56 protein-coding genes, 1 tRNA gene and 1 pseudogene (2 of these 58 only partly in view) are annotated in these 57671 nt (G+C 59.1%); 33 read left to right on the plus strand and 25 right to left on the minus strand.

What is annotated here, in order from left to right; all coding sequences use genetic code 11:
• Nucleotides 1-273: the 3' end of a helicase HerA-like domain-containing protein gene (locus tag ACA056_RS05940; RefSeq protein WP_497271202.1), read on the plus strand. 1215 nt of this gene lie to the left of the window's left edge; the window shows 273 of its 1488 coding nt (coding positions 1216-1488); its start codon lies off the left edge, out of view; the stop codon is at nt 271-273.
• Nucleotides 274-396: 123 nt separating this feature from the next.
• On the opposite strand, the gene ACA056_RS05945 is transcribed toward ACA056_RS05940, so the two are convergent.
• On the minus strand, nt 397-852 hold the full coding sequence (locus ACA056_RS05945) for a DUF721 domain-containing protein (RefSeq protein ID WP_111451433.1): 456 nt from the start codon (nt 850-852) through the stop codon (nt 397-399).
• 307 nt (nt 853-1159) lie between these two features.
• Here ACA056_RS05945 and secA point away from each other — a divergent pair, with 307 nt between their 5' ends.
• The 4 genes from secA (at nt 1160) to ACA056_RS05965 (ending at nt 6946) form a co-directional block, all read left to right on the plus strand.
• A complete protein-coding gene (gene secA, locus ACA056_RS05950; RefSeq protein WP_497271205.1) occupies nt 1160-3895 on the plus strand; it encodes a preprotein translocase subunit SecA in 2736 nt (911 codons plus the stop codon).
• A gap of 122 nt (nt 3896-4017) precedes the next feature.
• Nucleotides 4018-5235: a bifunctional glutamate N-acetyltransferase/amino-acid acetyltransferase ArgJ gene (argJ, locus tag ACA056_RS05955; RefSeq protein ID WP_497271207.1), complete on the plus strand. Its 1218-nt coding sequence runs from the start codon at nt 4018-4020 to the stop codon at nt 5233-5235.
• A gap of 137 nt (nt 5236-5372) precedes the next feature.
• Nucleotides 5373-6005, plus strand: coding sequence for a glutathione S-transferase family protein (locus ACA056_RS05960; protein WP_497271209.1), 633 nt, complete (start codon nt 5373-5375; stop codon nt 6003-6005).
• Nucleotides 6002-6946, plus strand: coding sequence for a Nudix family hydrolase (locus ACA056_RS05965; RefSeq protein WP_497271211.1), 945 nt, complete (start codon nt 6002-6004; stop codon nt 6944-6946). Before ACA056_RS05960 ends, ACA056_RS05965 begins: the two co-directional genes overlap by 4 nt.
• Before the next feature lie 177 nt (nt 6947-7123).
• Here the strand turns inward: ACA056_RS05965 and ACA056_RS05970 are convergent, their stop codons facing one another.
• From ACA056_RS05970 to ACA056_RS05980, 3 genes are read right to left on the minus strand one after another with little or no spacing between them, the layout of a single operon-like run.
• Nucleotides 7124-7705 (minus strand): cob(I)yrinic acid a,c-diamide adenosyltransferase, encoded by a 582-nt coding sequence (locus ACA056_RS05970; protein WP_462004307.1) that lies wholly within the window; start codon nt 7703-7705, stop codon nt 7124-7126.
• A gap of 2 nt (nt 7706-7707) precedes the next feature.
• Nucleotides 7708-9744: a sensor histidine kinase gene (locus ACA056_RS05975; protein ID WP_497271213.1), complete on the minus strand. Its 2037-nt coding sequence runs from the start codon at nt 9742-9744 to the stop codon at nt 7708-7710.
• 45 nt (nt 9745-9789) lie between these two features.
• A complete protein-coding gene (locus ACA056_RS05980) occupies nt 9790-10707 on the minus strand; it encodes a putative 2-dehydropantoate 2-reductase (protein WP_497271215.1) in 918 nt (305 codons plus the stop codon).
• A 141-nt stretch (nt 10708-10848) separates the two neighbouring features.
• Between ACA056_RS05980 and ACA056_RS05985 the strand changes: the two genes are divergently transcribed.
• The gene (locus ACA056_RS05985) at nt 10849-11334 is read left to right on the plus strand and encodes a YajQ family cyclic di-GMP-binding protein (RefSeq protein ID WP_007906601.1); all 486 of its coding nucleotides are present in this window, start codon (nt 10849-10851) and stop codon (nt 11332-11334) included.
• A 142-nt stretch (nt 11335-11476) separates the two neighbouring features.
• Entirely contained in the window at nt 11477-12319 is an 843-nt protein-coding gene (locus ACA056_RS05990; RefSeq protein WP_497271218.1) for a mechanosensitive ion channel family protein, read from the plus strand.
• A gap of 162 nt (nt 12320-12481) precedes the next feature.
• Here the strand turns inward: ACA056_RS05990 and ACA056_RS05995 are convergent, their stop codons facing one another.
• Nucleotides 12482-13753, minus strand: a complete 1272-nt coding sequence (locus ACA056_RS05995) for an OprD family porin (RefSeq protein ID WP_497271220.1) — start codon at nt 13751-13753, stop codon at nt 12482-12484.
• Nucleotides 13754-13848: 95 nt separating this feature from the next.
• Entirely contained in the window at nt 13849-14271 is a 423-nt protein-coding gene (locus ACA056_RS06000; RefSeq protein ID WP_497271222.1) for a hypothetical protein, read from the minus strand.
• A gap of 399 nt (nt 14272-14670) precedes the next feature.
• On the opposite strand from ACA056_RS06000, the gene ACA056_RS06005 reads away from it, so the two are divergent.
• A complete protein-coding gene (locus tag ACA056_RS06005) occupies nt 14671-15096 on the plus strand; it encodes an HIT domain-containing protein (protein WP_497273497.1) in 426 nt (141 codons plus the stop codon).
• Between the two features lie 3 nt (nt 15097-15099).
• Entirely contained in the window at nt 15100-15306 is a 207-nt protein-coding gene (locus ACA056_RS06010; RefSeq protein WP_008029236.1) for a SlyX family protein, read from the plus strand.
• 70 nt (nt 15307-15376) lie between these two features.
• Here ACA056_RS06010 and ACA056_RS06015 read toward each other — a convergent pair whose 3' ends face one another.
• Nucleotides 15377-15979 (minus strand): cold-shock protein, encoded by a 603-nt coding sequence (locus tag ACA056_RS06015; protein WP_008147390.1) that lies wholly within the window; start codon nt 15977-15979, stop codon nt 15377-15379.
• A 307-nt stretch (nt 15980-16286) separates the two neighbouring features.
• Here ACA056_RS06015 and ACA056_RS06020 point away from each other — a divergent pair, with 307 nt between their 5' ends.
• From ACA056_RS06020 to nadA, 19 genes are all read left to right on the plus strand, one after another.
• Nucleotides 16287-16757: a Dps family protein gene (locus ACA056_RS06020; RefSeq protein ID WP_140676806.1), complete on the plus strand. Its 471-nt coding sequence runs from the start codon at nt 16287-16289 to the stop codon at nt 16755-16757.
• 269 nt (nt 16758-17026) lie between these two features.
• Nucleotides 17027-17386 carry a ribbon-helix-helix domain-containing protein gene (locus ACA056_RS06025; RefSeq protein ID WP_497271225.1) on the plus strand — a complete coding sequence of 120 codons (360 nt, stop codon included), beginning with the start codon at nt 17027-17029 and terminating at the stop codon, nt 17384-17386.
• A 115-nt stretch (nt 17387-17501) separates the two neighbouring features.
• Entirely contained in the window at nt 17502-17723 is a 222-nt protein-coding gene (locus tag ACA056_RS06030) for an FmdB family zinc ribbon protein (protein WP_010457489.1), read from the plus strand.
• A 122-nt stretch (nt 17724-17845) separates the two neighbouring features.
• Entirely contained in the window at nt 17846-19621 is a 1776-nt protein-coding gene (aspS, locus tag ACA056_RS06035) for an aspartate--tRNA ligase (protein WP_497271227.1), read from the plus strand.
• A 123-nt stretch (nt 19622-19744) separates the two neighbouring features.
• Entirely contained in the window at nt 19745-20491 is a 747-nt protein-coding gene (locus ACA056_RS06040; protein WP_149628447.1) for a YebC/PmpR family DNA-binding transcriptional regulator, read from the plus strand.
• 157 nt (nt 20492-20648) lie between these two features.
• Nucleotides 20649-21173, plus strand: a complete 525-nt coding sequence (ruvC, locus tag ACA056_RS06045) for a crossover junction endodeoxyribonuclease RuvC (RefSeq protein WP_008147379.1) — start codon at nt 20649-20651, stop codon at nt 21171-21173.
• Between the two features lie 115 nt (nt 21174-21288).
• Nucleotides 21289-21903: a Holliday junction branch migration protein RuvA gene (ruvA, locus tag ACA056_RS06050; protein ID WP_046049661.1), complete on the plus strand. Its 615-nt coding sequence runs from the start codon at nt 21289-21291 to the stop codon at nt 21901-21903.
• Complete coding sequence (gene ruvB, locus ACA056_RS06055) at nt 21904-22965, plus strand: Holliday junction branch migration DNA helicase RuvB (RefSeq protein WP_046049660.1); 1062 nt, start codon at nt 21904-21906, stop codon at nt 22963-22965.
• A gap of 127 nt (nt 22966-23092) precedes the next feature.
• A complete protein-coding gene (ybgC, locus tag ACA056_RS06060) occupies nt 23093-23560 on the plus strand; it encodes a tol-pal system-associated acyl-CoA thioesterase (protein WP_008147372.1) in 468 nt (155 codons plus the stop codon).
• Complete coding sequence (tolQ, locus tag ACA056_RS06065) at nt 23550-24245, plus strand: protein TolQ (protein ID WP_008147369.1); 696 nt, start codon at nt 23550-23552, stop codon at nt 24243-24245. Before ybgC ends, tolQ begins: the two co-directional genes overlap by 11 nt.
• Nucleotides 24246-24268: 23 nt before the next feature.
• Nucleotides 24269-24721, plus strand: coding sequence for a protein TolR (gene tolR / locus ACA056_RS06070; protein ID WP_162556275.1), 453 nt, complete (start codon nt 24269-24271; stop codon nt 24719-24721).
• Nucleotides 24721-25800 (plus strand): cell envelope integrity protein TolA, encoded by a 1080-nt coding sequence (gene tolA / locus ACA056_RS06075; RefSeq protein WP_348127402.1) that lies wholly within the window; start codon nt 24721-24723, stop codon nt 25798-25800. Before tolR ends, tolA begins: the two co-directional genes overlap by 1 nt.
• A gap of 17 nt (nt 25801-25817) precedes the next feature.
• Nucleotides 25818-27098, plus strand: a complete 1281-nt coding sequence (gene tolB, locus ACA056_RS06080) for a Tol-Pal system beta propeller repeat protein TolB (RefSeq protein WP_166675809.1) — start codon at nt 25818-25820, stop codon at nt 27096-27098.
• Nucleotides 27099-27150: 52 nt separating this feature from the next.
• Nucleotides 27151-27648 (plus strand): peptidoglycan-associated lipoprotein Pal, encoded by a 498-nt coding sequence (gene pal / locus ACA056_RS06085; RefSeq protein ID WP_003178634.1) that lies wholly within the window; start codon nt 27151-27153, stop codon nt 27646-27648.
• Nucleotides 27649-27654: 6 nt separating this feature from the next.
• Complete coding sequence (ybgF, locus tag ACA056_RS06090; RefSeq protein ID WP_497271232.1) at nt 27655-28494, plus strand: tol-pal system protein YbgF; 840 nt, start codon at nt 27655-27657, stop codon at nt 28492-28494.
• 167 nt (nt 28495-28661) lie between these two features.
• A complete protein-coding gene (gene queE, locus ACA056_RS06095) occupies nt 28662-29309 on the plus strand; it encodes a 7-carboxy-7-deazaguanine synthase QueE (RefSeq protein ID WP_129437837.1) in 648 nt (215 codons plus the stop codon).
• A gap of 1 nt (nt 29310) precedes the next feature.
• On the plus strand, nt 29311-30003 hold the full coding sequence (gene queC, locus ACA056_RS06100; RefSeq protein ID WP_497271234.1) for a 7-cyano-7-deazaguanine synthase QueC: 693 nt from the start codon (nt 29311-29313) through the stop codon (nt 30001-30003).
• A gap of 63 nt (nt 30004-30066) precedes the next feature.
• Nucleotides 30067-30142: transfer RNA gene (locus tag ACA056_RS06105), tRNA-Lys, on the plus strand.
• Between the two features lie 272 nt (nt 30143-30414).
• Entirely contained in the window at nt 30415-31473 is a 1059-nt protein-coding gene (gene nadA, locus ACA056_RS06110; protein WP_095132682.1) for a quinolinate synthase NadA, read from the plus strand.
• Between the two features lie 62 nt (nt 31474-31535).
• On the opposite strand, the gene ACA056_RS06115 is transcribed toward nadA, so the two are convergent.
• From ACA056_RS06115 to gcvH, 6 genes are all read right to left on the minus strand, one after another.
• A complete protein-coding gene (locus ACA056_RS06115; RefSeq protein ID WP_111451447.1) occupies nt 31536-32024 on the minus strand; it encodes an RDD family protein in 489 nt (162 codons plus the stop codon).
• A gap of 96 nt (nt 32025-32120) precedes the next feature.
• A complete protein-coding gene (locus ACA056_RS06120; protein ID WP_014339904.1) occupies nt 32121-32333 on the minus strand; it encodes a cold-shock protein in 213 nt (70 codons plus the stop codon).
• A 402-nt stretch (nt 32334-32735) separates the two neighbouring features.
• Nucleotides 32736-33860 carry a glycine cleavage system aminomethyltransferase GcvT gene (gene gcvT / locus ACA056_RS06125; protein ID WP_497271238.1) on the minus strand — a complete coding sequence of 375 codons (1125 nt, stop codon included), beginning with the start codon at nt 33858-33860 and terminating at the stop codon, nt 32736-32738.
• 38 nt (nt 33861-33898) lie between these two features.
• Nucleotides 33899-35275 (minus strand): L-serine ammonia-lyase, encoded by a 1377-nt coding sequence (locus ACA056_RS06130; protein WP_497271240.1) that lies wholly within the window; start codon nt 35273-35275, stop codon nt 33899-33901.
• Nucleotides 35276-35505: 230 nt separating this feature from the next.
• Nucleotides 35506-38358 (minus strand): aminomethyl-transferring glycine dehydrogenase, encoded by a 2853-nt coding sequence (gene gcvP / locus ACA056_RS06135; protein WP_497271242.1) that lies wholly within the window; start codon nt 38356-38358, stop codon nt 35506-35508.
• A gap of 12 nt (nt 38359-38370) precedes the next feature.
• The gene (gene gcvH / locus ACA056_RS06140) at nt 38371-38754 is read right to left on the minus strand and encodes a glycine cleavage system protein GcvH (RefSeq protein WP_497271244.1); all 384 of its coding nucleotides are present in this window, start codon (nt 38752-38754) and stop codon (nt 38371-38373) included.
• 44 nt (nt 38755-38798) lie between these two features.
• Between gcvH and ACA056_RS06145 the strand changes: the two genes are divergently transcribed.
• Complete coding sequence (locus tag ACA056_RS06145; RefSeq protein ID WP_497271246.1) at nt 38799-38957, plus strand: hypothetical protein; 159 nt, start codon at nt 38799-38801, stop codon at nt 38955-38957.
• Between the two features lie 255 nt (nt 38958-39212).
• On the opposite strand, the gene gcsR is transcribed toward ACA056_RS06145, so the two are convergent.
• The 12 genes and pseudogenes from gcsR to gap form a co-directional block, all read right to left on the minus strand.
• Nucleotides 39213-40721: a transcriptional regulator GcsR gene (gcsR, locus tag ACA056_RS06150; RefSeq protein WP_497271248.1), complete on the minus strand. Its 1509-nt coding sequence runs from the start codon at nt 40719-40721 to the stop codon at nt 39213-39215.
• 268 nt (nt 40722-40989) lie between these two features.
• On the minus strand, nt 40990-41355 hold the full coding sequence (locus tag ACA056_RS06155) for a DUF5064 family protein (RefSeq protein WP_497271250.1): 366 nt from the start codon (nt 41353-41355) through the stop codon (nt 40990-40992).
• A gap of 263 nt (nt 41356-41618) precedes the next feature.
• Complete coding sequence (locus ACA056_RS06160) at nt 41619-42947, minus strand: CoA transferase (RefSeq protein ID WP_497271252.1); 1329 nt, start codon at nt 42945-42947, stop codon at nt 41619-41621.
• Nucleotides 42948-43119: 172 nt separating this feature from the next.
• A complete protein-coding gene (locus ACA056_RS06165) occupies nt 43120-43875 on the minus strand; it encodes a methyl-accepting chemotaxis protein (RefSeq protein WP_371917827.1) in 756 nt (251 codons plus the stop codon).
• Between the two features lie 102 nt (nt 43876-43977).
• Nucleotides 43978-45258: pseudogene (locus ACA056_RS06170) on the minus strand (methyl-accepting chemotaxis protein); the annotation flags it as partial.
• 178 nt (nt 45259-45436) lie between these two features.
• Complete coding sequence (locus ACA056_RS06175; protein WP_497271254.1) at nt 45437-45826, minus strand: YbaN family protein; 390 nt, start codon at nt 45824-45826, stop codon at nt 45437-45439.
• 70 nt (nt 45827-45896) lie between these two features.
• On the minus strand, nt 45897-46505 hold the full coding sequence (locus tag ACA056_RS06180) for a biliverdin-producing heme oxygenase (RefSeq protein ID WP_497271256.1): 609 nt from the start codon (nt 46503-46505) through the stop codon (nt 45897-45899).
• 115 nt (nt 46506-46620) lie between these two features.
• Complete coding sequence (locus tag ACA056_RS06185) at nt 46621-49212, minus strand: TonB-dependent receptor (protein WP_497271258.1); 2592 nt, start codon at nt 49210-49212, stop codon at nt 46621-46623.
• 122 nt (nt 49213-49334) lie between these two features.
• Nucleotides 49335-50243 (minus strand): FecR family protein, encoded by a 909-nt coding sequence (locus ACA056_RS06190; protein WP_497271260.1) that lies wholly within the window; start codon nt 50241-50243, stop codon nt 49335-49337.
• Between the two features lie 195 nt (nt 50244-50438).
• Nucleotides 50439-50957 (minus strand): RNA polymerase sigma factor, encoded by a 519-nt coding sequence (locus tag ACA056_RS06195; protein WP_497271262.1) that lies wholly within the window; start codon nt 50955-50957, stop codon nt 50439-50441.
• Nucleotides 50958-51047: 90 nt separating this feature from the next.
• Nucleotides 51048-51512 (minus strand): methylglyoxal synthase, encoded by a 465-nt coding sequence (locus ACA056_RS06200; RefSeq protein ID WP_497271264.1) that lies wholly within the window; start codon nt 51510-51512, stop codon nt 51048-51050.
• Nucleotides 51513-51528: 16 nt separating this feature from the next.
• On the minus strand, nt 51529-52530 hold the full coding sequence (gap, locus tag ACA056_RS06205) for a type I glyceraldehyde-3-phosphate dehydrogenase (protein WP_046056143.1): 1002 nt from the start codon (nt 52528-52530) through the stop codon (nt 51529-51531).
• A gap of 219 nt (nt 52531-52749) precedes the next feature.
• Here gap and edd point away from each other — a divergent pair, with 219 nt between their 5' ends.
• The 4 genes from edd to ACA056_RS06225 all read left to right on the plus strand — a co-directional run.
• Nucleotides 52750-54576: a phosphogluconate dehydratase gene (edd, locus tag ACA056_RS06210; protein ID WP_111451459.1), complete on the plus strand. Its 1827-nt coding sequence runs from the start codon at nt 52750-52752 to the stop codon at nt 54574-54576.
• Nucleotides 54573-55532: a glucokinase gene (locus tag ACA056_RS06215; RefSeq protein ID WP_497271267.1), complete on the plus strand. Its 960-nt coding sequence runs from the start codon at nt 54573-54575 to the stop codon at nt 55530-55532. The genes edd and ACA056_RS06215 overlap by 4 nt, the downstream gene beginning before the upstream one ends.
• A gap of 192 nt (nt 55533-55724) precedes the next feature.
• On the plus strand, nt 55725-56456 hold the full coding sequence (locus ACA056_RS06220) for a response regulator (protein WP_008155851.1): 732 nt from the start codon (nt 55725-55727) through the stop codon (nt 56454-56456).
• Nucleotides 56446-57671 carry the 5' portion of an ATP-binding protein gene (locus ACA056_RS06225; protein WP_497271269.1) on the plus strand. Its footprint extends 244 nt past the window's final position, so the window shows 1226 of its 1470 coding nt (coding positions 1-1226); it begins with the start codon at nt 56446-56448; the stop codon falls past the right edge of the window. The genes ACA056_RS06220 and ACA056_RS06225 overlap by 11 nt, the downstream gene beginning before the upstream one ends.

Genomic DNA, 57671 nt, shown 5'->3' on the forward strand with positions numbered 1-57671 from the left:
TCGCCATTCAAGGGGCGGTATGACAAACCCGTTGATCGCGAATCGGCTTATGAAGTGTTGATGGGGCGCAAAGGGTTGGCGCCAGAGCCTGACGCTGTTCCGGGCAAACCGGCAGTCGAAGAGCCAAGCTTCACCGACAAGGCCGGGGAATTCCTCGGCACCGCGGCGGGGCAGGCACTGAAATCAGCGATGCGCCAGGCGGCCAATCAATTGGGCCGACAGTTGGTGCGCGGTCTAATGGGCTCTCTGCTCGGAGGCAGCAAGCGCCGCTAAACATCTGGCTGGGTGCAATCAATGTGGGAGCGAGCCTGCTCGCGAAAGCGGTAGATCAGACAACATCTATGTTGAATGTCAGGCCGCCTTCGCGAGCAGGCTCGCTCCCACATGGGTTCTATGTCATGCCTTGGGTTTGGCGTGAGCCGCCAGCCGTTCCAGCGCCGCCCGCAGATTCGGATCGCTGATCCCGTCGGCTGTGGCCTGAATGGTCGCGCCTGCATCGGTCGACAAACTGATGGTATGCCCAGCCGCCCCTTGCTGAACCGTGGGCGGCTGAACCTTGAACAGAATCCGCGTCAAACTGGCGAATTCGTCGAACATCTGTAATTGCCGTTGCAGACGCTTTTGCTGATAACGCAGGCGGGTTGCCCAATGACCGTCGGTCACTATCAGCAACAAACTGCCTTCGCGCCACGACGCCACATGGCAATGCTCGCGGGCGGCGGGCTGCAATTGGCTTTCCAGCAGACGTTGTAAATGACCCAGGCGTTGAGCGTGGCCGAAGATGGCTTTCAGCGGTTTGGCTTCGCGAAGCAGGACGGCGGGTGCTCTGGCCGTAAGAGGGCGAAATGCCATGATCAGACACCTGAAGTAACAGAGCCGCCATGGTAGCAGAAAGCACCGGATGCACCCGAGCCATTGCTTTACGAGCGCTTTACCCATTAAATCAACAAGTAACTTGTGCCGTGAATGGCTTGAAGTTCAGCAAAAAGCCCTTATTTTAAGTGAGCCCCGTCACAGCGCTGTGCCAGCATCGTGGAATAACGCCACTTTCCTCACCATCGTTTCCGGGTAGAATGCTCGTTCGCATGCGGCCATGAGGGCTGCTCGGGCGACTCACGGGGCCGCCCTCCATCCCTTTAGTGTGGAAGATCCTGCCGATATGTTTGCGCCTTTGTTAAAGAAACTTTTTGGAAGCAAGAACGAGCGTGAAGTCAAACGCATGCTCAAGACGGTGCAACTCGTCAATGCCTTCGAAGAGCAAATGGTGGCCCTTTCGGACGATCAATTGCGTGCCAAGACAGATGAGTTCAAGGCCCGCATCGCCAAAGGGGAAACCCTCGACAAGCTGCTGCCAGAAGCCTTTGCGGTCGCCCGCGAAGCCGGTAAGCGCGTCATGGGTATGCGCCACTTCGATGTCCAGCTGATCGGCGGCATGACCTTGCATGAAGGCCAGATCGCGGAAATGCGTACCGGTGAAGGCAAGACCCTGGTGGCAACACTGGGCGTTTACCTCAACGCACTGTCCGGCAAGGGCGTGCACGTTGTGACGGTGAACGACTACCTGGCCCGTCGTGACGCTAACTGGATGCGTCCGCTCTACGAATTCCTCGGAATGTCGGTCGGTGTTGTCACGCCGTTCCAGCCGCCGGAAGAGAAACGTCTGGCTTACGCTGCCGACATTACCTACGGCACCAACAACGAATTCGGTTTCGACTACCTGCGCGACAACATGGCGTTCAGCATGGAAGAAAAATTCCAGCGCGAACTCAATTTTGCCGTGATCGACGAAGTCGACTCCATCCTCATCGACGAAGCCCGTACCCCGCTGATCATTTCCGGTCAGGCCGAGGACAGCTCCAAGCTGTACATCGAGATCAACAAACTGATCCCGCAGCTTGAGTTGCACATCGAAGAAGTTGAAGGCGAAGTCACCAAGGCCGGCCACTACACCGTCGACGAGAAGACCCGTCAGGTCGAGCTCAACGAAGCCGGTCACCAGTTCATCGAAGACATGCTGACCCGCGTTGGCCTGCTGGCTGAAGGCGAGAGCCTGTACTCGGCGCACAACCTAGGTCTGCTGACTCACGTTTATGCTGGTCTGCGCGCTCATAAACTGTTCAATCGCAACATCGAATACATCGTGCAGGATGGCCAGGTCGTTCTGGTCGACGAACACACCGGTCGCACCATGCCGGGTCGCCGTCTGTCCGAAGGCCTGCACCAGGCCATCGAAGCCAAGGAAAACCTGAACATTCAGGCCGAAAGCCAGACCCTGGCCTCGACCACGTTCCAGAACTACTTCCGTCTGTACAACAAGCTGTCCGGCATGACCGGTACCGCTGACACCGAAGCGTTCGAATTCCACCAGATCTACGGTCTGTCGGTGATGGTTATCCCACCGAACAAACCGCTGGCGCGTAAAGACTACAACGACCTGGTGTTCCTGACCGCTGAAGAGAAATACGCGGCGATCATCAATGACATCAAGGAATGCATGACCCAGGGCCGTCCGGTGCTGGTGGGTACTGCAACCATCGAAACTTCCGAGCACATGTCTGCGCTGCTGGAGAAGGAAGGCATCGAACACAAGGTTCTGAACGCCAAGTTCCACGAAAAAGAAGCCGAGATCATTGCCCAGGCCGGTCGCCCCGGCGCACTGACCATCGCCACCAACATGGCCGGTCGTGGTACCGACATCCTGTTGGGCGGTAACTGGGAAGTGGAAGTGGCAACCCTGGAAGACCCGACCCCTGAGCAGATTGCCCAGATCAAGGCCGACTGGCAGAAACGTCACCAGCAAGTGCTCGAGTCGGGCGGTTTGCAGGTGATTGCTTCCGAGCGCCACGAATCGCGCCGTATCGACAACCAGCTGCGTGGTCGTGCCGGTCGTCAGGGTGACGCTGGTTCCAGCCGTTTCTACCTGTCGCTGGAAGACAGCCTGATGCGCATCTTCGCCTCTGATCGGGTGAAGAACTTCATGAAGGCCCTGGGCATGCAGCCTGGCGAGGCGATCGAGCACCGCATGGTGACCAACGCCATCGAGAAGGCTCAGCGCAAGGTTGAAGGCCGCAACTTCGACATTCGTAAGCAACTGCTCGAGTTCGACGACGTCAACAACGAACAACGTAAAGTGATCTATCACATGCGTAACAGTTTGTTGGCCGCCGACAACATCGGTGAAACCATCGCCGACTTCCGTCAGGACGTACTCAACGCAACCGTCAGCGCACACATTCCACCGCAATCGCTGCCTGAGCAGTGGGACGTGGCCGGTCTGGAAGCGGCGTTGCAGAGTGACTTCGGTGTGGCGCTGCCGATCCAGAAATGGCTCGACGAAGACGATCACCTGTACGAAGAAACCCTGCGCGAGAAGCTCATGACCGAGCTGCTGGCCGCGTACAACGAGAAAGAAGAGCAGGCGAGCGCCGAAGCGCTGCGCACCTTCGAGAAGCAAATCGTTCTGCGTGTGCTCGACGACCTGTGGAAAGACCACCTGTCGACCATGGATCACCTGCGTCATGGCATCCACTTGCGTGGTTATGCACAGAAGAACCCGAAGCAAGAGTACAAACGCGAGTCCTTCACGCTGTTCTCCGAGCTGCTGGATTCGATCAAGCGCGACTCGATCCGTGTGCTGTCCCACGTTCAGGTTCGTCGCGAAGATCCGATCGAAGAAGAGCAACGCCTGCGTCAGGAAGCCGAAGCGCTGGCTGCGCGCATGCAGTTCCAGCACGACGAAGCACCGGGGCTTGAGCAACCGGAACTGCTGGGTGAAGAGGTCGATGTCGCCCTTGCCACCGCGCCGGTACGCAATGAACAGAAGCTGGGCCGTAACGAACTTTGCTACTGCGGTTCGGGCAAGAAGTTCAAGCATTGCCACGGGCAGATCCAGTAAAACCCGTTTCATACGCTGAAATACCCGCGCCGCGACCGGCTTATGCCGTCGCGGCGTTTTGCCATTTAAACCACCGTTCTTCCTGAAAGCGGTGCTGACATCATTTATTAAGGAGCGCATTCATGGCTGTTGGTCTTGGTCCTTTGCCAACGTTGCACCCGGTTGCCGGTTTTGAACTCGGTATCGCCTCGGCTGGCATCAAGCGCCCGGGGCGCAAGGATGTTGTGGTCATGCGCTGTGCCGAAGGTTCCACGGTCGCAGGCGTGTTCACCCTGAACGCTTTTTGCGCGGCTCCCGTGATCCTGGCCAAGCAGCGTGTGCAAGGTCCGGTGCGTTACCTGTTGACCAATACCGGCAATGCCAACGCCGGCACTGGCGAACCAGGCCTTGCCGCCGCCGAGCGCACGTGCGCCAAGCTGGCTGAGCTGACCGGCGTCGACGCCAGCCTGGTGCTGCCGTACTCCACCGGTGTCATCGGTGAGCCGCTGCCGGTCGAGAAAATCGAAGGCGCGCTGCAAGCGGCGCTCGATGATCTGTCGGTCAACAACTGGGAAGCGGCCGCCACCGGGATCATGACCACCGACACCCTGCCAAAAGGTGCCAGCCGCCAGTTCCAGCATGACGGCGTGACCATCACCGTCACCGGTATCAGCAAAGGCGCGGGTATGATCCGCCCGAACATGGCGACCATGCTCGGCTACATCGCCACCGACGCCAAAGTCTCCCGCGACGTGCTGCATAACCTGCTGTTGGACGGTGCCAACAAATCGTTCAACCGCATCACCATCGACGGCGACACTTCGACCAACGACTGCTGCATGCTGATCGCCACCGGTCAGGCAGCACTGCCGGAAATCACTGAAGCCAGCGGTGATTTGTTCGCCAAGCTGAAACAGGCCGTATTCGAAGTGTGCATGGACGTGGCCCAGGCCATCGTTCGTGACGGCGAAGGCGCGACCAAGTTTGTGACCGTTGAAGTCAACGGCGGCGGCAATCACCAGGAATGCCTGGACGTCGGTTATACCGTGGCCCACTCGCCGCTGATCAAAACCGCACTGTTCGCCTCCGACCCGAACTGGGGTCGCATTCTGGCTGCCGTGGGCCGTGCCGGCGTACCGAACCTGGACGTGAGCAAGATCGACGTGTTCCTCGGTGATGTCTGTATCGCCAGCCGTGGCGCTCGCGCATCGACCTACACCGAAGCCCAGGGCGCGGCCGTGATGCAGCAAGAAGAAATCACGATCCGTATCGAGCTGGGTCGCGGTGATTGCAGCGAAACCATCTGGACCACCGACCTGTCCCACGAATACGTGAAGATCAACGCCGAATACCGCACGTAAGACCGAGTCGCCCCCATCGCGGGCAAGCCCGCTCCCACAGGACCTGCGCTAACCCTGTGGGAGCGAGCTTGCTTGCGATGACGGTCTGTCAGTCACTGCATAGACTGGCTTGTTCCCTCCACCAAAAGGTCCCGAACATGAGCCTTCACCTGATCATCGGCGACAAACTGATTTCCTCCTGGTCCCTGCGCGGCGCGTTGGCCCTCGACCTGGCCGGCGCCCCTTACACCGAAGAACTGATCAAGCTGAACCAGCCGGATACGCGTGAGCGTCTGCTCAAGCACTCGCCGACCGCGAAAGTCCCGCTGTTGAAAACCGAACACGGCACCATCGCCGACTCCCTGGCGATTGCCGAGTATCTGGCAGAGCAGTTCCCCGACGCGGGCCTCTGGCCCAAAGACACCGTCGCCCGCGCCCAGGCCCGTTCGGCCTGCGCGCAGATGCACAGCGGCTTCTTCGCCATGCGCGGCAACATGCCATTCGACCTGAGCCACGACGCTGCGCTGTCGCCGACACCGGCTGACGTCCAGGCCGACATTGAGCGTATGTTGGCGTTGTGGGCCGAGTGCCGCGCCGCCGCCACCGAAACCGGTCCCTTCCTGTTTGGCGGCGCGACCTTGGCCGATGCCTTCTTCGCACCAATCGCCGTGCGCCTGCGCACCTATCAGGTGAGGCTGCCCGCAGCGGACGCGGCCTACGTCGAAACCATCTACCAATGGCCAGCCTTCAAGGCGTGGCGGAAGGCAGGTCTGGAGGAGGTAGAGCGGTGAAACGAGTCCACGTAGCCGCCGCTGTTATCCGTGATAGCAGTGGCAAGATCCTCATTGCCCGCCGTGCCGACACCCAGCATCAGGGTGGCCTGTGGGAATTTCCCGGTGGCAAGGTCGAGGCCGACGAATCCGTCGAAACCGCCCTGGCTCGCGAGCTCCATGAAGAGTTGGGCATCGTGGTCAACGCGGCTCGCCCGCTGATCAAGGTCCGGCACGATTACCCGGACAAGCAAGTGTTGCTGGACGTTTGGGAAGTGTCGGCCTTTACCGGCGAACCACACGGCGCCGAAGGCCAGCCGTTGGAATGGGTCGCGCCCCGCGATCTGCTGAACTACGAGTTCCCGGCGGCCAACCAGCCGATTGTCGCTGCAGCACGTTTGCCTGCTGAATACCTAATCACCCCCGAAGACCTGGAAACCCCGGCCTTGCTACGCGGTATTCAAAAAGCCATTGCTGGCGGCATCAAGCTGATCCAGTTACGGGCACCCAACGGCTACGATCCGAAGTACCGCGATCTGGCGGTGGACGCGGCGGGGCTGTGTGCTGGCAAGGCGCAGTTGATGATCAAGGGGCCGTTCGAATGGCTGGGAGATTTCCCGTCTGCCGGTTGGCACATCACCTCCGCGCAACTGCGCAAATACGCGGCGGCTGGCCGCCCGTTACCGGCGTCGCGCTGGCTGGCGGCGTCCTGCCATAACGCTGAAGAGCTTGCGTTGGCCGAGCAGATGGGGGTGGATTTTGTGACCCTGTCACCGGTGCAACCGACCCTGACTCATCCGGGGGCTCAGCCGCTGGGTTGGGAACAGGCTTGCGCGTTGATCGAAGGTTTCAGCAAACCGGTGTTCCTGCTCGGTGGTGTTGGCCCGGCGGATCTTCAGAAAGCCTGGGGCGCGGGCGCACAGGGTGCGGCGGGGATTCGGGCGTTCTGGCCTGAAGCCTGATCCTGCGTTGAGTTTACTGGCCTCATCGTCGGAACGCCGCCCGGAGCCAGCTCGCTCCCACAATTGATCTTTGGTGTTCACAAATCTTGTGTTCACAGAAGATCCACTGTGGGAGCGAGCTGGCTCCGGGCGGCGTTCCGACGATGAGGGCCTGACAGACGACAATTTTCTACCAGGTTAAACCCCAGGTTTCGCCGCCGGCTGCCAAAGTATCTCGGCAATCCCTTGCCGCTTGGCAATCAACCGCGCCACCACAAACAACAAGTCCGACAACCGATTGATATACGCCAACCCAACCCCGGCCAACGGTTCGACAGCGTTCAAATGCTGACACCGTCGCTCGGCACTGCGCGCCAGGCTTCTGCACACATGGGCCTGGGCAATCAATGCCGAACCACCCGGCAGAATGAAATTCTCCAGCGGCCCCAGTTCTTCATTCCACACATCAATCGCCGCTTCCAGACGTTCGACTTCTGCCGTGTTCAGTGCCTGATACACCGGCATCGCCAGTTCACCACCCAAGTCGAACAACCGATGCTGGCAAGGCGCCAAAACCTCGATCACCTCGTTCAATCCTGGATAGGTACCACTTTCCGCCGCCAACCCGGCCAATAGCACACCCACCTGACTGTTCAGCGTATCGACTTCGCCAATGGCTTCGATCCGCGGATGGTCCTTGGGCACGCGGCGGCCGTCGCCCAGCCCGGTTTCGCCTTTGTCGCCGGTGCGGGTGTAAATCTTCGACAAGCGAAAGCCCATGGTTACCTCGATAGCTGATTGAGTTCTTGAGAGACGAGCGGGGTGCCCGCCAAGGGCAGGCGCAAGGTGAAACACGTGCCTTGGCCCAGGGTCGATTGCACTTCCATCTGACCCTTGTGGTTGTTGGTAATGATGAAATACGAGACCGACAGGCCAAGGCCGGTGCCCTGACCGATTTCCTTGGTGGTGAAGAACGGCTCGAAGGTGCGTTTGCGCACGCTCTCGCTCATGCCGATGCCGTTGTCCTCCACCTGGATTTCCGCCCACGGCGGATTCAGCTTGGTGCGCAGAATGATCCGTCCCGGCTCGTGGTCGTCTTCACGTTGGTGGATCGCCTGAGCGGCGTTTTTCAGCAGATTGAGCAGCACTTGCTCCAGTTCGTTGGCGGTCCCGGGCACCGGGCCCAACGCTGGATCGAACTGGCGAATGATCGCCTGACCCTTGAAGTCGAAACCGATCGCCAGGTCGAAGTCGTTGCCGGCGATTTCCACCGCCTGATCGATCAGCGCCGGCAGGTCGCAGGGGGCCATTTGCCGGGTACTGCGGCGACTGAAACTGAGCATGTGCGTGACAATCTTTGCCGCCCGGGCGCCAGCCTGTTGAATGCCGTCGAGCAACTGCGGCACTTCGCGCGCTTGCAGGTATTTGTTGACCGTTTCCAGCGCGATCCCGGTTTGCTCGGCTTGTTCGAGATTCTTCGGCAGATCAGGCGAAAGGCGTCGGCGAATGTTCTGCACGTTGTGCAGGATCGCGCCTAACGGGTTGTTGATCTCGTGGGCCATACCCGCGGCAAGGCCACCGACCGAGAGCATTTTTTCCGACTGCACCATCATTTCTTCCAGGGACAGGCGCTGAGTGATGTCGTCGATCCGGATTACCACACCGCGCCCGGCACCGCCCATCAGCGGGTAGAACGTCAGGGCGTAGTGCTTGGGTTCTTCGTCCTTGAACCAGGTGACACGCTCGATCTTGGCCACCGTATGCTGCTCGACGGTTTGCTTGAGTTGCGGCAGAAACGGCTTGAGCGGTTCGAAAGCGAGAAAAATAGGCTGGTTCAGGGCTTCGTCGAGGCGCGTGCCAGACAGGGCGCTGGCCTCCTGATTCCACTGCGTCACGTAGAGCTGTTCATCAAGGGCAATCAGCGCCGAGGGCATGGAATCGATGATGCTGTTGAGGTAGTTCTGGAAACCGGTGAGCTTCTTCTCGATCTTGCTGCGCACCTGAACTTCGAGTTCCAGTTTGCGATTGGTATGGCGGGTTTCTTCGGCCAGGCCCTGAGCCTGGTCATACGCCGCCTGGGAGTCGTCCCGGGCCCGCTTGAGTTGCTGCTCACGGGCCTCGATCCGCGAGAGCATGGTGTTGAATGCCTCGGCGAGGCTGCCGATTTCGTCATGGTTGCCGCGGGAGGCGCGCAGGGCGTAGTTCTCTTCCCGGGTCACTTGCCGGGACAGTTCTTCGAGCTGGTGGATCGGTCGGGTAATCAGGCGTTTGATCTGCCGGGCAATCACCAGCCACAGCAACACACTGAAGATCAGAATCCCGAGACTGGCTGTAAGGGTCCCGGTGTAGAACGCCATCGGCAGTTCGCTGCTGGCGACCAGTAACAGGTGGCCGGGCGCGGTGCCGGGGCGGGGCAGGGTGATGATTTGATTGCTGCGAAACTCCGTGGCTTGCCAGGATTCAATGTGCCGGTAACGCGTTGGCAGGTTCAGATTTTCGCCATGCTGCAACTGCGCCAGACGCTCGCCCTTGCCGTCATAAAGGGCCGCCGCGCGCAACGGTGAATAGCTGTTGAGCTCATTGAGCAGGCGTTCGGCGCTTTGCGGTGACTGCAAGGCTTCGGACACCAGGCTGGGGTTGGACACCAGGCGGCCGATGGTCTGCAAGGCCTGAGGTGCCATGCTTTCCTGGGAGATGTAGTACGCGGCGCTGATAAAGGTCAGGTTGGCGACCAGCAGGACGGTGGTCAACAGCACCAACAGGGCGGCCAGCAATTTCTGGCCGACCGGAAGGTTTTCAAGGCGCTGGCGCAATGGCATCAGGTTCATCGCTGAAAAGGAACAAGTGGCCAGCGTAGCCGCTGCTCAGTCGCTGGGCAATCCAAGGCTGTGCAGATGGGTGATCAACCTTTGCTCAAGTTGATTGAGGTGGGGCAGGTTGAGTTGATGCCTCGCGGCGACTTTGCAGGCATGACCCAATAGATAGCTGATTTCGGTGCGGCGCTGGTTCGCGACGTCCTGGTACATCGAAGAGTAGTTGGCGGCGGTCGCGTGAATCACCCGCTCGACTTCCTGTTGAAGGTCCTCGGCCGCTGCCGGTTGACCGCACCGCTCAAGCAACTCGGTCAATTCGCCGCAAAGGGTGGCGACTTCGCAGTGGTGTTCCTGTAAACCGCCATTACGGCAATCGTGCAGCACGGTCAGCGGATTGATCGCACAGTTGAGCGCCAGTTTTCGCCACAGCCGGGTCAGAATGTCGGTGCTCCACTCGTGGGGAATACCGGCGGCGCTCACGTCATCCAGCCAGATCGGCGCCACGGGATGTCCGGCATCCCCCAGCCAGGTGTAACCGTGACCGGCGAACACCACGCGCCAGTCGCCATCGCGAAAGGCGCCTTCGGTGCTCGACGCGCAAATACAGCGTGCCTGCGGCACCTGCGTGGCGACGGCGTCCTGGCTGCCAAGACCGTTCTGCAACAGGATCAGTTCGGCGTCGGGGGCCAGGCGCGGTGCCAGTTGGGCCACGGCTTTCTCGGCATCGTAGGCTTTACACGCCACCAGCAGACGGTTGATCGGTTCACTGTTGTCGGGTGTCTCGGCGGGCACCGGATAGCACTTCGCTTTACCGTGTTCGACCAGCGTCAGCCCACCCGCCGCCTCATACGCCTGCAAGCGGGCAGCGTCCCGCACGATCAGCTTGACCGGCACGCCGGCCCGCGCCAGTCGAGTAGCCCATAAGGTGCCAAGGCTGCCGGCGCCCAGAACATGCCAAGTGGTGGACATCAGCTTTTTGCTCTGTTTATCGCGCGCATGGGAGGCTCGCAGTGAATGATGGGAAAGACCCGTTATAATCAGCGCGGATTTTAACCGCAAGCCAGGCGTGCTCCATCGTGATCGAGCATGCCCTTTTATTGGAGAGATTACATGCCGTCGTTCGACGTGGTATCCGAACTGGACAAACACGAAGTCACCAACGCGGTCGAGAACGCCGTCAAGGAACTCGATCGTCGTTATGACCTGAAAGGCAAAGGCACCTTCGAGTTCAAGGAAAAGGACCTGACCGTCAACCTGACCGCTGAAGCCGATTTCCAGCTCGAAGCGATGATTGAGATCCTCAAGCTGGCCCTGGTCAAGCGCAAAATCGACGTGCAGTGCCTTGAAGTCAAGGATGCCTATGCGTCGGGCAAGCTGATGAAGCAGGAAGCGGTCCTCAAGGAAGGCATCGACAAAGAGCTGGCGAAGAAAATCGTCGCTCATGTCAAAGACGCCAAACTAAAGGTTCAGGCCGCCATTCAAGGCGAGCAAGTGCGGATCACCGGCAAGAAGCGTGACGATTTGCAGGAAGCCATCGCGGCCCTGCGCGCCAAGACGTTCGATATGCCGCTGCAGTTCAACAACTTCCGCGACTGACCTTTCAGGCGGGAACCCTGTGGGAGCGAGCCTGCTCGCGAAAGCGGTGTGTCATTCAATAGTGATTTCGACTGATATGCCCTCTTCGCCGGCAAGCCGGTCTCGCTCCCACCCGGATTGTGCTTAACCCAGGAGAATGTAGATGGATTTGAATACTGAAGTGGACAACCTGGTCAAGGCGTCTCAAGCCTGGATTCCGATGATCATGGAGTACGGCAGCCGCGTGCTGCTGGCGGTGATCACCCTGGCCATCGGCTGGTGGCTGATCAACAAGGTGGCGCAGAAGCTCGGTGGACTGTTGGCGCTGCGTAACGCCGACCTCGCGCTGCAAGGATTCATCAGTAGCCTGGCGAACATTATTCTCAAGGTTCTGTTGATCGTCAGCGTGGCATCAATGATCGGGGTGGAAACCACTTCGTTCGTCGCAGCCATCGGTGCGGCAGGTCTGGCTATCGGTCTGGCGTTGCAGGGCAGCCTGGCGAACTTCGCCGGTGGCGTGCTGATTCTGTTGTTCCGCCCGTTTCGCATTGGTGACTGGATCGAAGCCCAAGGTGTTGCCGGTACTGTCGACAGCATCCAGATCTTCCACACCGTCCTGCGCACCGGCGATAACAAAACCATCATCGTGCCGAACGGCAACCTGTCGAACGGCATCATCACCAACACTAACCGTCAACCGACGCGCAAGGTTGTGTTTGATGTGGGCGTTGATTACGAAGCGGACCTGCAAAAGGCCCGTCAAGTTTTGCTGGACCTGGCCAAAGATGAGCGCGTTTTGGCTGACCCGGCACCTCAGGCAGTGATTTCGACACTGGGTGATAGTTCGATCACTGTTTCTCTGCGGGTGTGGGTCAAGACAGCGGATTACTGGGATGTGATGTTCATGTTCAACGAACAGTCCCGTGATCGCTTGAAGACGGCTGGTATCGATATCCCGTTTCCGCAGCGAGTTATCCGTATGCTCCACGAACGAGCTGCGCAATAACGCTTCTTAGCGGTTTGGTCAGCTTTTTATTGTTAGGTTGCTATGCAACTAAGTGGCGAATAAGTCTTTAGGGAACCAGATGCAAAAAAAACCGCTCACCTGGATCAGGTGAGCGGTTTTTTGTTATTGCAGATTTGAAGCTATCGAACTACCGCTGAGAAATTACAAGATGCTCAGTGGGTATTCGACGATGAAGCGGAAGTCGTTGTTGTCGTTGCCGTTGATGGCGTTATAAGAGGAGTTTGTACGGTAGATCGCGCTACGCAGGCGGAAAGACAGGTCTTTGGCTGGACCGCTTTGCATAACGTACTTGGTTTCGAAGTCGAACTCGTGTTCTTTACCTTCTTCGGCGCCAGTGGTGATGTTGTCACCCCGGACGTAACGAGTCATGAAGCTCAGGCCAGGAACGCCATAGCTTTTCATGTTCAGGTCGTAGCGAGCCTGCCAGGAACGTTCATCTTGGCCGTTGAAGTCGGAGTATTGGATGGAGTTGGCGAGGAAGATAGTGCCGCCGCCGTCAACGCCGTAAACATAACCTGTGTCACCGGTAGAGCGCTGGTGAGCCACGGTGAACTTGTGAGCGCCGATGCTATAGGCAGCTGCGAGGGACCAGATGCGGTTGTCAACATTGCCGCTCAGTTCTTGACCCTGGCTCTTGGAGCGATAGCCGTTGAAGTCGAAGTTCAGGGACTGATCTTCGTTGATCGGCAGGGTGTAGTTGGCGTTGACGTATTGCTTCTTGAAGTAGTCATCTACATCGGAAGCAGCCACGCCAGCTACAAAATTGTCGGTGAACTGGTAGGTAGCGCCGGCAATATTGGCACTGGTCAGGCCTGGGTTGTGCGGTCCGTTGATGGTGTCGCGGCCCATGCCAGTCTGCGAACTCAGAGCGGTGAAACGACCGGCGCTCAGCTCCAGCCCTTTGATTTCTTTACTGGTGATGATGGTGCCGGTAGCAACTTCTGGCAGCAGCCGGCTGTCGTCTGTGGAGAAGACAGGGCTGGCAACGTATTGGTTACCATATTTCAGGACAGTGTCGGACAGACGGAACTTAACTGCACCGCCAGCCTTGGATTGGGTGTCTTCTGGCCGGCCTTCGCTATCACGACCGAACATGCCATTACCGGTGCGGCCACGGCCACTGTCCAGTTTGACCATGGCATTGACCAAGGCATCCACACCGAAACCTACGGTGCCCTGAGTGAAGCCCGACTCGTACGTGGTACGTACGCCGAGGCCAGTCTCTTCGCGATAACTTTGCGAAGTGCTAGGGTTGTTTTTGAAATCACGGTTCATGTACAGCATACGGCTATGAACATTCAGGCTCTGATCTTCAAAAAAGCCCTTGGATTCCTCTTGAGAGGACGCCATTGCGAACTGCGAAGTACTGGCCGAAACAGCCAGTGCGATCATGCTCCACTTCATCACGCGCATCGTGATTTGCTCCTTTGGTTTTTAGAAGAGTACTGCCGTCCCACCTGATTTATTATCTGGGCGGCTCTTTCTTTTTGTGTCGGCGCAAACTTATATCACGCCGACCATGTTGGCGATACTTGCGTATCTAACCTTTCAGCTTCTTTACGACCCTGTCGCAAACGGCTTGGTAGATGTCGCAAATTTACAGCATCGATGCAAGCGGGCTGACAACTTTTAGCGTTGTTTTTCAGGGCTTGGGCATCGGTAAAAAGAGTCCTTGGTGAAACGTTTGAATCTCCATCGGGCAACCCTGCCACTGTTTTTATTTGCCTTAAAGCTTCCACTTCCAGCGGACGCTTTAGAGGCGATATGGGTGTGAATGCAACAAGCGTGCACAAATCAGAATCCTGCTGGTTTTTTTTCTGAAAGCCTGCCTGTCGCTGTAAAAACCTCATAAAACCGGGGTGTTCAAGCACGTTTTGTTCGGGCTTGACGCCATGGTTTGCATCGTGTTGCACCCTTGTGTGCGACTGCATGACAACCCAAAACGTTACCGGTTCACCCCGCCAGTGAGTAAATGGCGGATGCCTGACCGACTCAGCGTAGACGCACTGTGCAGTTTTGGTGCAAAAAATTTTAATCTCTGTACTGAATTCATACAGTGCGGCCGTTTGCCAAATTCGAACGCGTCATTGTTTATCAGTCAGTTCGGTGTTTTTTGTGTGGCTGCTGGTTCTGTAATGGTGCGTCCTGATCGAAAACGACTCATGTCGGGGCGCGTGTCCGGTCGTTTGTAGGTTCCTGGGACGGCTTCGACACTGGTTCGTCGTGAAGCCAGCGGCGTTCGCAGGTATGCTGCCGCCCTGTCGCTTGGTGCGCCGTCTCTCGGGATGGACGCTAAGCTGAAAAATGATGACCAGGCGGGAGTGCGCGCAGTGTTCGCTTTAGATCCACGGCTTCAACAAGACACGTTACCGATCGGGGATTTCCCACTCTGCCGGTTGCTGCTGTCCAATGATTCGAACTACCCCTGGTTTATTCTGGTGCCACGTCGCGACGATATCAGTGAGATATTTCAGTTGGATGTCGCAGATCAACAGCAGCTGTGGCAGGAAACAACCGCACTGGCGGAAATGCTCAAGGACTCGTTTGACGCGGACAAGTTGAATGTCGCGGCTTTGGGTAACGTCGTCAGTCAGTTACACATGCATGTAATTGTGCGCAAGCGCGAGGACGCCGCCTGGCCGGCGCCGGTCTGGGGTAAACACCCAGCCAAGCCTTATGGTTCAGAGCAGATCGCGTTGATTCGCGAGCGGTTGCGCCTGGTATTGACCGATGATTTTAAGTTTCTGGAGGGTTGAATCATGAGCCTGGAAGAACGCGTTACCGATCTGGAGAGCCAGTTGGCGTTTCAGGATGACACCATCCAGGCATTGAGTGATGTGCTGGCGACGCAGCAGCGCGCAGTTGAACGTCTGCAACTGCAAATGGCCGCATTGCTCAAGCGGCAAGAGGAAATGGCCGGCCAGTTCGAGACGTTTGAAGAAGAAGCGCCACCGCCGCATTACTGAGTGTGACCAACAGACGGGCAATAAAAAACCGCGAACAGCCAGGCTGTTCGCGGTTTTTTTTAGCCTTGGATCAGCGACGCGGCAGTGCGGCGATCACATCTTCGGCTTGCAGGCCTTTGTCACGGTTCATGACAGAGAACTCCACACGCTGGCCTTCGACCAGGACGCGATGCCCTTCGCCACGAATGGCCCGGAAATGCACGAAGATATCGTCGCCGGAATCACGGGAAATAAAGCCGAAGCCTTTGGAGGTGTTGAACCACTTGACGGTGCCGGTATCACGGTTGCTCATGTCGTAGCTTGGCGAGGCGGCGGCCGGTGAAGATTTGTAGAAGCTGATGGCCAGGTGCAGAAGAACGGCAATCAGGGCAGCGACCAGGCTGAACAGAACGGCAGGTTGACCGGCAATGACAGGCATCGGCGCGATCAGCGTCAGGGTTTGCAGGACGACGGTCAGAACCAGCAGGGCGCTGACCAGGTTTTGCAGTTGATGGCGCGGGCCTTTGTTCCAGTAGGGGATAACAGGAGCGAGGGTGAGGTTGAGCAGGCCGAAAAAGGCCAGGTACAGCGCATCGGGTTGTTGCAGGTAAGGTACGGCTTCGGATCGCAGGCTAGGGATGAAGGACAGCAGCAAGGCTGCTGCGCCCATTAGCAGGTGGACAATTTTCAACATTTTGATAACTCACGTTAAGACGGATCACAAGGAAGAGCTGAGTGAGCACGGTTCGCTTCAGAACAAATAAGAGGCGTTGGACACGTACCCGGTATCAGCCTATGCGCAGCCCCCGGAAAATAGGCGGTAGCGACACACTGCCTATTTAACAGCAAAGCCTGCGGCTACTCAAATCAGCCAGTCCAGCGGTGCCCTGAGGGTCGATTTGTCGCAGGTCACCGGAGAACCCGAGGCTGCGGGGTACCGGCAGGCTTGCTAGAGTGTTCCTGCACCTGTTGGATGAATTCATCACCTTTAGGGGAAACGCATGGCAATCGATATCGGTATCAGTGAAGAGGATCGCAAGTCCATCGTCGACGGACTTTCGCGTCTGCTGTCGGACACTTATGTACTTTATTTGAAAACCCATAACTTCCATTGGAACGTCACCGGTCCGATGTTTCGGACCTTGCACCTGATGTTCGAGGAGCAATACAACGAGTTGGCCCTGGCCGTCGATTCGATTGCCGAGCGCATTCGCGCCCTCGGGTTTCCTGCGCCAGGCGCCTATTCCATTTATGCTCGACTGTCTTCTATTAAAGAAGAGGTCGGCGTGCCCAGCGCCGAAGACATGATCAAGCAACTGGTCGACGGGCAAGAGGCGGTCACGCGTACTGCGCGCGGGATTTTTCCACTGCTCGACAAGGTCAGTGACGAGCCAACGGCTGATCTTCTGACCCAGCGTATGCAGGTCCACGAGAAAACCGCGTGGATGCTGCGGTCTCTACTGGATCAGTAACAATTGGTGCGCGGATGGCGCCCTTGGGGTGTTGTTCGCGGCCTGTCTTCTCGTTACTTTAAATACCTTTCCATTGAATGATATTGCACCTAGGTGTGTAGGAAATTGACTGGACTAGGACGGTCTCCATGATCGCCCTTCAGTTGTTGGCTTATCCTACGTTGATGGTCATAAAGTCATCTGGATATAACTTTGCGCCTGCGCTTTTATAGAGAAACAGCTTGTTGCTCTTATAAAAAAAGCAAGGATGGCAAAGGAGTGTCAACGATATGGATTACGAAGACAGGAGAAGCGAGGGGAGGGTCAGTCCGGTCAAGGAGATAAGGATTGATCCATTTGTCAGCGAATTTGATATGGGCCTGGCGCAGCCTTTATCCCGGTCGGTGCGTTTGAATGGCTTCGCCACCTGCTTGCGGCTTGAACAGGTGTACTGGGATATTTTGGGGGACATGGCCAAGGTCAACTGCTGTACGGTCAGTGCGCTGTTGTCCCACGTGGACCGCGAGGTGCATTTGCGTCACGGCGGGGTCAAGAACTTCACCGGACTGGTGCGGGTTGTGTGTGTCGTGCACAGCCTGAAGGAAGGCGGCTGCGTCGCCATGCCTTCGCCACAGGGGTGGAATGGGTAGAGTGTCGGTCTGTGCAGTCTTACGGCTGCACAGGCCGCATTTAATGGATATAATCCCGCTCTTTGCCGCAAAACCCAGCGTGTGCGGTAGCAATCTGATCGCCGAGACAACCCCCATGCCGATGTACGACTATCAATGTGCTTCCTGTGGTCATCAGTTGGAAGCCATTCAAAAGATCAGCGCAGCACCGCTGGTCGACTGCCCTGCCTGCCAGGCGCCAGAGCTTAAGAAGATGCTGTCCATGCCGGGCTTCCGCCTTAGCGGCACCGGCTGGTACGAAACCGATTTCAAGACCGGTTCCAAGAAGAATCTGGCCGGCGGCGACAAAGCTGACTAGGGTCTTGAACCTGAGTTGAACGACACGTGCGAGCTTTTGCATCATCTGGCGCCTTTCACAAGGGCCGGATATGAGCAAGGTCTCCAACCGAATTTCGAATTACGAGAAGCGAAACCACTACCATGATGCGCAGCCATTATTGCGGCCAACTGAACGAAAGCCTGGAAGGCCAGGAAATTACCCTTTGCGGATGGGTTCACCGTCGCCGTGACCACGGTGGGGTGATTTTCCTCGATATCCGTGATCGTGACGGTCTGGCCCAGGTGGTGTTCGACCCGGACCGCGCTGAAACTTTCGCCGCCGCCGATCGCGTGCGCAGCGAATACGTGGTCAAGGTCACCGGTAAGGTCCGCCTGCGTCCGGCCGGTGCCGGCAACGCCAACATGGCGTCGGGCATGATCGAAGTGCTGGGCTACGAGCTGGAAGTATTGAACGAAGCAGAAACCCCGCCGTTCCCGCTCAACGAGTTCTCCGACGTCGGCGAAGAAACCCGCCTGCGTTATCGCTTCATCGACCTGCGTCGTCCGGAAATGCTCGAGAAGCTGCGTCTGCGTTCGCGCATGACCACCAGCATCCGTCGCTTCCTGGACGAGAACGGCTTCCTCGATGTCGAGACGCCGATTCTGACCCGCGCCACGCCAGAAGGCGCTCGCGACTATCTGGTGCCGAGCCGTACTCACGCAGGTAGCTTCTTCGCCTTGCCGCAATCGCCACAGCTGTTCAAGCAGCTGCTGATGGTCGCCGGCTTCGACCGTTACTACCAGATCGCCAAGTGTTTCCGCGACGAAGACCTGCGTGCCGACCGTCAGCCGGAATTCACCCAGATCGACATCGAGACCAGCTTCCTCGATGAAAAAGAGATCATGGGCATCACCGAACAAATGATCCGCAACCTGTTCAAGGAAGTGCTGGACCTGGAGTTCGGCGACTTCCCGCACATGACCTTCGAAGAGGCCATGCGTCGTTACGGTTCCGACAAGCCGGACCTGCGTAACCCGCTGGAACTGGTTGACGTTGCCGATCAACTGAAGGAAGTCGACTTCAAGGTGTTCAGCGGCCCTGCCAACGACCCGAAATGCCGGGTTGCCGCTCTACGCGTTCCAGGCGCGGCAAGCATGCCGCGCAAGCAGATCGACGACTACACCAAGTTCGTCGGCATCTACGGTGCCAAGGGCCTGGCGTACATCAAGGTCAACGAGCGCGCCAAAGGCGTTGAAGGTCTGCAATCGCCGATCGTCAAGAACATCCCTGAAGCCAACCTCAATGTGATCCTTGATCGCGTTGGCGCGGTTGACGGCGACATCGTGTTCTTCGGTGCCGACAAAGCCAAGATCGTCAGCGAAGCCCTGGGCGCGCTGCGGATCAAGGTCGGTAACGATCTGAACCTGCTGACCTGCGAGTGGGCACCGATGTGGGTTGTCGACTTCCCGATGTTCGAAGAGAACGACGACGGCAGCTTCACCGCCTTGCACCACCCGTTCACCGCGCCGAAGTGCACCCCGGAAGAACTGGAAGCCAACCCGGCGACCGCTCTGTCCCGTGCCTACGACATGGTACTGAACGGCACCGAGCTGGGTGGCGGTTCGATCCGTATCCACCGCAAGGAAATGCAACAGTCGGTATTCCGTCTGCTGGGTATCAGTGAAGCGGAACAGGAAGAGAAATTCGGCTTCCTGCTCGACGCCCTGAAATACGGCGCGCCGCCGCACGGTGGTCTGGCCTTCGGTCTGGACCGTCTGGTGATGCTGATGACCGGCGCCCAGTCGATCCGTGAAGTGATCGCCTTCCCGAAAACCCAGAGTGCCGCTTGCGTCATGACTCAGGCCCCAGGTGTGGTAGATGCCAAGGCATTGCGCGAACTGCACATTCGTCTGCGCGAAACGCCTAAAGCTGAGTAAGGCTGACCAGAAGGGCGCATCTTCGGATGCGCCCTTTCTTTATAGAATGGTCGAGATTTTTATTTGCCGGCTGGCGCGTCATGGCGCGGCGGGCAATGTTTCAAAGAGAATTCGGAGCGAGATATGGCGGGTCATTCCAAGTGGGCGAACATCAAGCACCGCAAAGAACGTCAGGATGCCAAGAAGGGCAAGATTTTCACCAAGTGGATTCGTGAACTGACCGTTGCTGCCCGTCAGGGCGGTAGTGATCCCGGTTCCAATCCGCGTTTGCGTCTGGCGCTGGACAAGGCCCTTGGCGCAAACATGAGCCGTGACATCATTGATCGCGCGGTCGCCCGCGGCGCCGGTGCCGCCGACACCGACGACATGGTCGAGCTGACCTACGAAGGCTACGGCCCGGGCGGCGTGGCGGTGATGGTCGAGTGCATGACCGACAACCGCAATCGCACCGCCGCCGCTGTTCGCCACGCGTTCAGCAAGTGCGGCGGCAACCTCGGTACGGACGGTTCGGTGGCCTATCTGTTCGAGCGCAAAGGGCAAATTTCCTTCGCGCCGGGCGTCGATGAAGACGCGCTGATGGAAGCGGCGATGGAGGCCGATGCCGATGACGTGGTGACCCACGAAGATGGTTCCATCGACGTATTCACCTCGTTCGCCGGTTTCTATTCCGTGCGTAACGCGCTGGAAGCGGCCGGTTTCAAAGGTGATGACGCGGAAATCGTGATGCTGCCGACCACCAGTGCCGAACTCGACCTGGAAGGCGCCGAGAAGGTACTCAAGCTGATCGACATGCTTGAAGACCTGGATGACGTGCAGAACGTCTACTCCAACGCGGACATTCCAGAGGCGGTAGCGGCACAGCTCGGTTAAGGGCGACTAAGATTCAATGTGGGAGCGAGCCTGCTCGCGAATGCGGATCTTCAGGCAACATCGTTGCTGAATATGAAACCGCATTCGCGAGCAGGCTCGCTCCCACATTTGTTATTCGTGTATTGAATACCGTGCTTTTACTGAACCCGCAGGCGTTATGACTTTAATTCTTGGTATCGACCCCGGTTCGCGCATTACCGGTTATGGCGTGGTGCGTGATACCGGGCGTGGTTGCGTGTACGTGGCGTCGGGCTGCATTCGCACAGGTTCCGGCGAGCTGCATGAACGCCTGCAAATCGTCTATCGCGGCGTGCGCGAAGTCATCCAGACCTACGGCCCGGTGACCATGGGCATCGAAAAGGTCTTCATGGCGCGCAACGCCGACTCTGCGCTGAAACTTGGCCAGGCCCGCGGCGCAGCCATCGTTGCCGGGGCGGAAGAAAGCCTGGAAATCGCTGAATACACCGCGACCCAGGTCAAGCAGGCGGTGACCGGGACCGGCGCGGCGAATAAAGAGCAGGTGCAGATGATGGTCATGCACATGTTGAAACTGACCAGCAAGCCGCAAATCGATGCCTCGGACGCCCTGGCCATTGCCATTTGCCATGCTCACACCCGTTCCAGCCTGTTGCCCCATGGTCTGGGTACGGCACGCAGTCGTGGCGGGCGCCTGCGTCTCTGATAGCATCAGCAATCATTTTTTATGGAATGAGGGTTTTGCGCCTGTGTCGTCGGCGCAAAACCCTTGTTCTGTCAGTCGCCAGCACTGATCTGGCCAACGCTCAAGGATCTGAAACGTGATTGGACGCTTGCGCGGCACACTGGCTGAGAAACAGCCGCCGCACCTGATTCTGGATGTAAACGGTCTGGGGTATGAGCTGGAAGTGCCCATGACCACGCTGTATCGCTTGCCGTCGGTCGGTGAACCGCTGACCTTGCACACCCATTTGGTCGTACGCGAAGACGCGCAGTTACTCTATGGCTTCTTCGGCAAGCGCGAGCGAGACTTTTTTCGCGAGTTGATCCGTCTCAATGGTGTGGGGCCGAAATTGGCCCTGGCCCTGATGTCGAGCCTGGAAGTCGATGAACTGGTCCGCTGCGTGCAGTCCCAGGACACCTCGGCGCTGACCAAGGTGCCGGGCGTGGGCAAGAAGACTGCCGAGCGTTTGCTGGTGGAACTCAAGGATCGCTTCAAGGCCTGGGAAACAGTGCCGGCGATGTTCGCTTTGGTACCAAACCAGCCGGGTGGGCCAGATACGACGCCGGTCGCCACCGCCGAAAATGACGCGGTCAGCGCGCTGATCTCTCTGGGCTACAAGCCGCAGGAAGCCAGCAAGGCGATTTCTGCGATCAAGGAGAAAGGTTTGAGCAGTGAAGACATGATTCGTCGTGCCCTGAAGGGAATGATTTAAGTGATTGAAGCTGATCGTCTGATTACCGCCACGCCTGGCCCTCGTGATCGCGAGGAAGTTCAGGACCGGGCGATTCGTCCTGTCAGCCTGGCCGAGTATATTGGCCAGCCGACCGTTCGCGAGCAAATGGAGTTGTTCATCCAGGCGGCCCGTGGGCGCAATGAATCCCTGGATCACACGCTGATTTTCGGCCCGCCGGGTCTGGGTAAAACTACCCTGGCCAACATCATCGCCCAGGAAATGGGGGTCTCGATCAAGAGCACCTCGGGCCCCGTGCTTGAACGCCCGGGTGATCTGGCTGCGCTGCTGACCAATCTTGAGCCACACGACGTGCTGTTCATCGACGAAATCCATCGGCTCTCACCGATCGTCGAAGAAGTGCTGTACCCGGCCATGGAGGATTTCCAGCTCGACATCATGATCGGCGAAGGGCCGGCCGCGCGCTCGATCAAGCTTGATCTGCCGCCGTTCACCCTGGTCGGTGCGACGACGCGCGCGGGGATGCTGACCAATCCGCTGCGCGACCGTTTCGGGATCGTCCAGCGCCTGGAGTTCTACAACACCGCTGACCTGGCAACGATTGTCAGTCGTTCGGCTAACATCCTCGGCTTGCCCCTGGACCCGGAAGGCGCCTTCGAAATAGCCCGACGTGCCCGTGGTACGCCGCGGATCGCCAACCGTTTGTTGCGCCGGGTTCGGGATTTTGCCGAAGTTCGCGCCAAGGGTCACATCACCAAACCGATCGCCGACCTGGCCCTGAACCTGCTGGATGTCGACGAGCGCGGCTTCGATCATCAGGATCGACGTCTGTTGTTGACCATGATCGAGAAGTTCGACGGTGGGCCGGTCGGGGTCGATAGCCTCGCCGCAGCCATCAGTGAAGAGCGCCACACTATTGAAGATGTGCTGGAGCCGTACCTGATCCAGCAGGGCTACATCATGCGTACGCCGCGGGGGCGAGTGGTGACTCGGCATGCGTACCTGCACTTCGGTTTAAACATCCCGTCACGATTGGGTGAGATGCCCGTGGTAGACGAGTTCCTCGATGCCGTGGACGATTAATAACCTTTGCGCGCTGATTTATTCGGGGTTTGTGCGGTCCCAGGACCGTACTTTCGCCAGAAAGCCGTGAATCAATGAAAAACAGTTGCCTGGTCGGATTGGCAACCTGAGGAGTAAGCACTAGAGTATGCGCGCGCAAAACGGGCTTGAGCCTTTCGCACTTCGTTGTCGCGTTTATTACGAGGACACCGATGCGGGCGGCATCGTGTATTACGTTAATTACCTCAAGTTTATGGAACGGGCTCGAACCGAGCGGCTCCGGGAGCTGGGCTTTGCCCAATCCCAGCTTGCAGGTGAGGACCTGTTGTTCGTCGTGCATTCCAGCGAAGCGCGTTACCACGCGCCGGCGCGACTGGATGACGAGCTGCTGGTAAGCGCTGAAGTAATCGAATTGAACCGTGTCAGCCTGCGCTTCAAACAGCAGGTCAGGCGAGCCACGGATAATGCGCTGCTCTGCGAAGGGCAGTTTTTGGTGGCCTGTGTGCGCACTAACAGTTTGAAACCCCGGGCCATTCCCGAAGCTCTACGTGCGGCCTTTGCCGACGTGAGCGGCGCGGGTACACACTCAAAGCAGGAGATAAAGCGTGGAAGCTAACGTCGTCGACCATTCCTCCATGTGGAGCCTGGTCAGCAATGCCAGTATCGTGGTGCAACTGGTAATGCTGATCCTGGTAGCCGCATCGGTGACCTCATGGATCATGATCTTTCAGCGCAGCAATCTGCTGCGCGCCGGTCGACGTGCCCTGGAGAGCTTTGAAGAGCGCTTCTGGTCGGGTATCGACCTGTCAAAACTCTACCGTCAGGCCGGCAGCAACCCTGATCCGGATTCGGGCGTCGAGCAGATCTTCCGTGCCGGTTTCAAGGAATTCTCCCGTCTGCGCCAGCAGCCAGGCGTTGACCCGGAAGCGGTCATGGAAGGCGTGGCCCGTGCCATGCGCGTCGCCATTTCCCGCGAAGAAGAAAAGCTCGAGCAGAGCCTGCCGTTCCTCGCGACCGTAGGTTCCGTCAGCCCGTACATCGGTCTGTTCGGTACCGTCTGGGGGATCATGAACTCCTTCCGTGGTCTGGCCACTGCCCAACAAGCAACCCTGGCCACTGTGGCTCCTGGTATCGCCGAGGCACTGATTGCAACTGCGATCGGTCTGTTCGCCGCCATCCCGGCCGTTATCGCTTACAACCGTTTTGCTGCTCGCAGTGAAACCCTGCTGGGCCGTTACTACACCTTCGCCGATGAATTCCAGGCGATCCTGCACCGCAAAGTGCACACCAGCGAAGAATAAGCAGGTAATTTCCAATGGCTTTAATCGCTCGAGCTCGCAAAAAGCGCAAGCCGGTTGCCGAGATGAACGTGGTGCCTTACATCGACGTGATGTTGGTGCTGCTGGTCATCTTCATGGTGACCGCTCCGATGCTCAATCAGGGCGTGAAAGTTGATCTGCCCAAGGTTTCCAGCGAAGCCTTGCCGCAGGACAACAACACCCAGGTCCTGACCATTTCGATCAAGTCTGACAAGACCTACTACTGGAACCTTGGCAGCGAAGTCGACACCGAAAAGCAGCAGGACAAGGCCATGACCTTGCCGCAGATGACTGACGCCGTGACTAAAATCATTCGCGCCGGCACTGAAGGTGGCAAGCGTACCCAGGTGTTCATCCGCGGCGACAAGACCGTCGACTACGGTTCCGTCATGGGCGCCATGGGCGGGTTGCAGAAAGCCGGGGTCGGTAATGTTGGCTTGATTACCGAGGCACCCTGATGCAGCAAATGCGAGAGCCGTCCGCCTCGGAAAGCTACTTCTGGCCTAGTGTCTGGGCGCTTGTCTTGCACGTGCTGGTTTTCGGCATGCTGTTTGTCAGTTTCGCCTTCACGCCCGAACTGCCGCCGGCCAAGCCGATTGTCCAGGCGACCCTGTACCAACTGAAATCGAAAAGTCAGGCGACCACCCAGACCAATCAGAAGATTGCGGGTGAGGCGAAGAAATCCGCTGCGCGCCAGACCGAAGTCGAACAGATGGAACAGAAAAAGATCGAGCAGGAAGCGATCAAGGCCGCGGAACAAAAGAAGGAAGACGCGGCTCAAAAAGCCGAAGAATCCAAAAAGGCCGACGAGACGAAGAAAGCGGAAGAGGCAAAAAAGGCTGATGAAGCCAAGAAAGCCGATGAAGCGAAGAAGACCGCCGAAGCCAAAAAGGCCGAAGAGAAACAATTGGCTGATATAGCCAAGAAGAAATCTGAAGAAGAAGCCAAGAAAGCAGCTGAAGAAGAGGCCAAGAAAGCGGCCGCTGAAGAAGCGAAGAAAAAGATCGTCGAAGACGCGAAGAAGAAAGCCGCGGAAGACGCCAAGAAGAAATCTGAAGCTGAAGACGCGAAGAAGAAAGTCGCCGAAGACGCGAAGAAGAAAGCTGCTGCCGATGCTGCGAAGAAAAAATCGCAGGAAGCGGCACGTAAATCTGCCGAAGACAAAAAGGCTCAGGCCCTGGCAGATTTGCTTTCCGACACGCCGCAGCGTCAGCAGGCCTTGGCGGATGAGCAGGGTGACGAAGTCGCCGGTAGTTTCGATGATCTGATCCGTGCTCGTGCAGCGGAAGGTTGGGCTCGTCCACCTTCGGCCCGCAAAGGCATGACAGTCGTGTTGCAAATCGGCATGTTGCCGGACGGTACGTTGACTTCGGTCAGCGTGGCCAAGTCCAGTGGCGATGGTCCGTTTGACGCTTCAGCTGTAGCTGCGGTGAAGAATATTGGACGTTTGACAGAAATGCAGGGAATGAAGCCGAGCGATTTCGCTCCGTATCGTTCATTCAAGATGACATTCACACCTGAGGATCTAGCCTTGTGAGAAACCTTCTTCGAGGAATGCTTGTCGTTATCTGCTGCATGGCAGGGATAGCGGCAGCCGATGAAAAAAACATTCTGGTCACCAGCGGCAGTGATCGGGCCACCCCGATCGCAGTCGTTCCGTTTGGCAACCAGGGCGGCAGCGTGCTGCCGGACGACATGGCCGAAATCATCGGTAACGACCTGCGCAACTCAGGTTACTACTCGCCGATTCCTAAACAGAACATGATCAGCCAGCCAAGCCAGGCCAGCGAAATCATATTCCGTGACTTCAAGGCGCTGGGTGCCCAGTACGTCATGGTCGGCAGCATTGCTCCTGCGGGCGGTCGTCTGCAGGTCCAATACGCACTGTTCAACGTCGCCACCGAGCAGCAAGTGCTGACCGGCAGCGTGTCGGGCAGCGTCGATCAACTGCGCGACATGTCGCACTATATTGCGGACCAGTCGTTCGAAAAACTTACCGGTATCAAAGGTGCGTTCTCGACTCGTCTGTTGTACGTGACAGCCGAACGTTTCTCCGAGAAGAACACTCGCTACACGCTGCAACGTTCGGACTATGACGGTGCCCGTGCTGTGACCCTGCTGCAATCGCGCGAGCCGATCCTGTCGCCGCGTTTCGCACCGGACGGCAAGCGCATCGCTTATGTGTCGTTCGAGCAGAAGCGTCCGCGTATCTTCATGCAGAACATCGACACCGGTCGCCGTGAGCAGATCACCAACTTCGAAGGCCTGAATGGCGCGCCAGCCTGGTCGCCTGATGGCAATCGTCTGGCATTCGTACTGTCGAAAGATGGCAACCCGGACATCTACGTGATGAACCTGGGTTCGCGTCAGATCACGCGTGTCACTAACGGTCCTGGCATCAACACCGAACCGTTCTGGGGTAAAGATGGTTCGACCATCTACTTCACTTCGGACCGTGGCGGCAAGCCGCAGATCTACAAAACCAGCGCAGGCGGTGGTGGTGCGGAACGTGTGACCTTTATCGGTAACTACAACGCCAACCCTAAGCTTTCGGCTGATGAAAAGACCCTGGTGATGATCCATCGTCAGGAAGGTTTCACTAATTTCAAGGTGGCGGCCCAGGATTTGCAGCGCGGAAGCGTAAAAATCCTCACTGATAGCACTCTGGACGAGTCGCCTACTGTTGCGCCCAACGGCACCATGGTAATCTACGCCACCCGCCAGCAGGGCCGGGGAGTCTTGATGCTCGTGTCCATTAATGGACGCGTAAGGCTCCCGCTTCCTACCGCACAAGGCGAAGTCAGAGAACCTTCCTGGTCCCCTTACCTGAACTGACGCGGCGCTACACGTTGTACTTAACACACTGGGGTTCATTAGGAGTTTCACGATGGAAATGCTGAAGTTTGGTAAATTTGCTGCGCTGGCTCTGGCCATGGCTGTAGCTGTAGGTTGCTCGTCCAAAGGCGGCGACAATGCCGGTGAAGGCGCTGTAGATCCAAACGCTGGTTACGGCGCAAACACTGGTGCAGTTGACGGCTCCCTGAGCGAAGAAGCTGCTCTGCGCGCAATCACCACTTTCTACTTCGAATACGACAGTTCGGACCTGAAGCCAGAAGCCATGCGCGCTCTGGACGTTCACGCCAAGGACCTGAAAGCAAACGGCGCTCGCGTTGTTCTGGAAGGCAACACCGACGAACGTGGTACTCGTGAGTACAACATGGCACTGGGCGAGCGTCGTGCGAAAGCCGTTCAGCGTTACCTGGTACTGCAAGGTGTTTCCCCAGCTCAGCTGGAACTGGTTTCCTACGGCGAAGAGCGTCCAGTTGCTACCGGCAACGACGAGCAGTCCTGGGCTCAAAACCGTCGCGTCGAACTGCGTAAGTAATTCGTCATGCGAACGTGCCGTCGTGCTGTAACTGTTTTGGCTCTCAGCCTCGCACCGCTTGCGGTGTGGGCTGCGGTTCCTGTGGTCGATAACGACTCCGGCTATACCAATAGCGGGACTAGTAATCCGCCTGCAGGTTACGGTACGAACGGCGCCTATGCCGGGGGAGGGGTTTCGGCCCCTGTCTCGGCACAGGGCGAGCTGTTCAACCAACTGCAATCAATGCAGGAGCAGATCTCGCGCCAACAAGGCATCATCGAAGTTCTGCAAAATGATGTAGCGCGCATGAAGCAAGAGAGCCTGGAGCGATATCAGGATCTTGATCGGCGCATAGGAACCGGCGTTGCACCAGCCGCGACTCCTGATAATTCTTCCGCCGGTGGCAATTTGAATGCCCCCGGTGCAGCAGTGGGCGCAGCCGCAGGAGCGGCAGCTGCTCAAGCACCAGCTGCGGGTAGCGAACCGGCTGATCCGGCGAAGGAAAAACTGTATTACGATGCAGCCTTCGACCTGATCAAAGCCAAGGATTTCGACAAGGCCAGCCAGGCGTTTGCCGCATTCCTGCGCAAGTACCCGAACAGCCAGTACGCGGGTAATGCCCAGTACTGGTTGGGCGAAGTGAACCTGGCCAAAGGCGATCTGCAAGGTGCAGGTCAGGCATTTGCCAAGGTTTCGCAGCTGTACCCAAAGCACCCTAAAGTGCCTGATTCGCTGTACAAGCTCGCTGATGTAGAGCGCCGCCTCGGTCATCCCGACAAGGTCAAAGGCATTCTGCAGCAGGTTGTGTCCCAATATCCGGGCACTTCCGCCGCTCAGCTGGCCCAGCGTGATCTGCAAAAAATGTAAGGGCTGCTTGACCCGTTTTGAAGAAACCCGCGCTTGTCGCGGGTTTTTTCGTTAGAATTCACGCCCTTTTTATGAAACACGCTTTTTGGAATCTGCGCGGTGGCGGGGTTCCTTGAAGTGCCTGACGGAGGCGGACAGCCTGTTTAGCTGTTATGCCCGTGGCGACTATGCAAGACACATTGAGAATCACCGAAGTTTTCTACTCGTTGCAGGGTGAAACGCGGACTGCCGGGCTGCCCACTGTTTTTGTGCGCCTGACCGGTTGCCCATTGCGTTGCCAATACTGCGACAGCGCGTATGCATTCACTGGCGGCACCATTCGCACGCTCGACGACATCCTGGAGCAAGTGGCCGGTTTTCGTCCGCGTTACGTCTGTGTCACCGGCGGCGAGCCGCTGGCACAACCCAACGCCATCCCATTGCTCAAGCAGTTGTGTGACGCCGGTTACGAGGTCTCGCTGGAAACCAGCGGTGCCTTGGATATCTCGGCGGTCGATCCACGGGTCAGTCGCGTCGTCGACTTGAAAACCCCGGGTTCGAAAGAAGCCCATCGCAATCGCTACGAGAACATCGAACTGCTCACGCGCAACGATCAGGTGAAGTTCGTCATCTGCTCGCGGGAAGACTATGACTGGGCCGTGTCCAAGCTGATCCAGTACGGTCTGGATCAGCGCGCCGGTGAAGTCCTGTTTTCGCCAAGTCACCATGACCTCAATGCTCGGGACCTGGCTGACTGGGTGGTGGCGGACAACCTGCCAGTGCGTCTGCAATTGCAGTTGCATAAATATCTGTGGAATGACGAGCCGGGGCGCTGAAATGACTGAACAACTGAACACTGCTGAAAAACGTGCGGTCATCCTGCTGTCCGGCGGCCTCGACTCCGCGACCGTTGTGGCCATGGCTCGCGATGAAGGCTACAGCTGCTACACCATGAGCTTCGACTACGGTCAGCGGTCTCACGCCGAATTGCACGCCGCCGAACGTGTTGCGCGCGACCTGGGTGTGGTCGAACACAAGGTGATCGGTCTGAACCTGAATGGCATCGGCGGTTCGGCACTGACAGATAGCAGCATTGATGTGCCGGAAGTGGCGGGTGAAGGCATCCCGGTAACTTACGTGCCGGCGCGCAACACGGTGTTCCTGTCCCTGGCTCTGGGCTGGGCTGAAGTGCTGGGCGCGCGTGACATCTTTATTGGTGTGAACGCCGTGGATTACTCCGGATACCCGGACTGCCGTCCCGAGTTCATCGAGTCTTTCGAGCGCATGGCCAATCTGGCGACCAAGGCCGGCGTAGAAGGGCCGGGCTTCCGTATTCAGGCGCCACTGCAGAACCTGAGCAAGGCGCAGATCGTCCAGGCAGGCGTGAAGCTGGGTGTTGATTATGGGCTGACTGTTTCCTGCTATCAGGCCGACGATAATGGCCGCGCATGCGGCAAGTGCGACAGCTGCCGCCTGCGTGCAGAAGGCTTTGCGGCAGCCGGAATCAGCGACCCAACACCTTATTTTTGATTTATTTCAAATTAGGTGTTGAATAGTCCTTAAAAATCAGTATTATACGCGCCACCACACAGCGGGTCGTTAGCTCAGTTGGTAGAGCAGTTGGCTTTTAACCAATTGGTCGTAGGTTCGAATCCCACACGACCCACCATTTTTTGTAGCAGTTTTAAAAGTCTGGAAGGCCCACGCAAGTGAGGATTTCCGGATTTTTTTTTGCCTGCGATTTGAGCTCGCCCAATTCCGGGCTGCGACCCGTGACACAGGTCAGAATCATCTTTTGCATCCACGGGATATTCTGTAGCCTTGCGCAGCTTCAACGTTGTCCGTGCCTGATGATACTCACTCTCCCGGCGGTACCCTGAAGGGTCCGGAGCCGGGTGTATACTCGACTTTCGCGCGAAAGCGCCTGCAGGTCTTGCGAACATGACGCAGATTTCCGAACGCCTTCTGGTTCAAGCCCACCTCGACGCCAAGCAGCCCAAACCGCTGACTGCCGAGGAGGAGGCCTATTACCGTGCCGCCATCGCTGCCGAGCTCAAGGCTCAGGATGCGGTGCTGGTTGCTCACTTCTATTGCGATCCGGTCATTCAGGCCCTGGCTGAAGAAACCGGCGGTTGCGTCTCCGACTCGCTGGAGATGGCCCGCTTCGGTAGCGCTCACCCGGCCAAGACCGTGGTGGTCGCCGGTGTGAAGTTCATGGGCGAGACCGCCAAAATCCTCAACCCTGAAAAACGCATCCTGATGCCAACCCTGGAAGCGACGTGCTCGCTGGATCTGGGTTGCCCGGTGGACGAGTTCTCGGCGTTCTGTGATCAGCACCCGGAACGTACCGTGGTGGTGTATGCCAATACGTCGGCGGCGGTCAAAGCCCGGGCGGATTGGGTGGTGACTTCAAGCTGCGCGCTGGAGATCGTCGAAAGCCTGATGGATAACGGCGAAACCATCATTTGGGGCCCGGATAAACATTTGGGCACTTACATCCAGCGTCAGACCGGCGCGGACATGCTGCTGTGGGACGGTGCCTGCATCGTTCACGAAGAGTTCAAGTCCAAGCAGCTCGAAGACATGAAGGCGCTGTACCCGGACGCAGCGATTCTGGTGCACCCGGAGTCGCCGACGTCGGTGATCGAGTTGGCGGATGCCGTCGGCTCCACCAGTCAATTGATTGCGGCAGCGCAGAGCCTGCCGAACAAGACCTTTATCGTCGCCACTGATCGCGGCATCTTCTACAAGATGCAGCAGCTGTGCCCGGACAAGGTCTTCATCGAAGCGCCAACGGCCGGTAACGGCGCAGCATGCCGCAGTTGCGCACATTGCCCGTGGATGGCGATGAATACCCTTGAGCGCACGCTGAAGAGCTTGAAGGAGGGGACTAACGAGATATTTGTCGATCCAGCGCTGATTCCACAGGCGATTCGGCCGCTCAAGCGCATGCTCGACTTCACACAGGCTGCGCGGATGAAATTAGCCGGAAACGCCTGATTCGCCGTCAGTGAGCCAAAAAAAACGCCCCGATTGATCGGGGCGTTTTTGCATCTGCTGGATTACTTGGTTTTCTTTGGAATCCGCACGAGCTGGGTATTGGAGTAGATGTCATGCCAGCTGCGTTTCTGTTTATCAAACAGCGACCAGAAGAACCCCAGCCCGACGCACAGCAAGGACGCGATCGACACCACAAAGCGCAGCAACGCCTGCCACAGACTGATGGATGAGCCGTCGGCGTTTTGCACGCGGATGCACCAGACCTGCATGCCCAGGGTCTGACCGGACCAGGTCCAGAATTTGGCGAAGAAGCCGAACAGCACAAACAGCAGCACCGTTGAGAGCAATGGATCGCCGTCCAGCGCGCCGGCTTCGGTCAGGGTGCGCATTTTGTCTTCGCCGATGATCGCCATCTGGATCATCTTGTAAATGCCGCTGGTGACGATCAGCAGGGCGGTACACAACAAGAAGTCGTAGAACATCGCTGCCAGGCGACGACCCAGGGTGACGGCAGGAAAGTCGCCCTGGGGTTTGAGCAGGTGTTTCGACATGGCAGCCTCTTGACGGAAAAAAGAATCCATTTTACGGATTTACGCGCACAAAAAAGCCCCTGATGTCAGCATCAGGGGCTTTTTCGTTACAGAAGATTAACCTTCTGCTTGTACCTCGTCAGCCTGCATGCCTTTCTGGCCTTGCACAGCAACGAAAGTCACTTTCTGGCCTTCTTTCAGGCTCTTGAAGCCGTTGCCCTGAATAGCGCGGAAGTGCACGAACAGATCCGGACCGCTTTCTGGAGTGATAAAACCAAAACCTTTCTCGTCGTTAAACCACTTGACGGTACCGCTCTGACGATCAGCCATTTCTTATTTCCTTTGACGCTAAATTAATGACAGCCTCCTTCTTGTGAAAGAGTACTGGGGCTGGTTGCAGGAGAGTAAGAAGACGTCGAACGGGATGTAGCTAACTTGTAGGCTACTGCCCAGGTCACGATTCCAAGCGACCCATGCAAACACAGTGAACAAACTCTACGCCAACTACGGGAGAAAAAACAAGCCCTGTGGAGAGCCCGTATTTGCTCGCGCTGGGGCGTTTATGCCGCAACTAGTGTTGGCTTATGCAATCACCGTGTTCAATTGTTTTCGATCGATATAAGCAACGTTCATAAACGAAGCTTACAGGTAAAGTGATGCACTGTTTTATGGCGGTTGCGTTACACATTAGTGCACTGTTAACGCAACCGCGTTACTTATAGAAACAGTCAATCAGCCACGGTAGTAGCGTTGTGGAACGAATGGCATTTTGCTTACAAGCAAAGGCACCTTTTTCCCACGAACAATCGCCCATACCGGCGTCTCGAGAGCGATGTAAGCACTGTCGACGTAACCCATCGCCAGAGGGCCGCCCAGGGTCGGACCGAAGCCACCGCTGCAAACCGCACCAATGATGTCGCCTGCTTCATTGACGATCTCCGCACCTTCGCGCACCGGCGTGCGTTCCTGAGGCAACAGGCCCACGCGTTTGCGGCTGACACCGGCTTGTTGCTGTCCGAACACGGTTTCAGCGCCTGGGAAGCCGCCGGCACGTGCGCCATCAGCGCGACGAGGCTTGGAGATGGCCCACAGCAGGCTAGCTTCAATCGGGGTGGTCTCGGTGTTCATGTCGTGGCCGTAGAGGCACAGGCCGGCTTCCAGGCGCAGGGAGTCGCGAGCGCCAAGGCCGATGGCTGCCACTTCAGGTTCGGCCAGCAGGGCGCGAGCCAGGGCTTCGGCGTTGGCGGCCGGCACAGAGATTTCGTAACCGTCTTCACCGGTATAGCCCGAACGGCTGACAAAACAGTCCACACCCAGCAGTTTTACGCGGGCGAACTGCATGAAGGTCATCTTCGCCACTTCAGGCGCCAGGCGCGCGAGCACGGTGACGGCGGCCGGACCTTGCAGCGCCAGCAGGGCGCGTTCTTCAAACAGCGGCTCGATAGTGCACTGGTCGCCGATGTGTTGGCGCAGATGCGCCAGGTCCTGGTCCTTGCAGGCGGCGTTGACCACCAGGAACAGTTCGTCGTTACCCAGGTTGGCGACCATCAGGTCGTCGAGGATGCCACCGGTTTCGTTGGTGAACATCGCGTAACGCTGCATGCCCACCGGCAGGTCGATGATGTCGACCGGTACCAGGCTTTCCAGCGCCTTGGCGGCATTGGCGCCGGTCAGGCGGATCTGGCCCATGTGCGAGACATCGAACAGCCCGGCCTGATCACGGGTGTGCTGGTGTTCTTTCATCACGCCGAGCGGGTATTGCACCGGCATGTCATAGCCGGCAAACGGCACCATGCGGGCGCCGAGTTCGATGTGCAGTGCGTGCAGCGGGGTTTTCGACAGTTGTTCGGTGGACATATTCAGCTCCTGAAAAAGTGTGCAGATGCGCGTAAGTATCAGCACTCGATAATGTTGACCGCCAAACCGCCACGGGCGGTTTCCTTGTATTTGCTTTTCATGTCGGCGCCGGTCTGGCGCATGGTGCGGATGACCTTGTCGAGTGAGACGAAGTGTTGACCGTCGCCGCGCAAGGCCATGCGTACCGCGTTGATGGCTTTTACCGAGCCCATGGCGTTGCGCTCGATGCAAGGCACTTGCACCAGCCCGCCAATCGGGTCGCAGGTCAGGCCGAGGTTGTGTTCCATGCCGATTTCGGCGGCGTTTTCCACTTGCTGCACGGTGCCACCGAGGACTTCGCACAGGGCGCCGGCTGCCATGGAACAGGCCACGCCGACTTCACCCTGACAGCCGACTTCAGCGCCGGAGATCGACGCGTTTTCCTTGTACAGAATGCCGATCGCGGCCGCGGTCAGCAGAAAACGCACGACGCCGTCTTCGTTGGCGCCGGGGATGAAGCGCATGTAGTAATGCAAAACAGCGGGGACGATCCCTGCCGCACCGTTCGTAGGCGCAGTCACCACGCGCCCGCCGTTGGCGTTTTCTTCGTTGACCGCCAGTGCGTAGAGGTTGACCCAGTCCAGCACCGACAGCGGATCGCGCAGTGAAGACTCCGGGTTCTTGCACAGTTGCCGATGCAGGGCTGCCGCCCGACGTTTGACCTTCAAACCACCGGGCAGGATGCCTTCGTTGCGGCAACCGGCAGCGACGCAGTCCTGCATGACTTGCCAGATTTTCAGCAGGCCGGTGCGGGTTTCTGCTTCCGGGCGCCAGGCACTTTCGTTGGTCAGCATCACCTGGCTGATGGACAAGCCATAGGTGGCGCAGTGACCGAGCAAGTCCTTGGCGCTTTTGAACGGGAAAGTCAGTGGCGTGGCGTCTTCGACGATGCGGTCGGCGCCGGCGGCGTCTTCATCGACCACAAAACCACCGCCGACCGAGTAGTACTCGCGGCTGCGGATTTGTATGCCCGCCGCATCGAAGGCGCGAAAGATCATGCCGTTGGGGTGATAGGCCAACGGTTTGCGAATCATCGCCAAATGTTCTTTCTCATTGAACGCAATGCTGTGTTCGCCGAGCAGGTTCAAGCGACCATTGCCACGAATCTCTTGCAGACGGGCGGCGACGGTTTCGGTGTTCACGGTGTCCGGGTGTTCGCCTTCCAGGCCCAGCAACACAGCCTTGTCGCTGCCGTGGCCTTTACCGGTGGCGCCGAGTGATCCGTAGAGCTCGACCTTGACGCAGGTGGTCGCGGCCAGCAGCCCTTCACGGCGCAAACCTTCGGCGAATCGTGCCGCAGCACGCATCGGGCCGACGGTGTGGGAGCTGGAGGGGCCGATGCCAATCTTGAACAGGTCGAACACGCTTAAAGACATGGTTGTTCTCCGGTTTCTTGTTATAGGTATGGGCGGAATCTGGTGCCTGGCACCGAACCCTGTGGGAGCGAGCTTGCTCCGGGCGGCGTTCCGACGATAGCGGTCTTACAGTCGACATTTATGGTGAATGTCAGTCCGTCATCGTCGGAACGCCGCCCGGAGCAAGCTCGCTCCCACAGGGTTTTGTGGTGTTCTTGAAAGTGGGGCGAGTAAACCCGCCCCCTATTCGTTTAAGCGTAGCTTTCGATCGACGGGCAGGCGCAGATCAGGTTGCGGTCGCCAAACACGTTGTCGACGCGACCGACCGGTGGCCAGTACTTGCCTTCGATCAGCGACGCAACCGGATACACCGCTTGCTCACGGCTGTACGGATGCGTCCACTCGCCGACGATTTCCGCCGCGGTGTGCGGGGCGTTTTTCAGCGGGTTGTCGTCCTTGTCCAGGGTGCCGTTTTCCACTGCGCGGATTTCTTCGCGGATGCGGATCATGGCGTCGCAGAAGCGGTCCAGTTCTTCCTTGGATTCGCTTTCGGTCGGCTCGATCATCAGCGTGCCGGCGACCGGGAACGACATGGTCGGGGCGTGGAAGCCGAAGTCGATCAGGCGCTTGGCCACGTCATCGACGCTGATGCCGCTGCTGTCTTTCAACGGACGCAGATCGAGGATGCATTCGTGCGCCACCAGGCCGTTGCTGCCGGTGTACAGCACTGGATAGTGCTCTTCGAGGCGACGGGAAATGTAGTTGGCATTGAGGATCGCCAGCTGCGAAGCGCGCTTCAGACCCGCGCCGCCCATCATCCGAATGTACATCCAGGTGATCGGCAAAATGCTCGCGCTGCCGAACGGTGCCGCGCAGACCGCGCCTTCCTTGCGCTCCATGGTGCCGTGCCCCGGCAGGAACGGGGTCAGGTGCGACTTGACGCCAATCGGGCCGACGCCCGGGCCGCCACCGCCGTGGGGGATGCAGAAGGTTTTGTGCAGGTTCAGGTGCGACACGTCGCCGCCGAACTTGCCTGGGGCGCAGAGGCCGACCATCGCGTTCATGTTGGCGCCGTCGATGTACACCTGGCCGCCGTGGTCATGAATGATGCCGCAGATTTCGCGGATGCCTTCTTCGAACACGCCGTGGGTCGACGGGTAAGTGATCATCAGCGCGGCGAGGTGCTCGCGGTGCTCGATGGCCTTGGCGCGCAGGTCTTCGATGTCGACGTTGCCACGGGCATCGCAGGCGGTGACCACCACGCGCATGCCGGCCATGTTGGCGGTGGCCGGGTTGGTGCCGTGGGCGGAGGACGGGATCAGGCAGATGTCGCGACGGTCTTCGCCACGGCTCTGGTGATAAGCGCGGATGGCCAGCAGGCCAGCGTATTCACCCTGGGAACCGGCGTTCGGTTGCAGCGAGATCGCGTCGTAACCGGTGGCGGCGCAGAGCATCGCTTCCAGTTCATCGGTCAGCTGCTGATAGCCGGCGCTTTGCGCGGCCGGAGCGAACGGGTGCAGGGCACCGAATTCGGCCCAGGTCACCGGGATCATTTCGCTGGCGGCGTTGAGTTTCATGGTGCACGAGCCCAGCGGGATCATGGTGCGGTCCAGCGCCAAGTCCTTGTCGGCGAGCTTGCGCAGGTAGCGCATCAGCTCGGTTTCCGAGTGGTAACGGTTGAACACCGGGTGGCTGAGGATTGGCGACTGGCGAACCAGCGCGGCCGGGATGGTGCTAACCACGGAGGCGGCGAGGGCGGCGAAGTCCGGCAGAGTCTTGCCGTCGGCCAGCAGGGCCCACAGGGTTTCCACGTCAGCTTGCGAGGTGGTTTCGTCGAGGGACAGGCCCAGACGTTCAGCATCGACCACACGCAGATTGATTTGTTTTGTACGTGCTTTTTCGTGCAATGCGGCAGTGTTGGCGCCGGTCTTGATCGTCAAGGTGTCGAAGAAGCTGGTTTGTTCGACGTTCAGACCGATTGCGTTCAAGCCTTGGGCCAGAATGGCGGTCAGGTGATGAATGCGATTGGCGATCTGGGTCAGGCCTTTCGGACCGTGATACACGGCGTACATGCTGGCGATGTTGGCCAGCAGCACTTGCGCGGTGCAGATGTTGCTGGTGGCTTTCTCGCGGCGGATATGTTGCTCGCGGGTCTGCATCGCCAGGCGCAGCGCCGGCTTGCCGAAACGGTCGACGGAGACACCGACCAGACGGCCCGGCATGTCGCGCTTGAACGCATCTTTGGTGGAGAAATAGGCCGCGTGCGGGCCACCGAAGCCCAGCGGTACGCCAAAGCGTTGCGCGCTGCCGATGGCCACGTCGGCGCCGAATTCGCCTGGCGGGGTCAGCACGGTCAGGGCCAGCAGGTCGGCGGCGACGGCCACCAAGGCGTTGGCGGCGTGGAAGCGTTCGGTCAGTTCGCGGTAGTCGAACACATCACCGTTGCTCGCCGGGTATTGCAGCAGGGCGCCGAAGAACGGCGTCACGTCGGTCAGTTCAAGTTCGTCGCCGACCACCACGTCGATGCCCAACGGCTCGGCACGGGTGCGCAGCACGTCGAGGGTTTGCGGGTGGCAATGCACGGAGGCGAAGAACGCGTGGCTGCCCTTGTTCTTGCTCAGGCGTTTGCAGAAGGTCATGGCTTCGGCGGCGGCGGTGGCTTCGTCGAGCAAGGACGCGTTGGCGATCGGCAGGCCGGTGAGGTCGCTGATCAGGGTCTGGAAGTTCAGCAGCGCTTCGAGACGGCCCTGGGAAATTTCCGGTTGGTACGGGGTGTACGCGGTGTACCAGGCCGGGTTTTCCAGCAGGTTGCGCAGGATCGGCGACGGCGTGTGCGTGCCGTAGTAGCCCTGGCCGATGTAGGTCTTGAACAGCTGGTTTTTGCCGGCGATGGACTTGATCAGGGCCAGGGCATCGGCTTCACTCAGGCCGTCTTCGAGGCCGAGGACGCTGGTGCCCTTGATGCTGTCGGGGATGACGCTGGCACTCAGGGCTTCCAGCGAGTCGAAGCCGAGGCTATTGAGCATGGCTTGCTCGTCGCCGGAGCGCGGGCCGATATGGCGGGCGATGAATTCGTTGGCAGTGGTCAGATTGACTTGAGTCATGTTGGGCGCTCCTCAGGCTTCGGCGTTGGCTTTGATCAGACGGTCGTAAGCGTCTTGATCCAGCAGTTTGGCGACAGCCGATGCATCGGTTGGCTGGAAGCGGAAGAACCAGCCTTCACCCAGCGGGTCTTCGTTGACCAGTTCAGGGCTGCTGTCCAGCGCCGGGTTCACTTCCAGCACGTCACCGTCCAGCGGCATGTACACGCCGCTGGCGGCTTTTACCGATTCCACGGTGGCGGCTTCAGCGCCTTTGTCGTAGGACTGCAGCTCAGGCAGTTGTACGAAAACCACGTCGCCCAAGGCGTTCTGTGCGAAAGCGGTGATGCCGACTGTGACAGTGCCGTCAGCTTCGGTACGCAGCCATTCGTGATCTTCAGTAAAACGCAACTCGCTCATGGAAACTCCTAAGGGGGCCAGACTCGTCTGGTGGACGCGATTGAATGCTGGGCAAAGCCCTGCTTTATGGATGGTTACTAAGCAAAATCGCGGCCAATGTTTTTTTATTGTTAAAAATCAATAACTTATATGTTTGTTCGGGGCGCAAGGATTTGTTGGCTGTAGCGAAATCGCTACAGTCCAAGGCGGAGAAAAAAGCCTAAGTGGATCAAAGCCTTGCACAGCGGTGATCAGGAGAGGGTGTAGCGATATCGTTCCGCTGTAGCGCTTTCAGTACAGGTGGAGGTCGCTTTTAAACACGGTTTAACGTTCAACATAGATCCCTGTGGGAGCCGAGCTTGCTCGCGATGGCGGTAGGTCAGTCACCATTGATTTCGACTGAGATACCGCCATCGCGAGCAAGCTCGGCTCCCACAGTGGGCTGTGGTGTTTGAAGGATTGTGTTTCAGCCGCAAGACTTACGGCTTGTTAGGAATCCCGTACTTGCGCAACCGATGGGCGATCGCCGTGTGGGAGGTTTGCAGGCGGCTGGCCAGTTGGCGGGTCGAGGGGTAGCTGACGTAGAGCTTTTCCAGCAGGGTCTTCTCGAATTCTTCCATCGCCTGCTCGAGGCTATCGACGTCGCTGTCACTCTGACGCGCCACGGATGTGCCGGCGATATCAAGGTCGCCAATGTCGACCAGGCTGCTTTCGCAAATCGCAGCGGCGCGGAAGATCACGTTCTGCAGTTGCCGCACGTTACCCGGCCAGCGATTGCCCAGCAGTGCCGGATAGGTGCCTGGCGCCAGGCGACAGACCGGACGCTGGATCTGCGCGCAGGCCTGCTGCATGAAGTAGCGGGCCAGCAGCAGGATGTCCTGGCCACGTTCGCGCAGCGGCGGGACTTCGACGTTCAGGACGTTGAGGCGATAGAAGAGGTCTTCACGGAACGAACCTTCACTGACCATTTTTTCCAGATCGCGGTGCGTGGCGCTGAGGATCCGTACATTGACCTTCACCTCACGATCCCCGCCCACCCGGCGGAAGCTGCCGTCGTTCAAGAAGCGCAGCAATTTTGCCTGCAAATACGGCGACATCTCGCCGATCTCATCGAGAAACACCGTGCCCTGGTTGGCCAGTTCCATTAGCCCCGGTTTGCCACCCCGTTGCGCGCCGGTGAAGGCGCCGGGGGCGTAGCCGAACAGTTCGCTTTCGGCGAGGTTCTCCGGCAATGCCGCGCAGTTCAGCGCCAAAAATGGCGAACTGTGCCGAGCGCTGATGGCGTGGCAGGCACGCGCCACCAGCTCTTTGCCGGTGCCGGTTTCGCCCTGGATCAGCAACGGCGCATCGAGGGCTGCAACGCGCTGGGCACGGGCCTTGAGGGTCCGAATCGCCGGGGACTCACCGAGCAGCGCATCGAAACCTTCGGCATGGTCATGGTGCAGCGCCGAGAGGCGTTCGCCGATGCGGTTGGGTTGATACAGGGTCAGCAGGGCGCCGGCGTCGGTAATCGGTGTAGCGTCCAGCAGCAACGTCTGGCCGTTGACGGTGACTTCCCGCAGCGGCAGACGGAAGCCGTTTTCCAGCAGGGCTTCGAGCAGTGCGGGGTCGGCGAACAGGTCGGCGATGCTTTCGCCGTCAGGCTCGCGACCGTACAACGCAATCAGTGCCGGGTTGGCCAGCAGCACCTTGCCGGCACTGTCCAGCGCCAAAACCGGGTCAGTCATGGCCGCGAGCAACGCATCAAGCTGCAGATGCCGACGCTGACCGGGAAGAATGTCGACCACCGTCACCGCTTGCACGCCGCGCACGCTGAACAACGCATCGCGCAGCTCTTCGAGGACTTCCGGGCTCAGGGTCGGGGCGTCGATATAGACGTTGGGCGGGACCATTTCCACCGCATCCAGATTGAGATTGCGCCCACCGAGCAGGGCCAGGACTTCCTGGGTAATGCCGACGCGGTCGATGAAGCTGACGTGGATACGCATGGGGCGTTGTTGGGTTCTGGAGTGCGGAGGGTGGCAAGTATGCCTTGGAGGAGGGCTGGGGTGAAATCTTGAGATTTATGGTGGATTCAAAAGCCACCCCTCACCCCAGCCCTCTCCCCCGTGGGGAGAGGGGGAAAGGGGGCAGATATTTGTCGCTTTCAAAGCCTGAGTTCAACTTGGACTTTCAGGTCGATGTTCATCGAAAGAGCAACTCGGTCAGTCCCCTCGCCCCTCGCCCCTCGGGGAGAGGGTTAGGGTGAGGGGGCCTTCAGATTCGATCCAGATGCTCAGGTTTGACCGGGTCGCCGGATTTGACGTCGAGCTGCGCCCGCACATCTTCAAACATGGCGTCGTACTCCTTGTGAATCGAGCCGATACTGGCCTCTTTGGGCATCCCGTACTTCTGCGCGATGCGCGTGGCATGCCGGGCGAAGTCGAACGCTTGATCCTTGGGCAGAAAGAATTCTTCCTTCAACTCCTTGTCCCCAACCGTGCCATGCATCTTGAAGAGCATACCTTCGCCTTCCTTGGGATCCTGGGCGACTTCATAGTCGATGCTCAGGCTGTAACTGTAATCGTCCTTGTTCAGCGCTTGGCGCTCGATGTGCAGGTGACCGGGCTCGAACGTTGCCATTGGCATCTCTCCTTCAAAAAGGCATTGAATCAGGGCAGACCTCAGGCTTGCCCTCGGAGTTTCTTTTATTGATAGCTCATCCGGGTGTCGCCGTGTCCGAGAGTGGACCGATCACCGCGACTTTTCCAGTCTGTCGGGCGAACTTGGTTCATCTTGGTCAGCGTGGTCTCATTGGCGGGATTGGTGACTGGACGGCGTAATACATTGCTTTGCGGCAGTTGCGCGATCCGGAGGCGTTTCCGAGCGGGGGAACGATCAGTCGGCTACCACTGCGCGCGATGGGAGCCCAATTCCGAAGCTGCAAGTGTCCATTGCAATGGCGTCCCCGTAATCTTCAGCGGCACATGAAGTCGATGCGCCGGTCCCCATGGCGTCTGTTCAACCAACAGCCCTTGATCGTTGCCATCCTCCGCCCGCAACGGCTCATCTGTTCCCGGGCCATTTTCAATCAGCAACTTCGCCGTACGCGCCAACGATAAGCGCGCCGATCCACTACGCCCCAACAATCGAATCGCACTGGCCGCCATCAAATACCCGGTGGCGTGATCGAGCGCTTGCAAGGGTAATGGCGTCGGCTTGTCCGCGCGTTTCCACTGCGTGCCGGCGTCGGCGATCCCGCTGCTCATTTGTACCAGGCTGTCGAAGCCGCGGCGGTTCTGCCATGGGCCGCTCCAACCGTAGGCATTGAGGCTGACATCGATCAGGCCGGGCGCCAGCTTCTGGCGTTCGGCGACGCCGTAACCCAGGCGCTCCAGTGCGTCGGCGCGGTAGCCGTGGAGCAGAATGTCAGCGTCCTTGAGCAGGCTTTCGAACACCGCGCGATCAGTCTTGTCGTGCAGGTCCAGGCGCGCGCAGCGTTTACCCAGGGTGACTTCCGGCACCACGCCCGGTTCGTTCCAGGTCGGTGGGTCGATCCGCAAAACGTCGGCGCCGAGGCCGGCCAGAAAACGGCTGGCGATCGGTCCGGCGAGCACTCGGGTCAAATCGAGCACCTTGATCCCGGCCAGCGGTTGCGCCACCGAACCTTGCCACGGTTTCGCGTTCTGGCGGCTGTTGTCAGCAAACTGAATCAGCGGCTCGGCGTTCACCGCCTGACCTTGGGGATGCGCCTGCCATTGCGCCCAGCTACGCATCTCGGCGGCGCAGCCACCAGCATCGACCACGGCTTGCTCCAGATCGCTTTTGGCCCATTGAGCAACCTTGCTCGCCATCGCTGCACGGTCGGCACAGGCGCCGAGCACTTTTTCGGCGGCGGCACGGTGGTGGGGCGCATTGGTGTGCAGGCGGATCCAGCCATCCTGTGTGGCGTAGTCACCGGCGACCGGGTCCCAGAGCGGCGGGACGCTCCAGCCTACCGGGCGGATCGACGTGGCGAACCAGAAAGAGGCGAGGCGACGGTCGACCTCAAGGGTGGGTAAGCGACCGGTTTGTTGCTGGAGCCATTCGCTGACAGCCTGGCCGGCAGCGGCAATGCTGGCGCACGCCAGGTCGGTGACAGCAAACGCCGAGGGCAAGGCGCCGCTCGAGGTGAACTTGACCTGGGTGTGAGGCAAGCCGAGTGCGGCTTGAATGGACGTGAGTAAATCAGTCATCGAAGGCCCTCCGGAACGAGAGCCCGAGCATAGATCAAATCAGGAGACAGGCCAGAAGAAACCTGTGGGAGCGAGCTTGCTCGCGATAGCGGTTTTTCAGTCGACATCCATGGTGAATGTCAGTCCGTCATCGCGAGCAAGCTCGCTCCCACAAGGGATCTGCGGTGGATCGTTATACGCGAAACTGATCCATCAATTTCATTTGATGCGAGGTCAACGAATTGAGGTGGCTGCTGATCTGCGCCGATTCGGTGGCCTGGCCGGTCAGGGTTTCGGTGACGGTACGGATCGCCGAGACGTTGCGGTTGACCTCTTCGGCTACCGCGCTTTGCTGTTCGGCGGCGCTGGCGATTTGCAGGTTCATGTCGCTGATGACCGTCACCGCGTCGCTGATTTTGCTCAAGGCCTGCACGGCTTGCTGGATCTGCCCGGCGTTGCTGTGAGCCTGGGTCTGGCTCGAATGCATCGTGGCCACCACGCCGCGAGTGCCGGTCTGGATGCGCTCGATGACAATGCGGATTTCTTCCACCGAATCCTGGGTGCGTTTGGCCAGGTTGCGTACTTCATCGGCGACCACGGCAAACCCGCGACCGCTCTCGCCGGCACGCGCCGCTTCAATCGCCGCGTTGAGCGCCAGCAGGTTGGTTTGTTCGGCGATGCTGCGGATCACCTCCAGCACCGAGCCGATCTGCTCGCTGTTGACCGCCAACGCTTCGACTTCGGTCACGGCCTTGCTGACTTCGTCGGCCAGTTGGTTGATGTCGCGGGTGCTGCGTTCGATGATCTGCATGCCGTCGCGAGCCGACTGGTCGGCACCCTTCGCCGCGTTAGCCGCGTTCGAGGCACTGTTGGCGACGTCGTGGGCGGTGGCGCTCATTTCGTTGGACGCGGTGGCGACCTGGTCGATTTCGCGGAACTGCACTTGCATGCCTTCGCTGGTCTGGCGGGCGATTTCCGAAGACTGGTCGGCCGTGCCGCGCGCATCGGTGATGCTTTGTTTGATCTGCGCGATGGTCGGTTGCAGCTTGTCGAGGAAGCGGTTGAACCAGCTCACCAGTTCGCCCAGTTCGTCTTTCTTGCTGTAGTGCAGACGCTGCGTCAGGTCGCCGTCGCCGCTGGCAATCGCCTTGAGCATCTCGGCTACGCTGTTGATCGGCCGGGTCACGCCGGACGCCGTGAACCAGATCAGCAACAGTCCGACCAGACCGGCAATCACCGCCACCAAAACGGCTTTGATCGTGCCACTTTGCTGGGCGTCATCGAGTACGGCTTGCAACTTCACCGAGTCGCCCAGTAACACTTGTTTTGGCAGGTCGATCACCACGCCCCAGGCTTTGGACTCGGCAATCGGACTGACCGGGTACACCGCACGGATCAGGTCGCCCTGTTCGAGAATCTTCGGCGTCCCACCGCTGAGCAGTTGCAGGACGTCCTTGCCGTCTGCGCCCAGGGTGTCGCCGATGCTTTTGCCGACCTTGCTCGCGTCCACGCTGTAACCGGCGAGCACGCCGCTGCCGGAGACGATCAGCATGTGCCCGGCGCTGTTGAACAGGTCACGTTGGGAGTCGACCGCCGCTGCTTGCAGGGCGTCGAGGGCAATGTCCACACCGACCACGCCGATGGATTTGCCATCCACCAGCAGCGGTACGGAAATGGTGGTCATCAGCATTTCCTTGTCGGCGACGGTATCGGCATACGGGTCGAGCAGGCAGGTGCGCTTGCTGTCGCGAGGGCAGGTGTACCAGCTGTTATAGGGCGTGCCGCTGAGGCTCAAGGTGGTTTTGGTCATGTCCTCTTCGACCATGATCGTGTTGATCCCGACACCACCGGCACGGCTCCAGTAGCTGGCGAAACGACCGGCTTCGTTGGATTGGCGAGCCGCATCATCGGCGAATTCGCTGTCCTTGCCGTCGAGGCCATTGGGCTCGAATGCCAGCCAGATGCCGAGCACTTTGCTGTTGCGCTCGAAGGCGGTTTTCAGGCTCTGGTTCAACTCTTCACGCAGGGCGCCGGCGTCAAGGGAGCGCGTGCTCGCCATGTTGCGCATGTCCTCGATCTGATCGGCCAGGGCGGTCACCACCAGCAGGCTTTCGCCGAAGGTCTTCTGCACCCGCACCGCTTGCTCGGCGGCCTTGGCCTGGAGCAGGTTCTGCACGCTGGCGGTGAGCATCTTGCTGCTGGAGGCACTGACCAGTTCATCGTTCTGATCGGTCTGGTAGATGTTCATGCCAACGATCAGGACGACCACGCCCAGCAGGCACAGACCGGACAGCAGGACGATTTTCAGGCGGATGGAGAGAGAGTCGAACATGGGACGAACTCGCGAATGGATGAGGTGTTGGCTGTGAGTCGGGATCGACCCGGTTCGCCAAGTCCATTCAGCGCTATTTAATGCACATCGGCGTGGGCGCAGGTTGCATGAACGCGAAGCCGACGAACGGTAGGAGGTGACCGTTTGCGCAGGGAAATGCCCTGAAAAGGGCAGAAATTCAGGAGATTTCCGGCAGCGATTCCGGCCGCGACCAGATCCACAGATTGCCCAGGCTCATGCCGGCAATCGCAAGAAAGATCGGCCAGCCATGATCGAGCATCGCCAGCATCAACCCGGCGCACAGCAGCATGCTGACGGTGGCGCTGACCTTGGCTCGGCGGGCGATGATTTTGCCGTTGCGCCAGTTGCGCAGGATGGAACCGAACAGCCGATGGTTTTCCAGCCAGGCGCTCAGGCGCGGCGAACTCTTGGTCGCGGCCCAGGCGGCCAGCAGGATGAACTCGGTGGTCGGCAGGCCGGGTATGACGATGGCGATCATGCCGATGCCCAGGCTGAGGTAGGCGAGCAGACCGAAGAGGATTCGGGCGAGTTTTGAGGAGGCAGGCATGGACTCAAGGGAGGTCGTAAGAGGCAAGATCGGAATTTGGAAGACCTGCTCCCACAGGGAATGCATTCCGTCAGGCGAGTTCAGGGGTGCTGGCATAAGCCTGTTCCAGCAACACAGTGAAGCGGTTGAACGCGTCGATAGCGCCTTTATCCAACTCGGCTTCTTCTTGTGCGTTGAGTTCCAGCCCGTCGAGGGTTTTGACGAAGCTCTTCCAGCCTTCAGCGCGGCCACCGGCCGGTTCAGCGAGATGACGAGCGCCGAAGGTTTCGCTCAAGCCGAGACCCACGGCGCGCTTGATCAGGAATGCTGCGCCGAGTTTCGAACCTTCCGACACGAACAGCCAACCCTGCGCCTCGGCTTTGGTCGGGTTTTTTACGGCACCGGCTACGGGTGCTGGAACTTCAGTGTCCAGATCTGCCAGATCCGCCTTGGCTGCTTCAGCACGGCAGCGAGCTGGCAGGTCCGGGACGATGGCGGTCAATTCGGCATCGTTGTACAGCGACATCAGTTCCGACTGAAACAAATACTGAGCCACCACGAAACGCGCGAAGTTGGCCTGGGTTTCAAACGGTGCGTGGGCTTTGACCAAGGCATCAAGCTTGGTATGAGGCTCGTTTGTGATCTGGTTCAAACGTTGCGAACGCAGAGCAGGGCGTTGAGCAGTGTCCTGAGTGGTCATGAGAAGTCCTTGGGAAAAAGAGGCGCTTGGTAGCGAGACGAATGACGTGGCGCCAGACAGTAAAAAAAACCTCACTGCGCCACTTCTCTAAAAGCAGCGCAGTGAAGTGGCAGGGTCAGATATCCCAGACCAGATTGACCGCGAAGTTGCGACCCGGTTGGGTCAGGCGATCAAGGTTGGCCGGGCTCAGCACTGCCGCTTCGCCGACGCTGTCGTAACCGCGCACGTCATCCCACAGCCAGTACTTTTTGTCGGTCAGGTTGTAGACGCCAGCGCTGACGGTTACATCGTCGGTGACTTTGTAGAAGCCGGTCAGATCGAGCACGCCGAAGCCCGGCGACTTGAACTGGCTGCTTACACCGTCCGGCGACTTGAAATTGCTGTCGTCGACGCGATCCTTCTTCTTCACCAGCGTCCAGCTGAGTAAACCGCCGTAGTTGTCCTGGTCGTAACCGAGACCGAAAACACCGGTCAGCGGGTTGACGCTGTTGATCGGCTCGCCGGTGTCGTTGTTGCGGCCGTAGGCGTAGGCCACCGAGCCTTGGGTGTAGAGACCTTGTGGTGCGCCGAGCGCGTCGAGGTTCAGACGGCCCTTGATCTCTGCGCCCTTGATGGTCGCGTGTTTGATGTTGTTGCTCTGGAAGGTCAGCTCGCTGTAACCAGGGGTGATCGCGTCTTCGTTAATGAAGTCGCGGTACTTGTTATAGAACACCGCCACATCGAACGAGCCGGACTCGAAGTTGCCGCGCAGACCGGTTTCGTAGCTTTTGCTTTTTTCCGGTTCCAGGTCCGGGTTCGGTGCCACGCTGTAGCCGGTGGTGGTGTTCTCGAAGCGCCCGTACAACGCCTTGGCGGTTGGCGTGCGGAAACCTTCAGCGTACTGGCCATACCAGGTGTACTGATCGGTCAGGGCATAGGTCAGGCCGAACTTGGGTGAAACTTTGTGCCAGGTTTTGTTCTCATCGCTCACGGTGCCGCGACCGTCAGCGGCCACGGTACTGAGGAATTCCTGGGTGATGTGCGGCTTGAGCTGGGTGTAGTCGTAGCGCAGGCCCGGCAGGAAGGTCCACTTGTTCCAGCTGATCTCATCCTGGGCGAACAGGCTGTAGGTATTGATGGTCGGGTCCGGGAAGTCGCTGGATTTTTTCAGCACATCGGCCGCGCTGGTCGCGCCGATGGCCGTACAGCCGCGACCGACCGCCAGGCACTTGCCGTCGCCGCTGCGCGAGCCGGTGACTTTCTGTTGCTTGAGGGTGGTGCCGTAAGTCAGCAAGTGCTCGGTGTCAGCGATGTTGAAGGCTTTATCCAGTTGGGCATCGAAGACCCACTGTTTCTCTTCGTAAAGAGTGTCGCGGGTTCGCAGCACTCTACGGGTGATCGGGAAATAGAATTCTTCGGTGCTCTGATCGGTTTTGGCGGTCTGGTGATTCAGGCTCCACTTGACGTTGTCTGCCATCAGGCTGTCGAGTGCGAAGCTGTGTTCCAGGCCGAAACGCTCACGGGTAATGGTGTCGTTGCCGGTGCGCCACTGGTACATGCCGCCGGGCAGCACGCTATTCGGGATAGTCGGCTGGCCGTTGAAGTACGGGCCGCCGTAAGCGCTTTTCTGATCGGTGTCGCGATCGTCCTTGTACTTCTCGTAGGTCACGCCAAGGCGTGAATCTTCATTGTAGTTCCAGCCAATCTTGGCCAATACGTTGGTGGCTCGCACGTCTTCCGGGTTGGCCGCGGTACGGTCCAGACCGGTGCCGTTGTTGCTGCCAAAGGAATCGGTTTCGTGACCATCGCGCTGGCTGTAATGGAGCAAGCCATCGAACTGATCGGCACGGCCGGCGACGGTGGCGGACTTCAGCCAGCTCTCGTCAGCGGAGCTGTAGCCGGTCTTCAGGCGAGCGCCGACGTCTTGGCCGGGCTTGATGATGTCGTCCGGGTCGAGGGTGAAATAGCTGACGGCGCCGCCGATGGCGTTGCTGCCGTAGAGCACCGAGGCCGGGCCGCGCAGAATCTCGACGCGCTTGATGATTTCCGGGTCGACGTAGTTACGCTGGGTTTTGGCATACGGGCCGTTGAAGAAACCGTTCGGAATCTCGACGCCGTCGATTTGGGTCAGGATCCGGTCGCCGTCGATGCCGCGAATGTTGTAGCCGCTGATTCCGCCGCGGGTCCCGGTACCGCCCACCGATACGCCCGGTTCGTAGCGCACCAGATCCTTGATGGTATTCACGTTGTTGCGGTCCAGCTCTTCACGGGTGTGAACGGTGACGGTGCTCGGCACGATGTCGATGCTTTGTTCCTGGCGAGTGGCGCTGATGGTCACCTGGTCCAGGTTGAGCGCGCTGCTGTTGCTGCGTTTCTCCAGCACGATGTTGTTGGTGCCCAGTTTGCGATAGCTCAGATTGGTCCCCACCAACAGGCGATCGAGGGCTTTCTCTGGCGGCAGCGAACCCCGTACGCCCGGCGAGGCCACGCCTTCAGCCAGTTCTGCCGGCAAGCCGACCTGCCAACCGGTCACGGCGGTAAAGGCATTGAGTGCCGAGACCAACGACTGCTGAGGGATGGCGAACGCGTAATCACCCATGTTGCGGGTCGGTTGCTCTGCCGCGGTGGCGGCGCAGAGCTGCGCGCTGCCGGCCATCAGGATGGCGGCGGTCAGCAGCGACAGCACGCGAGAAGGTGAAGAAGGTTGGCGGGTAAGGCGAGAGGACATCGATAGCGCTCCGTGTCGCACGAATCTTTATAGGTGCTGATCGGCACCTGTAGATGCGAATCAATTGCATTGGCTATAACGAGACGTACGGGGGATAGCTATCGAGTAAAAATAATTCTCATTTAGTTCAAAATCACCAGCGCCGGGAATTCCTGAAGTCGCGCCGAGGTGATATGGGCCAGCGAACGGACCACGTCCAACGGCTGGTCGAGGCGGTAATTGCCGGTGACGGCGATGTCGGCCAACTGCTCGTTGTTGTTGATGATCCAGCCTGGATAGTAACGACGCAGCTCCGCCAGCACCTGGCTCAGCGGGCAGTTTTCGAACACCAGTCGACCCTGGACCCACGCCAGGTCGGTCGCGGCATCGAGTTTGGCGGGGCGATCGAAACCGTTGGGGCCGATGCGGACGCTTTCTCCGGCGGACAATCGAATTCGCGCGTCATCGCGGGTTGCTCGCAAGTCGACGTCCCCACGCTGCACCCGGACCTGTGCCACACCGTCCAGATAACGCACCGCAAACGCGGTGTCCCGAACGCTGGCCTTGACCGGCCCGGCGTCGATTTCCAGCGGCTGGCCGCGATTGGCCGCGACCTCGAAAAACGCCTCGCCCTGATACAAACGGGCAACGCGTTGTTGATCGTTGATGGTGCTGGAGAAGGCCGAATTGGTATTGAGCAGGACTTTCGAGCCGTCCTCCAGTTGCAGACGCTGGCGTTCACCGACCACGGTCAGGTGATCAGCCTGCAGGCGCATTGGCAGATTGCTGAAGCTGAACAAACCGAGGATCAGCACGGCGGCGGTGGACAAGGGTTTCCAGTGCGGACGCAGGCGCGACAGAACGGTCACTTTCGGCGGCCGGGCGGCCAGGCTTTGCGCGCATTGCACGACCTGCGGGCCTTCCCAGACCGCCTGAGCCTTGGCGAACGCCTCGGCATGCAACGGATCGGCGGCCAGCCAGTCGTGAAACTGTCGGGTCTGTTCCTCGCTCGGACTGTCCAGCACGATCAGCCAGTCCAGGGCCTGGTCCATCGCGCTTGCGGGGTCCCACGCCGGGGAGGGCGGAGGGGGGGCGGGGGGAGGCACTGGAAGCGTGTCCGTCACGGTGTTTCCTCGGCAGTGTCTTGGCACCGCTGTTTTTTTAGTGGAGCTTGAAAGTGGGCAAGGGTAGCAAAGCCCGATAGTCAGTGCAGGTCATCCTCACAGCTAGAGAATTAGCCTACAGATTCAGTCGCCGTTTAACCGTTCGGCCACGCCGATGCAGATCGCCATGATCAATTTCAGCTCCTTTTGCACCGTGCTCAATGACACGCCAAGCTTCTCGGCGATCTCCAGATAGCTGTGCCCGTGCAGACGGCTCAGGATGAAAATCTGCTGCTGACGGGGGCTGAGTTCATTGAGGCTCACGTTCAAACGCTCAAGCAATTGTTCGGCATGGGCGGCGTCCTCGGCACTGCTGGCGGGGGCGGCGACGCTTTCCACCACGTCCAGCGGCACGTCGTCGAGCATCGTGCGGGACTGAATGCGCCGCGCACGCAAATGGTCCAGCGCCAGGTTGCGGGCGGTCTGGAAAACGAACGGTTCAAGGTGATCGATGGCCCGCTCACTGAGCGCCCGGGTCACTCGCAGGTAGGTCTCCTGCAAAAGGTCTTCGGCGGTGCTGTGATTGTTGACCATCCGCTCCAATGTGCGCAGCAGAGAGACTCGCTGGGCGATGAAGACGTGATTGAAGCGAGATTGACTCACGGGAGAACCTGATCCATTTCGAGCGAATGATAATGCTTATCATCCGCTAGAATGGTCAAGTATTGATTTGTGAAGCTGATTTGCTAAGGACTACGCGCGGCCCAGCAGATAGGTCGCGTAATCGGGGATGCGGTGCGGGTGCGCCTGCTCCATCATCGGGCTGCTGAGCAGGTAGTCGGCGCTGCATTCGTTGCAGGCCACTGGAATGTTCCAGACCGCCGCGACGCGCAATAACGCCTTGATGTCCGGGTCGTGCGGCTGTGGTTCGAACGGGTCCCAGAAGAACACCAGCATGTCGACCCGCTGCTCGGCGATTCGCGCACCGAGTTGCTGGTCGCCGCCCAATGGGCCGCTGATCATGCTCTCCACAGGCAAATCCAGGCGTTGTTGCAACAACAACCCCGTCGTGCCGGTGGCGACCAGTTCATGCTGTGCGAGCCTGTCTTTCTGCCGCTCCGCCCAGTCCAGTAAAAACACCTTGCAGTGGTCATGGGCGACCAAGGCAATACGCTTGCGCGCTGCCATGGTCTTCTGCGTAAAGCTGATACCGATCATCGAGTGCTGCTCCGGTTTACTCTGCGTTGCACAGCGCCAGGCAGTTATCGAGCATGCGGTTGGAGAAGCCCCATTCGTTGTCGTACCAGGCCAGCACCTTGAGCAGCTTGCCGCTGGACTTGGTGTGGTTGGCATCAAAGATCGACGACAGCGGGTTGTGGTTGAAGTCGCTGGAGACCAGCGGCAGGGTGTTGTAACCGAGAATCTTCGAGTGCTGGCTGGCTTCTTTGAGCAGCGCGTTCACTTCATCGGCCGACGCTTCGCGTTTGAGTTGCACGGTCAGGTCCACCAGCGACACGTTGATCACCGGCACGCGTACCGACATACCGGTCAGTTTGCCCGCCAGTTCCGGCAGCACCAGACCGACCGCTTCAGCCGCGCCGGTTTTGCTCGGGATCATGTTCTGGGTGGCCGAACGCGCACGATACGGATCGACATGATAGACGTCGGTCAGGTGCTGATCGTTGGTGTAGGCGTGAATAGTGGTCATCAGACCGCTTTCGATTCCCAGCTCGCGGTGCAACACCTGGGCCACCGGGGCCAGGCAGTTGGTGGTGCACGAAGCATTGGAAATGATCTGGTGCGATTGGCGCAGAATGTCGTGGTTAACGCCATACACCACCGTGGCATCGGCGCCTTTGGCCGGGGCCGAGATGATCACTTTGCGTGCGCCGGCCGTAATATGCGCGGCAGCTTTGTCGCGGTCGGTGAACAAACCGGTGCATTCGAATACGACGTCAATCTTCTCGGCAGCCCAAGGCAGTTCGGCCGGATTGCGAATGGCGCTGACAGAAATACGGTCGCCGTTGACGGTCAGGCTTTCCTGATCGTGCTGGACATCGGCATCGAACGTGCCGTGAACAGTGTCGTACTTGAGCAGATGAGCGTTCATCGCGCTGTCGCCCAGGTCATTGATGGCAACGATCTGCAGATCCTGGCGATAACCTTGGGTATACAGTGCGCGCAGAACGTTACGGCCAATTCGGCCAAAACCATTGATTGCGATTCGAAGAGTCATTTAACAGGGCCGCCGTCGTTTTGTTGTTGGAATTACAAGATTATTCGCATAAAAATAGAAAACAAGCCTTTTTAATGGCAATATTTTGTTCAATCTACAACGAGTGACCTGATCAACTGGTCCGACCGATCAAGAAAACCGTCTGTCATCCCATCGACAACGGCTCTTGTTCAGCATAGACAATCAGGTCGCCACATCCGTTAGCCTGGAGTTCTAAACATGCATCCCCGCGTCCTTGAGGTCACCGAACGGCTTATCGCCCGCAGCCGCGCCACGCGTGAGGCTTACCTTGCACTGATTCGTGGTGCTGCCAGCGACGGTCCGATGCGCGGCAAGCTGCAATGCGCCAACTTCGCCCACGGCGTAGCCGGTTGCGGCACCGACGACAAGAACAGTCTGCGAATGATGAACTCCGCGAACATTGCGATTGTTTCGTCCTATAACGACATGCTCTCGGCGCACCAGCCGTACGAAGTCTTTCCCGAACAGATCAAAAAAGCCTTGCGCGAAATCGGCTCCGTCGGTCAGTTCGCCGGTGGCACGCCTGCCATGTGCGATGGCGTGACCCAGGGCGAACCGGGCATGGAACTCAGCCTGCCGAGCCGCGAAGTGATTGCGCTGTCCACCGCCGTGGCGCTGTCCCACAACATGTTCGACGGCGCGCTGATGCTCGGCATCTGCGACAAGATCGTGCCGGGCCTGATGATGGGCGCGCTGCGCTTTGGTCACTTACCGACGATCTTCGTCCCGGGCGGGCCGATGGTCTCGGGTATTTCCAACAAGCAGAAAGCCGACGTCCGTCAGCGCTACGCCGAAGGCAAGGCCAGCCGCGAAGAGCTGCTGGAATCGGAGATGAAGTCCTACCACAGCCCGGGTACCTGCACCTTTTACGGCACCGCCAACACCAACCAGTTGCTGATGGAAGTCATGGGCCTGCACTTGCCGGGCGCCTCTTTCGTCAACCCGAACACCCCGTTGCGCGATGCCCTGACCCGCGAAGCGGCGCATCAAGTCACGCGTCTGACCAAGCAGAGCGGCGACTTCATGCCGATCGGCGAAATCGTCGACGAGCGTTCGCTGGTCAACTCCATCGTGGCCCTGCATGCCACTGGCGGCTCGACCAACCACACGCTGCACATGCCGGCGATCGCCATGGCGGCGGGCATTCAACTGACCTGGCAGGACATGGCCGACCTCTCCGAGGTGGTGCCGACCCTGAGCCACGTCTACCCGAACGGCAAAGCCGACATCAACCACTTCCAGGCGGCGGGCGGCATGTCGTTCCTGATCCGCGAACTGCTGGAAGCCGGGCTGCTCCACGAGAACGTCAATACTGTTCTCGGTCATGGCCTGAGCCGCTACACCGTGGAGCCGTTCCTCGATAACGGCGAACTGGTCTGGCGCGAAGGCCCGATCGAAAGCCTCGACGAAACCATCCTGCGTCCGGTCGCTCGGGCGTTCTCGCCAGAGGGTGGCTTGCGAGTGATGGAAGGCAACCTCGGCCGCGGTGTCATGAAAGTGTCCGCCGTCGCTTTGGAGAACCAGGTCGTCGAAGCACCGGCCATGGTGTTCCAGGATCAGCAGGATCTGGCCGATGCATTCAAGGCCGGTTTGCTCGAGAAGGATTTCGTCGCAGTGATGCGCTTCCAGGGGCCGCGTTCCAACGGCATGCCGGAGCTGCACAAGATGACGCCGTTCCTCGGCGTGCTGCAGGATCGCGGCTTCAAAGTGGCGCTGGTGACCGACGGACGCATGTCCGGTGCGTCGGGGAAAATCCCGGCGGCGATTCACGTCAGCCCCGAAGCGTATGTGGGCGGCGCTTTGGCGCGGGTGCAGGAGGGCGATATCATCCGCGTCGATGGCGTCAAAGGCACTCTGGAGCTTAAGGTGGACGCCGAAGAATTCGCAGCGCGCGAACCTGCCAAGGGCCTGTTGGGCAATAACATTGGCAGCGGTCGCGAACTGTTTGGTTTCATGCGCATGGCCTTCAGCTCCGCAGAGCAGGGCGCCAGCGCCTTTACTTCTGCCCTGGAGACGCTTAATTGAAACTGGCTTTGGTCGGTGACATCGGTGGGACCAACGCACGTTTCGCGTTGTGGAAAAACCAGCAGCTGGAATCGATCCAGGTGCTGGCGACAGCCGGCCACGCCAGCCCGGAAGAGGCGATCAGCCTCTACCTGAGCGGGCTTGGCCTGGAGCCGGGTTCGATCGGTTCGGTGTGCCTGTCGGTGGCCGGCCCTGTCAGCGGCGATGAATTCAAGTTCACCAACAATCACTGGCGACTCAGCCGCAAGGGGTTCTGCAAGACCTTGCAGGTGGATCAACTGTTGCTGGTCAATGACTTCTCGGCGATGGCGCTGGGCATGACCCGTTTGCAGCCGGACGAGTTTCGGGTGGTCTGCGAAGGCACGCCGGAACCGTTGCGGCCGGCGGTGGTGATCGGTCCGGGGACTGGCCTCGGTGTTGGCACGTTGCTGGATCTGGGCGAAGGTCGTTTCGCCGCGTTGCCGGGGGAGGGCGGTCACGTCGATTTGCCGCTGAGCAGTCCGCGGGAAACTCAGTTGTGGCAGCACATCTTCAATGAGATCGGCCATGTCAGCGCTGAAACGGCATTGAGCGGCAGCGGCTTGCCGCGAGTCTATCGGGCGATTTGTGCGGTGGACGGTCATGAGCCGGTGCTGGATTCCCCTGAGTCGATTACCGCTGCCGGTCTGGCAGGCGACCCGATTGCCCTGGAAGTGCTTGAGCAGTTCTGCTGCTGGCTGGGCCGTGTGGCCGGCAACAACGTGCTGACCACGGGCGGTCGGGGTGGCGTGTACATCGTGGGCGGGGTGATTCCGCGGTTTGCCGATTTCTTCATCGAAAGCGGCTTTGCCCGGTGCTTTGCCGACAAGGGCTGCATGAGCGATTACTTCAAAGGCATCCCGGTGTGGCTGGTAACGGCGCCGTATTCCGGCCTGATGGGGGCGGGGGTAGCGCTGGAGCAATCCGAACCGGTCTGAAATGCGATCAAAAATGTGGGAGCGAGCTTGCTCGCGATAGCGGTGTGTCGGTCAACGAGGATGTTGAATGTGATGTCCCTATCGTCGGAACGCCGCCCGGAGCAAGCTCGCTCCCACAGTAGTTCGCGGTGTTTGTAGATTCCGCGCTTAAGGCATAATCCGCCCAATTCAAACAACAAGGATGCCGCCCCTGTGAGCTCAGTCAACAAGTCGATTTTGTTGGTCGATGACGATCAAGAGATACGCGAGTTGCTGGACACCTACCTGACTCGCGCAGGTTTTCAGGTGCGAACCACGCCCGACGGTGCAGGCTTTCGTCAGGCGATGAACGAGGCGCCGAGCGATCTGGTGATCCTTGATGTGATGCTGCCGGATGAAGACGGCTTCAGCCTCTGCCGCTGGATCCGCCAGCACCCGCGTCAGGCGCAGGTGCCGATCATCATGCTCACGGCCAGCTCCGACGAGGCCGACCGCGTCATTGGCCTGGAATTGGGTGCCGACGATTACCTCGGCAAACCCTTCAGCCCACGCGAATTACAGGCGCGCATCAAAGCCCTGTTGCGTCGCGCGCAGTTCGGTCAGGAACGTTCCGGCAGTGAAGTGCTGGCCTTCGATGACTGGCGGCTGGACATGGTCAGCCATCGCCTGTTCCACATCGACGGCGAAGAAGTGATTCTCTCCGGCGCCGATTTCGCGCTGCTGAAACTGTTCCTCGATCACCCCCAGGAAATCCTCGATCGCGACACCATCGGCAACGCCACTCGTGGCCGCGATTTGATGCCGCTGGATCGCATCGTCGACATGGCTGTCAGCCGTTTGCGCCAGCGCTTGCGCGACACCGAAAAACCGCCACGGCTGATCCGTACCGTGCGCGGCAGCGGCTACCAGCTGGCCGCCAATGTGGTTGCCAGCAATGGGCACTGAGTTTTTCCGCAAGCTCGCCGCACGGATTCCCGTACCGCGTTCGTTGCTCGGGCGGATGTTGCTGCTGACGCTGTTGGCGGTGCTGTTCGCCCAGACGCTGTCGAGCGTGATCTGGGTCTCGCAACTGCGCGCCACCCAACTTGAAGGCCTGGTCACCAGCGCCCGTAGCCTCGCTCATTCGATGACGGCCAGCGTCAGTTACTTCCGTTCTCTGCCGGTAGCGTTTCGGCCCTTGGTACTCGACCAATTGCGCAGCATGGGCGGCACCCGGTTCGTGGTGACGCTTAACGACAAACCCTTGGGTATGGAAGTGCTGCCGATCACCCCGCGCAAAGAAGCCGTGCTCAAAGCGGTGGACGAAGTGCTGCGCCAGTCCCTGGGCCAGGACACGGATATTTCGGTGACCTTCGTCAGCCCCGAAGACCTTCGGATCTTCAACAGCGGGCTAAAACTCGATGAGTTGCCGCGCTCCTGGGCGCATTACGCGCTGACCCTGGAGCCCGTAAACCCGCCAGTATTGGTCACGCAAATCCAGATGGCTCCGGGCGAGTGGCTGTACATCGCCTCGCTGTTGCCCGAGCCCTACACCAGCCTTGAAGAACAAGGCCTGCCGGCGCAGCAAGTCTGGTTCATCGTGCTCACCAGCGGCTTCTTGCTGTTGTTCATTGGTCTTCTGGTGCACTGGCAAAGCCGGCCGCTCAAGCGTTTGGCGCGGGCAGCACGGGACATGTCCCTGGGCGCGGAAGTCGAGCCAGTGGCCGAGGGCGGCGGTAGTGAAGTGGTCGAGGTTGGCCGCGCCTTCAATGCGATGCGCGAACGCATCAGTCGTTACCTGACCGAGCGCAGCCAGTTGTTCAGCGCGATTTCCCATGACTTGCGCACGCCGATTACTCGCTTGCGGTTGCGGGTTGAGTTGCTCGAAGACGAAACGCTGCAAGCCAAGTTCGGGCGGGATCTGGATGAGCTGGAGCTGCTGGTCAAAGGCGCGCTGCAATGTGTGAAAGACACCGACATCCACGAAAACATCGAACCGGTGGACCTCAACCATGTACTCGATTGTTTGGTGGAACCGTACCTGGCGCCCAACGGCAATGGTCGCGTCACCCAGCAAGGGCGTGCGCTGGCGGCGTATCCGGGGAAGCCGCTGGCGCTCAAGCGTTGCATCGGCAACCTGATCGACAATGCCTTGAAGTATGGGCAGAAAGCGCATTTGCA

This window comes from Pseudomonas sp. LBUM1666 (assembly GCF_059695775.1).

Bases quoted from the DNA above. Each gene is read 5' to 3' on its own strand.
- ACA056_RS05945 (WP_111451433.1), bottom strand. From the start codon at position 852: ATGGCATTTCGCCCTCTTACGGCCAGAGCACCCGCCGTCCTGCTTCGC.
- secA (WP_497271205.1), top strand. From the start codon at position 1,160: ATGTTTGCGCCTTTGTTAAAGAAACTTTTTGGAAGCAAGAACGAGCGT.
- argJ (WP_497271207.1), top strand. From the start codon at position 4,018: ATGGCTGTTGGTCTTGGTCCTTTGCCAACGTTGCACCCGGTTGCCGGT.
- ACA056_RS05960 (WP_497271209.1), top strand. From the start codon at position 5,373: ATGAGCCTTCACCTGATCATCGGCGACAAACTGATTTCCTCCTGGTCC.
- ACA056_RS05970 (WP_462004307.1), bottom strand. From the start codon at position 7,705: ATGGGCTTTCGCTTGTCGAAGATTTACACCCGCACCGGCGACAAAGGC.
- ACA056_RS05975 (WP_497271213.1), bottom strand. From the start codon at position 9,744: ATGCCATTGCGCCAGCGCCTTGAAAACCTTCCGGTCGGCCAGAAATTG.
- ACA056_RS05980 (WP_497271215.1), bottom strand. From the start codon at position 10,707: ATGTCCACCACTTGGCATGTTCTGGGCGCCGGCAGCCTTGGCACCTTA.
- ACA056_RS05985 (WP_007906601.1), top strand. From the start codon at position 10,849: ATGCCGTCGTTCGACGTGGTATCCGAACTGGACAAACACGAAGTCACC.
- ACA056_RS05990 (WP_497271218.1), top strand. From the start codon at position 11,477: ATGGATTTGAATACTGAAGTGGACAACCTGGTCAAGGCGTCTCAAGCC.
- ACA056_RS05995 (WP_497271220.1), bottom strand. From the start codon at position 13,753: ATGCGCGTGATGAAGTGGAGCATGATCGCACTGGCTGTTTCGGCCAGT.
- ACA056_RS06000 (WP_497271222.1), bottom strand. From the start codon at position 14,271: ATGCAGTCGCACACAAGGGTGCAACACGATGCAAACCATGGCGTCAAG.
- ACA056_RS06010 (WP_008029236.1), top strand. From the start codon at position 15,100: ATGAGCCTGGAAGAACGCGTTACCGATCTGGAGAGCCAGTTGGCGTTT.
- ACA056_RS06015 (WP_008147390.1), bottom strand. From the start codon at position 15,979: ATGTTGAAAATTGTCCACCTGCTAATGGGCGCAGCAGCCTTGCTGCTG.
- ACA056_RS06020 (WP_140676806.1), top strand. From the start codon at position 16,287: ATGGCAATCGATATCGGTATCAGTGAAGAGGATCGCAAGTCCATCGTC.
- ACA056_RS06025 (WP_497271225.1), top strand. From the start codon at position 17,027: ATGGATTACGAAGACAGGAGAAGCGAGGGGAGGGTCAGTCCGGTCAAG.
- ACA056_RS06030 (WP_010457489.1), top strand. From the start codon at position 17,502: ATGCCGATGTACGACTATCAATGTGCTTCCTGTGGTCATCAGTTGGAA.
- aspS (WP_497271227.1), top strand. From the start codon at position 17,846: ATGATGCGCAGCCATTATTGCGGCCAACTGAACGAAAGCCTGGAAGGC.
- ACA056_RS06040 (WP_149628447.1), top strand. From the start codon at position 19,745: ATGGCGGGTCATTCCAAGTGGGCGAACATCAAGCACCGCAAAGAACGT.
- ruvC (WP_008147379.1), top strand. From the start codon at position 20,649: ATGACTTTAATTCTTGGTATCGACCCCGGTTCGCGCATTACCGGTTAT.
- ybgC (WP_008147372.1), top strand. From the start codon at position 23,093: ATGCGCGCGCAAAACGGGCTTGAGCCTTTCGCACTTCGTTGTCGCGTT.
- tolA (WP_348127402.1), top strand. From the start codon at position 24,721: ATGCAGCAAATGCGAGAGCCGTCCGCCTCGGAAAGCTACTTCTGGCCT.
- tolB (WP_166675809.1), top strand. From the start codon at position 25,818: ATGCTTGTCGTTATCTGCTGCATGGCAGGGATAGCGGCAGCCGATGAA.
- pal (WP_003178634.1), top strand. From the start codon at position 27,151: ATGGAAATGCTGAAGTTTGGTAAATTTGCTGCGCTGGCTCTGGCCATG.
- ybgF (WP_497271232.1), top strand. From the start codon at position 27,655: ATGCGAACGTGCCGTCGTGCTGTAACTGTTTTGGCTCTCAGCCTCGCA.
- queE (WP_129437837.1), top strand. From the start codon at position 28,662: ATGCAAGACACATTGAGAATCACCGAAGTTTTCTACTCGTTGCAGGGT.
- queC (WP_497271234.1), top strand. From the start codon at position 29,311: ATGACTGAACAACTGAACACTGCTGAAAAACGTGCGGTCATCCTGCTG.
- nadA (WP_095132682.1), top strand. From the start codon at position 30,415: ATGACGCAGATTTCCGAACGCCTTCTGGTTCAAGCCCACCTCGACGCC.
- ACA056_RS06115 (WP_111451447.1), bottom strand. From the start codon at position 32,024: ATGTCGAAACACCTGCTCAAACCCCAGGGCGACTTTCCTGCCGTCACC.
- ACA056_RS06120 (WP_014339904.1), bottom strand. From the start codon at position 32,333: ATGGCTGATCGTCAGAGCGGTACCGTCAAGTGGTTTAACGACGAGAAA.
- gcvT (WP_497271238.1), bottom strand. From the start codon at position 33,860: ATGTCCACCGAACAACTGTCGAAAACCCCGCTGCACGCACTGCACATC.
- ACA056_RS06130 (WP_497271240.1), bottom strand. From the start codon at position 35,275: ATGTCTTTAAGCGTGTTCGACCTGTTCAAGATTGGCATCGGCCCCTCC.
- gcvP (WP_497271242.1), bottom strand. From the start codon at position 38,358: ATGACTCAAGTCAATCTGACCACTGCCAACGAATTCATCGCCCGCCAT.
- gcvH (WP_497271244.1), bottom strand. From the start codon at position 38,754: ATGAGCGAGTTGCGTTTTACTGAAGATCACGAATGGCTGCGTACCGAA.
- ACA056_RS06145 (WP_497271246.1), top strand. From the start codon at position 38,799: ATGCTGGGCAAAGCCCTGCTTTATGGATGGTTACTAAGCAAAATCGCG.
- gcsR (WP_497271248.1), bottom strand. From the start codon at position 40,721: ATGCGTATCCACGTCAGCTTCATCGACCGCGTCGGCATTACCCAGGAA.
- ACA056_RS06155 (WP_497271250.1), bottom strand. From the start codon at position 41,355: ATGGCAACGTTCGAGCCCGGTCACCTGCACATCGAGCGCCAAGCGCTG.
- ACA056_RS06160 (WP_497271252.1), bottom strand. From the start codon at position 42,947: ATGACTGATTTACTCACGTCCATTCAAGCCGCACTCGGCTTGCCTCAC.
- ACA056_RS06165 (WP_371917827.1), bottom strand. From the start codon at position 43,875: ATGCAAGTGCAGTTCCGCGAAATCGACCAGGTCGCCACCGCGTCCAAC.
- ACA056_RS06175 (WP_497271254.1), bottom strand. From the start codon at position 45,826: ATGCCTGCCTCCTCAAAACTCGCCCGAATCCTCTTCGGTCTGCTCGCC.
- ACA056_RS06180 (WP_497271256.1), bottom strand. From the start codon at position 46,505: ATGACCACTCAGGACACTGCTCAACGCCCTGCTCTGCGTTCGCAACGT.
- ACA056_RS06185 (WP_497271258.1), bottom strand. From the start codon at position 49,212: ATGTCCTCTCGCCTTACCCGCCAACCTTCTTCACCTTCTCGCGTGCTG.
- ACA056_RS06190 (WP_497271260.1), bottom strand. From the start codon at position 50,243: ATGGACCAGGCCCTGGACTGGCTGATCGTGCTGGACAGTCCGAGCGAG.
- ACA056_RS06200 (WP_497271264.1), bottom strand. From the start codon at position 51,512: ATGATCGGTATCAGCTTTACGCAGAAGACCATGGCAGCGCGCAAGCGT.
- gap (WP_046056143.1), bottom strand. From the start codon at position 52,530: ATGACTCTTCGAATCGCAATCAATGGTTTTGGCCGAATTGGCCGTAAC.
- edd (WP_111451459.1), top strand. From the start codon at position 52,750: ATGCATCCCCGCGTCCTTGAGGTCACCGAACGGCTTATCGCCCGCAGC.